The sequence below is a fragment of the Streptomyces sp. NPDC002701 genome (genome assembly GCF_042889045.1).
Classification (GTDB): Bacteria; Actinomycetota; Actinomycetes; order Streptomycetales; family Streptomycetaceae; genus Streptomyces.
In genome coordinates this window covers 821,366-878,881 of record NZ_JBIAQL010000001.1, presented here as the reverse complement: position 1 = coordinate 878,881, position 57,516 = coordinate 821,366, and the positions used below count along the sequence as shown (strand labels likewise).

The window sequence follows — 57,516 nt, the reverse complement described above, 5'->3', positions numbered from 1 at the left end:
AAGGCTGGGCAGGTCTGAGCTCGGTTGTTCTTGAAGGGGCGCCCACCGCTCGGTGGGCGCCCCTTCGCCTGTGCCCAAGGGTGGGGTGGCATTCAGGGACGGGGGGACATGAGGTGCATGGACGCGTGCGGGTCGGTGAGGGCTTGTCGCGCCGTTCCCCGCGCCCCTCTAGAGGTGCCTGCGTGTCCGGAGCTTGAGAGGAGGCTGCTCTGGAGGGGGTGGGTCTGCTTCAATGGGGGCATGGTCGGCTTTCAGGAGTGCCTCGCTACGGGTCGTCACGACCTCGAGCCCTTCTGGCCTTCCCGTCAGCACCATGACTTCGACCGGGTGTGTTGTCGCGCGACGAACGCGCCGGCCCTCTAAAGCCGTATCCCGGCCTTCGGCCAGCGCGCACGGCGTACGTCATCCGACGACCTCTCGCGCGAAAAGAGCTGACCCATGGCGAACACCCGCCCCTTCTCCTCCGTGGCCACCGCCTCCTCCCCCACCCCGTCCACCGGCCCGGCACGCCATCGGCTGCGCGCCGTCGACCGGGACGAGGTGGCCGACGTCACCGGCCTCTTCCCGCCGGGCGCCACCTGGCTGCCCGCTCCCCCGCACGCCCTGCCCGTCCTGCCGGGCCGGCCGCCGATGATCGGGTACCTGGTCCTCGTACCGGCCGACCAGCCGTCCCTGCTGCCGGTCGCCGTACCGGAGACGGAGGAGGCGGCGCTTGAGGAGTCCGGCGAGACCGCCGACGACTTCCCCGTGCGGATCGACACCGTCCAGCGGACCGCCTCGGTCGACGGGCGGCCGCTCGACCTCACGTACCTGGAGTTCGAGCTGCTGGCGCACCTGGTGACGCATCCCCACCGGGTGCACACCCGCGACCAGTTGGTCACCACGGTGTGGGGCTACGGGCACGTGGGCGACGGCCGGACCGTGGACGTCCACATCGCCCGGCTGCGCCGCAAGCTCGGCGCCGAGCACCGGGACACCATCCGCACGGTGCGCCGCGTCGGCTACAAGTACACGCCGACGACCACCGGAAGCTGAGGCACCGACCGTTTGCCTGTGGGCAGAACCCCGTTCCGCCGCACGGCCGGGCGGGGCAGAGTCTGCGTCATGAGACTTCTGATGCTGGGCGGTACGGAGTTCGTGGGGCGCGCGGTCGTGGAGGCGGCGCTCGGCCTCGGCTGGGACGTGACCGTCTTCCACCGCGGCCGGCACGCCCCGCCCGCGGGCGTGCGCTCCCTGCACGGCGACCGCACGGCGGCCGACGGGCTCACGGCCCTCGCCGAGGGCGAGTGGGACGTCGTGGTCGACACCTGGTCGGCCGCCCCGAGCGCCGTGCGGGACACCGCCCGGCTGCTGAAGGACCGTGTCCGGCGGTACGTGTACGTGTCGAGCTGCTCCGTGTACGCGTGGCCGCAGCCGGCCGGTCACGACGAGGCCGGCCCCGTGGTGGAGGGCGCCTCCCCCGACGCCGGACAGACCGACTACGCACGCGACAAGCGCGGCGGCGAGCTGGCCGTGCTCGACTCCTTCGGCGAGGAGCGGGCGCTCCTGGTGCGGGCGGGCCTGATCCTCGGCCCGTACGAGAACATCGGGCGCCTGCCGTGGTGGCTCACCCGGGCGGCCCGCGGCGGTCCCGTGCTCGCGCCGGGCCCCCGTGACCTCCCGCTCCAGTACATCGACGTCCGCGACCTCGCCGAGTGGGTCCTCGGGGCGGTTCAGGGCGGGGCGAGCGGGGCGTACAACCTCGTCAGCCCGTCGGGCCACGCGACCACAGGGACGCTGCTCGACGCGTGCGCGCGGGTCACCGGCGGACGGGCCGAGCTGCGGTGGACCGAGCCGGAGGTGATCCTCGCGGCCGGTGTCGAACCCTGGACGCAGCTGCCCGGGTGGGTGCCGCCGGACTCGGAGCTGCACGACATGATGCACGGCGCCGACGTGTCGAAGGCGGTACGGGACGGGCTGCAGTGCCGCCCCGTCTCCGAGACGGTGGCCGACACCTGGAGCTGGCTCCAGGACATCGGCGGCAGCGCCCCCCGCCGTCCCGACCGCCCCGATGTCGGGCTCGATCCCGCCGTGGAGGAGAAGATCCTGCGCGGCTGAACCGGGCCGGGGGCGGGGGGGGGGGGGGAAAACCCCCCCCCCCCCGGGGGGGGGGGGGGGGACCCCCCCCCCCCCCCCCCGGGGGGGTCCCCCCCCCCCCCCCCCTGACCGGGTGGCCCGGCCCCCTGACCTCCGCCTCGCGTTGGGCGAGACTGAGAGCATGGAGACCAACGGGGACAGCAGGAAAGCCGGCAGGATACGGACGGCCGCGCATGTGGGCATGCGAGCTCTGGTGCTGGTCGTCGTGGTGCCGGTGGGGTCGATCGTCCTCTTCGCGCTGTCCCTCGCGTCGATCGTGCTGGTGCCCCTGGGCATCGGCATCGTCACGACCCCCCTGGTGCTGGCCGCCGTACGCGGCTTCGCCGACTGGCGGCGCCTGATGGCGGCCCGGTGGGGCGGGGTACGGATCCCGCCCGCGTACCGGCCGGTCCCGGAGGGCGCCAACCCGTGGGCGCGGTGCTTCCACCTGCTCGGCGACCCGGCCGTCCGGCGGGATCTGCTGTGGCTGCCGGTCGACATGACCGCGGGTTTCGTCACCGCGCTGCTGCCCGCCGCGCTGCTCCTCTACCCCTTCGAGGGGTTCGCCCTCGCCGCCGGCCTGTGGCGGGCCTTCACCGACGGCACGGAGGTCGGCTGGTGGTACGGGTTCGTGCCGATCGACGGACAGAGCAGCGCCCTCGCCGCGGGGGCCCTGGGTGCGGCCCTGTTCGTCGTCGGCGTCTTCACGGCCCCCTCCCTGCTGCGCCTCCACTTCCTGCTGACCCGTTCCGTCCTGGCGTCCGGACAGGGTGAACTCGCGGAGCGGGTCCGGGTGCTGACCGAGACGCGGCGCGACGCCGTCGACACCTCCGCGGCCGAACTGCGCCGCATCGAGCGGGACCTGCACGACGGGGCCCAGGCACGGCTGGTCGCCATGGGCATGGACCTCGGCACGATCGAGGCGCTGATCGAGAAGGACCCCGCGAAGGCCAGGCAGCTGATCGTTCAGGCCCGCCGGTCCTCCGCCGACGCGCTCACCGAACTGCGTGACCTGGTACGCGGCATCCATCCCCCCGTGCTCGCGGAGCGCGGACTCGGCGACGCCGTGAAGGCGCTGGCGCTGCGGATGCCGATCCCCGCGGAGATCGACGTGTCCCTGTCCGGCCGGCTCGGAGAGCCGGTGGAGGCCGCGGCGTACTTCGCCGTCAGCGAGGTGCTCACCAACGCGGTTAAGCACTCGGGCGCCCAGCGCATCTGGGTCGACATGCACATGCACCACATCCCGAAGCGCGGCGGTCTGCTGCGGATCACCGTCATCGACGACGGCCAGGGCGGCGCCACGATCGGCGCGGGTTCGGGGTTGTCGGGAGTCGAACGCCGACTCGGTACATTCGACGGCGTCCTGGCCGTCAACAGTCCGGTGGGCGGCCCCACCATGGTGAGCATGGAGATCCCTTGCGAGTTGTCCTAGCCGAAGACCTGTTCCTGCTGCGCGACGGCCTGGTCCGGATGCTGGAGGCGTTCGACTTCGAGATCGCCGCCGCCGTCGAGACGGGACCCGAACTGACCCGGGCGCTGGCCGAGTTGCAGCCGGACGTGGCGGTGGTCGACGTGCGGCTGCCGCCCTCTCACACGGACGAGGGGCTGCAGTGCGCGCTGGAGGCCCGCCGGGCCAGACCGGGGCTGCCGGTGCTCGTGCTGTCGCAGCACGTCGAGCAGCTGTACGCGCGTGAGCTGCTCGCCGACGGGGTCGGCGGCATCGGTTATCTGCTCAAGGACCGGGTGTTCGACGCCGAGCAGTTCATCGACGCGGTGCACCGGGTGGCGGCGGGCGGCACGGTGATGGATCCGCAGGTCATCCAGCAGTTGCTGTCGCGACGGCAGGCCGACGACCGGCCGCTGGGCCGGCTGACCCCGCGCGAGCAGGAGGTTTTGGAACTGATGGCGCAGGGCAGGTCGAATGCGGCGATCGCGGGCCAACTCGTGGTCACGGAGCGGGCGATCGCCAAGCACACGTCCAACATCTTCGCGAAGCTCAGTCTGGATGTCTCGGACGACGACAACCGTCGCGTCCTGGCTGTTCTCGCCTATTTGGACCAGGGCCGCTGAAAGGACGCAAAGGCGTTCCACGCCCATTGAACGATATTCAGTAATTCCTTCTCGGCCGCCGTTGTTTCAGGGGCTTCTGGGCCCCTTGCGCCGGGATTGCGTCACGGAACTCCGATGAATTCCTGAGGCTTCTGAACGCCTCAGGAACCTCCTCCGTATTGAGGGGAGCCGCTTCACCTCCTGTCGGGCGCCTCGATGCCCCCGCAAGGAAGCCAGAGGAGTTCCATGGGACGCACGAACCGAAAACGCCGCTCCACGCTCGCCAACCGGGCGATAGCCGCATCGGCGGCTCTCGCGCTGGGTGGCGGCGGTCTGCTTGCGGCCAACATCTACGCTTCCGCGGGCGAGAGCAAGAGCTCGACGCGGAACGCGCAGACGACCGCCGCTTCGGTGGCCACGATCAAATGCCCGGACGTCGGCCAGAAGCTGACCTCCGTGCCCAGGCGCGCTCGCGCCGGTGTCGACAAGGAGCTGGCCAAGCTCGACCAGCAGGTCACGGAGGCTTATAAGCGTCTTGCGGACACTCGCCAGGCCCAGGCGGGGGACCCCGGTTACGTCAACAACGCGATCCTCAGCCCGCTGAAGTCCAAGCGGGTGGCGACGATCGACCGCATCAGCAACACCATCAAGCGTGCGGGCGGCAAGGGTCCGAGGCGTCCCGGCAATCTCGCCGGATGCCAGGGCGTGCCGGCCAACCCGCCCGCCGGAGGCGGCCAGGGCAACAACGGTGGCAACGGCGGCCAGGCCCCCGGCAACAACGGTGGCCAGGGCGGCAACGGCGGTCAGGGCGGCGACGGCGGGAACGGCGGTCAGGCCGACAACGGGCCCGTGGCAGCCGACTTCCAGGACATCACCACCGTCCAGCCGAACGGCGGCCCCAAGGGCGTGGGCGCCAACGGGCTCCCGGCCAACGGGGACTCCGGCTCCACGGGCACCTTCACCACGGAGTGCGGCACCAACGAGAACGAGAACCGCAACTCCGACAACGTGATCGTCGCTCCCGGTGTCAGCAACGGCGCCCAGCACCAGCACGACTACGTCGGCAACCAGGACAACGACGCGTTCGCGAGCGACGAGGCCCTGGCGGCGGCGGACACCACCTGCCAGAACCAGGGTGACAAGTCCTCGTACTTCTGGCCGGTGCTGCGGGTGCAGGACGGCTCGGACGACGTCGACGCGAACGCCGCGGGTGGCGGCCAGGACGGCAACGTCGGCAAGATCCTCCAGGTCAGCGAGGCTCAGCTGAAGTTCGTCGGCAACAAGACGAGCGATGTCGTCGCGATGCCGACCGCGCTGCGCATCATCACCGGTGACGCCAAGTCCTTCGTGAACGGCCTGAACAACGCCAACACGAACTGGAGCTGCACCGGCTTCGAGGACCGGCAGCTGACGGACAAGTACCCGATCTGCCCCGAGGGCAGCTCCGTGGTGCGCACGTCCAACTTCCAGAGCTGCTGGGACGGCCAGAACATCGACAGCGCCAACCACCGCACGCACGTGGCCTTCGTCCAGCAGGACGGCACCTGCGCCAACGGTTTCCAGGCCATCCCGCAGCTGCAGGTCCGTCTCGTCTACGACGTCGACGCCCCGCAGATCCAGAACGGGCAGGTCCAGAATCCCTTCGCGGTGGACTCCTTCCCGGACCAGCTGCACAAGCCGATCACGGACCACAACGACTTCATCAACTTCTTCGACGAGAACACGATGAACGAGATGGTGGACTGCATCAACAGCGGTCAGGACTGCCAGTAGCACCCAGTAGGTGACAAGAAGCCGGCGGTGGGAATTCCCTCCGCCGGCTTCTTGCTGTCCGTCCGTCCCGCGCGGTCAGCCCGCGTGACCCCCGCCGCCGCTGTGCGTGCCGTTGTTGTGACTGCCGCCGGGGTTCATGTGCTCGGACCCTTCCTCCATGGTCCCGCCGAGCCGGCCGCGCAGCGCGCTGACCGTCTTCTTCTCGCCGACGGCGACCCACTTGCGGCCGACGAGGTAGTAGCCGCCGTAATCCTTCGCCCCGGTCAGCCACTCGGCCTGACCGCGGTCGGTGGCGAACGTCGCGAGGATGTACTTGCCGCCGGAGCTCTTGCAGATGGCCTGGCGGATGGTGTCCGCGTCCGTCTGCATGTCCGGGTCGCAGCCCGCCTCGCTGGCGATGTGCTCCAGACTCCCGGACGCGGTCGCGGGCACCTTCTCCCCGTCGTCCCCGGAGCCGCCGCAGCCGGTCACCGCCAGGAGTGCCACGACCGCCCCGGCCCTGCCGACCGCGAGCCTCTTGCCCGTCCAACTCATCACGTTCGTACCTCCGGGTCGATTCCGGCGCCATGACGCGCCGGCTCCGTGCGTACCGTCGAGCACCGACGGCCGTCCCCTGCGGACGGCCGGTCCCGGCCCACACCGCTGGAAGCCCTCGCGAGGGCCCCGCTCTTCGATACGGCTCCCGCGCGCTCCGTGCTCAACCGGCGACGGCACGGGTGACCGATTCCGTCATACAGGCACCACCGGTCCCCCCCCACAGTGACCTGCGCCACATGCGCGGCACCCGTACCGGTGCGGCTGTGCGAAGGTGGGCCCGTGACGACAGAAGACAGTGCAGCGGACTGGGAAGAGCGCCTGGCGGCCGCCTGGGCCGGCTTCGAGAGCGACCCGCGGACGGACGCGGCGGACTTCCGCGCGGTGATCGACGCGCTCGTCGCCGAGTTGCCGGACGACAGCCCGGCCGGCCCCTTCGAACGGGCCTGCGCCTGGGACTCGACGGGCCACTCGGACCGGGCCGTGCCGCTGTACCGGGAGGCCCTGGCGCGCGGCCTCGACGGCTACCGGGGCAGGCGCGCGAAGATCCAGTTGTCCAGCTCGCTGCGGAACATCGGACAGCCGGAGGAGGGCGTCAAGCTGCTCTCGCCCGAACTGGTGGCCCCTTCCGACGAGTTGGACGACGCCGTACGGGCCACTCTCGCGCTGTGCCTGGCGAGCCTCGGCCGCGAGCGTGAGGGGCTCTCGCTCGTGCTGGGCGCCCTCGCCCCTCATCTGCCGCGCTACCAGCGGTCCATGGCGAACTACGCCCGTCTGCTGGTGGAACCGGAGGCGTGAACTCCGGCCCTGAGCGAGGCAGTCCAGGTGACCATCCACCGATTCGCTCGTTCTGCTGAACGTGCAGTCACAGGATGTCGCCCCGCGCCCCCGCCCCGCATCAGCCGCCGCCCCCGGCCCGGCGGTCGACGTCGAGCAGGCCGAGGCCGCGCTCGTCGAGCACTACCCGCGGCTCGTCCGGCTCGCCTACCTGGTGCTGCCGCCGAGCCTCGGCCGCAACCGCCGGGTGCTCACCGCGCACGCGCTCGCCCAGCGCACCCTGCCCCGCGGCCGGTCCTCCGGCGACACCGCGATCGTCCCGGCCCAGCAGACCGCCGAGGGCCGCGACGGTGACCCCGGCTACGCGTACGTGCGCCTGCGCGTCCTGCGGACGGCGCTGCAGGCCGGCCGGCCCCTGACCTTCCGCGCCTGGCCCACCCGGGCCCAACTGCCGCCGCTGCTCCCCCAGGTGTGGGGCCTGCGGCTCTTTCCCCGCTCGGGCGGCGCCGACGAGCTCGCGCTGGACCAGCGGCTCTCGGCCCTGTCCGCCCCGGCCCGCGCCGCCTATGTCCTGCGCGGCCTGGAGGGGCTGGCCGACGCGGACGTACGCGAGGTGCTGGCCGCGGCCGGCGAGGAGGACCCGGCGGCCGCCCTGGCCGAGGCGGACCGGGTGAGCGGGGCGGACCCGGACGAAGCCGGGAAGCGGTACGGGCTGCTGGCCTCCCCCGAGTTCGACCCGTGCTCCCTGCACGCCCGGCCCACCGACCTGATGCGCCGCCGCCAGCACACGAAGGCGGCGATCGCCGCGGCCGTCGCGGTGACGGTGTGCGGGGCGCTCCTCGGCATGCCCGGTGACGGCTGGGGCCCCGACGGCGCGGCCGCTCCCCCGTACGCGCAGAACCCGGCGGCCCAGGCCGCTCTGGACCCCACCCGGCTGACGCTGGTACCGGCGGCGGCATGGGAGTCGTCGGCGCGCACCGACTTCTCCGTGTGGCCCGCGCGCGGCGCCCTCACCGGCGACAAGGGCCTGCTGCGCCGCGCGCTCGCGGTCTGGGCGCGGCCCGGCGAGTCCGTGCGGGTCTCGGCCACCCCGGGCACCCCTTCGGGCGCCCCGCCGGGGCCACCGCAACTGCTGTACGCGGGCGAGGTCGACCAGGGCCGGGTCGTGCTGTTCCACGACGGGCTGCGCGTCGTGCGGTACGCGGAGGCGAAGGACGGCAGCCGGGGCGCCGCCCTCGACTTCGCGCGGGTGGACGGTGCCACGGGGGCCGACGCCAGCGCCGTCGTCCTGGGACGGTCCGACGGCAACGTCCGTTACCTGGCGGCGCCGTGGGTGCGTACCGCCGCCGTGCGCGATCTGCTGAAGGCGGCCTCCGGCGCGGCCGGTGCGGCCGGCGCGACGCGGCTCGCGCTCTCGGCGGACGGGGTGAGCGAGCCGTTCGCCGGCCCGGCCCTGCAGAGCGGCGCGTGCCGCTCCTGGAACGTGCTGGAGCTGACGGACCGCACGGGCACCCGGCTGCTGGCCGATCTCGGGGAGCTGACGCCCGTCCGGCTCACCGCGGGCCGTCCCGGGCAGCCGCGCGACGCCTCGGCGGCGGACTGGGGGCCGCTCGCCTGCTCCCTGGCCGCGGTCCGCGGCCAGGGGGTGCGCACGGTGAACTCCTGGCAGTTCGCCCGCCAGTCCCTGCCCGACGCGAGCGGCACCGCCGACTGGCTGTGCACCCGCGCGGACACCTGGCGCGGCGGCGGCCCGCTGGTGCTCGCCCAGTTCCACGCGCCGGGGCAGCCGCAGGGCGCGGTCGCGGCGAAGGCGGAGAACGCGTCCGCGTGCGGCGCGAAGGACCCGCACGTCCTGGCGGGCGTGCTGTGGAAGTCCGCGGAGGACGGTTGGTACCTCCTCGCGGCGGGCGGCAGGGACACGGCGTCGATCCGGGCGACCGGCGGCGTCGACGGGGCCGCGGAGGGGAACCTCCTCGCCGTACGGACCGAACAGGGCGCGCGGGCGGGCCTGGAGGGGACCCTGGAGAGCGGCCGGGAGATCACCGGGCTGCGCTGAGACGGGCGTTCGAGGCGCGGGGCCGGTCGGTAGGGTGTTCGCATGACTACCGGGGTACGGCGCAGGATGGGTGTCGAGGAGCGGCGGCAGCAGCTGATCGGCGTCGCCCTGGACCTGTTCAGCCGGCGCTCGCCGGACGACGTGTCCATCGACGAGATAGCCTCCGCCGCGGGCATCTCGCGACCGCTGGTCTACCACTACTTCCCCGGCAAACTCAGCCTGTACGAGGCCGCGTTGAAGCGCGCCTCGGACGATCTGGCGGAACGTTTCGTTGAACCGCGCGAAGGGCCGCTCGGGGTGCGGCTGCTGCGGGTGATGCGGCGCTTCTTCGACTTCGTCGACGAGCACGGGCCCGGTTTCTCGGCGCTGATGCGCGGTGGTCCGGCGGTCGGCTCCACGACCACGAACGCCCTCGTCGACGGGGTGCGGCAGGCCGCTTACCTGCAGATCGTGTCCCATCTGCGGGTCGACCGGCCGCCCGCCCGGCTCGAACTGGTCGTCCGCTCGTGGATCTCCCTGGCCGAGGCGACCGCCCTGCTCTGGCTGGACGGCCGCCGCATCCCGCGCGCCGAGCTGGAGGTCCAACTGGTCCACGACTTCGCGGCACTGGCCGCGGTGAGCGCCGCCGCCGACCCCGAGACGGCCGCGCTCCTGCGCCGGGCCCTGGCCGGGGAGGACCCCGCGGACAGCCCGTTCACCGACCTGCTGAACCGCCTGACGGCGCTGGCCCCGTAGGGGACGCGGGGAGCGGCGCGGCCGGCCGCCGGACGTCAGTCCACGAACTTCTGGTACGACGCCTCCAGGTCGCGCACCTCCGCGGACGCGTGCAGCATCAGCCCCTCCACCGGCTTCACATGCGCCCGCACCAGCTCAAGGGCCCGCGAGGTCAGCGCCGACTTCACCTCGTCGGACCGGCCCGGGAGCAGCGCCAGCGAGACGTGCACCAGCGCGTGCCCCGTACCCTCCGCCCCCACCACGACGTCGTCGACGGCCCTGAACCGCGACTTGCACGCCTCGGGCTTCGCGGCAGCCGTCTCCACCACCATGGCGTGCAGCGCGACGGCGAACCCCTGTCGGTCGAACGTCCCGGCGAGCGGCGTGGAGTAGTCGACGGTGATCTGCGGCATGGGCACTCCTGTTCTGGGCGACGCCACCAACCCTAGGGCCTTTCAGAAGAAACGCCCTGGCCGTCGCCGGGCGACAGCCTCAGGGCTAGCAGCGCGATGTCGTCCTCCCGGTCGTGGCCGAAACAGTCCAGCAGCGTGTCGCAGAGGGCGTCGAGTCCGGGCAGGGCACCCGCGGAGGCCGCACGCAGATGCTCCATGGAGACCGCGAGGTCCGTACCGCGGGTCTCGATCAGACCGTCGGTGACCATGAGCAACCGGTCGCCGGGTTCGAGGAACAGCTCGGTCGGCGGCGGGTGGGGCAGCCCCACCCCGAGCAGCGGCCCGGCGGCCTTGGCGTAGTCGGCGGTGCCGTCCCGGATGATCAGCGGCGGGATGTGGCCCGCGTTCGCGATGCGCGTGCGGCCGGTGGCGGGATCGATCAGGACCAGGCAGACGGTGGCGGTGATCGCGGGATGGTAGTGCCGGAGCATCCGGTCCAGGCGCTCCGCGAGCACGGCCGGGTCGCTCTCGTCGACGCAGTAGGCGCGCAGCGCGTGCCGGATCTCGACCATGAGGGTGGCGGCGTCCAGCGAGTGCCCGACGACGTCGCCCACCGCGGCGAGCACGCCGTCGTCGGTGCGCAGGGCGGCGTAGAAGTCGCCCCCGATCTCGGTCTGCTGCGAGGCGGGCACGTAGCGGACCACGACGTCGAGGCCCGGCAGTTCGGGCAGCCGGTGCGGCTGCGGCAGGAAGCTGTGCTGGAGGGTGAGGGCGACGTGGCGTTCGACCTGGTACATGAGCAGCGGCTCGGCGGCGAGCGCGGTGGCCTGGGCGAGCCGGGCGACCAGGGTCTCCTCCTCCGGGTTCAGCCTGCGTACCCCGCGGGTGGGCGTGGCGAGGCACACCGATGCCTTGCCGTCCTGGGTGAGGATCAGCACCAGCCGCGCGTCGTGCTGCACGCCGGGCCGGAAGAACCCGGCGGGCCACAGGGGCGCGGGCACCGTGGTGATCTGCACGCCGGACTGCCCGCGGGTGAGCCGCCGCAGCAGGCCGGCCACGGTCCGGTGGGCGCCCTCGTCGGGCAGTGCGAGCGAGGTGCGGTCCCGGGAGGTGCCGCGGTACAGCTCGTCGTCGGGGCCGAGGAAGAAGACGGCGGCGGGTCCGCCGGTGAGGCGTGCGGTGCCGTTGGCGGCGGCGTCGGCGAGTTCCTGCAAGGAGCGTGCCGCCTGGATGGTGACGATCGTCTCCGACAGCAGCGTCAGCCGCCGTGCCAGTGCCTGGTCGTCGGCCCGCAGCCGCGCGGCACGCACCGCGGCCCGGACCACCGCGTCGATCTCCTCGGGCTCGGCGGGCACCGTCAGGTACGCGTCCCCGCCCGCCTCCAGCCCGCGGCAGCGGTCGCCCGGGGAGACGGAGGAGGCGGAGAAGTGCACGACGGGCAGACCGGACATGTGCGGCCGGGTCTTGATCCGGCGGCACAGTTCGAAGCCGTTCATGTCCGCCAGGTCCACGTCGACGAGGGCCACGTCGGGCAGGATCCCCCTGCGCAGCCGCGCGTCGAGTTCGACGAGCGCCTCGTGGCCGGTGGCGACGGGGACGACCTGGTGACCGGCACGGCGCAGCAGGGCGCCCATGGCGTACCGGCCGGCCGCCGAGTCGTCCACGAGCAGCACGGTCGTGTCTGTCCGCTTGCCGATGACGTCCATCTGCCAGCCCTAGAACACACTGGTGGGGCGGCCCGGGGTCCCGGAGCCGCCCCACCAAGGTAGTGCCCTGTCAGGGGGTCCGGGAGAATACGGCCACGGTCCGTCCGGGAACGGTGAAGGTACCCGTTTCCGGGGTGTAGGACGCGGACTTGACGAGGGGGTCCCCGCCCGCGGCCTGCACGGGGTGCAGCGCGTACGCCGTGCCCCGCAGGTCCGGTATCCGCTGCTCGCGCGCCTGGGGGGTCGCGTTGAAGACGACGACGAGGTCGCTGAGTCCCATCGTGATCACCCCGGGCGTCTCGTCCTTGCCGGACAGCGGGAACGACAGTTTCGACTGCACCTGTTCGGCGGTCGAGAGCCCGAAGGCGCTCTCGTCACCGCGGATCCGCAGCAGGTCCCGGTACGCGGCGGAGGTGCCCTCGATCTGCGGGCAGCCGACCTCGACGGACGTCAACAGGGGCTTGCCGAAACGCCACTTGGGTGCGTTGTCGGCGGCGGGCGGCAGACCGCGCCCGAAGCCGTTGCCGTCCCGGCAGTCCCAGTGGACGGCGTTGAACCAGTCGCCGCTGTCGTAGGAGTTGCGGTCCAGGGACTTGGAGCGCAGCAGGTCGGTGCCCGCCTGGGAGAGCGCCGGGCCCTGCGACAGGGTGGCCGTGGCCAGGGCGAGGACCTGCATCCGGGCCCGGTCGGTCGCCGAGGTGTCCTTGGGCAGTTTGAACGCGAGCGCGTCGAACAGCGACTCGTTGTCGTGCGCGTCGACGTACGCGAGGGCGTCGCCGGGCGCGTCCGCGTAGCCGGCGGGGGCCCCGTTGTAGTCGACCTCGGAGCCCTTGACCTCCTTGCCGGTGGTGTCGGTGAAGGTGTATCCGGCGAGGTTGCCGGAGAGGCCGACCTTGATCAGGTCCTGGTAGTGCAGCAGGCGGGCCTTCTGTTCGGCCGGGGTGCCGTTGCCCGCGGCGGGGTTGGGGTCGGTGTAGAGGCCGGACGCGAAGCCCTGGACGCCCGGGTCCTCGTCGAAGGGGCCGCCGCCGCGCACGGCGTCACGGGCCCGGTCGGAGAAGGTGGCGACGCCGGTCCCGGCCATGTTCTTCTGGGTGGCCTGGACGAACCGGGCGTCGTCCGCGACCTCGCCGAAGTTCCAGCCCTCGCCGTAGAGGACGATCTTCTTGCCGTCGACGCCGTCCTTGGCGGGGGTGAGCGCGTCGAGGGCCTTCCTGACGGCCAGGATGTTGGCCTTCGGGTGGTGGCCCATCAGGTCGAAGCGGAATCCGTCGACCTTGTACTCCCTGGCCCAGGTGACGATCGAGTCGACCACGAGCTTGCCCATCATGGCGTTCTCGGGCGCCGTGTTGGCGCAGCAGGTGGAGGTGGCGACCGTGCCGTCGGCGAGGAGGCGCTGGTAGTAGCCGGGGACCACCTTGTCGAGGACGCTCGTGGCGGCCTGGCCGCTCGCCGGGGTGTGGTTGTAGACGACGTCCATGACGACCCGCAGGCCGTCCTCGTTCAGCGACTTCACCATCTGCCGGAACTCGACCGTGCGGCGTGTCCCGTCGGGGTCACCGGCGTACGAGCCCTCGGGCACCGTGTAGTGGTACGGGTCGTAGCCCCAGTTGTAGGCGTCCTTCGCGGCGGCCTTCGCCACGCACTCCTGCTGCTGGTCGGAGTCGGCGGCGTAGGAGGCGAGGTCGCAGTCGGGGACCGTCTGTTCGGACTTCCTCTCCGGGATGGTGGCGATGTCGAAGGCGGGCAGCAGGTGGACGTACGAGGTCCCGGCCGCCGCCAGCTTCCTCAGGTGCCGTGAGCCCGCGCTGTCCTTGTCGGTGAAGGCGCGGTAGGTGCCCTTGTCCTGCGCCCGGACGGTCGCGTCGTCGACGGAGAAGTCACGGATGTGCAGTTCCTGGATCTGCGCGTCCTTCAGGGGCACGGCGGCGGGCTTCCTGAGACCCGACCAGCCGTCCGGGGCGAGGGACCTGTCCCGCAGGTCGACGACGAGGCTGCGCTCGGAGTCGGCGGTGAGGGCGACCGAGTAGGGGTCGGTGACCTTGTTGGTGACGACCTCGCGGACGCTGGGCGCCCACACCTTCACGGCGTACCGGTACGGCTTGTTCTTCCAGGACGCGGGCCCGGTGACGGACCAGACGCCGGTGGCGGGGTCCCGTTCCATGGGAGCGGTGGCGCCGCCGATCTCCAGCGAGACCTGCTGGGCGGTCGGCGCCCAGACGGCCAGCGTGGGACGGCCGCCGGCGCCGAACGTCGGACCGAGGTCCGCCTTCGTGGCGGCCCTGCCGTACACGTCGTCGAGCACGCCGGCGAGCTGCACGCCGGTCGCCGCGAGGACGACCCCGGTGGCGCTCCGCTGCGAGGCGACGAGCTGGCCGCGCAACGCCTCGCGCACCCGGTCGCGGTCCCGCGGGTCGACGGACCAGGCGGTGTACTGCGCGAGGTGCGGGAACGCGGCCTTCTGGGCGTCGGTCAGCGTGGTCCTGCCCAGTCGCAGCCACCGCTCGTCAGCACCGGTGAGCGTGCCGCCCTCAGCCTTGACGGACCCGGTGCGCGAGGACAGCAACTGGGTCGACGCGGCGGTCTCGTCGCCGTTCCAGACCACGGTGTCCCGGTCGATCCAGACGGCCTTGGAGGTGGTCAGGTCGAGTGCGGCGGCGCTGCCCGCGGGCTGCGGCAGGAGGTACTTCTCCTGACCGCTCAGGAGCCACACCTCGTGGCCGTCGGCCGTGAGGTCGAGCGACTGGTCGGTGGGGAGGTCCTTCTCGTCGCCCTTGTGGAGGATGTAGCTGAGGCTGGTCGCGCCCTCGGCGAGCGGCACCTCGTAGACGGCTCCGTACGCGTCGGTGCGCACCGGTTCCAGGGGCCTGGACCAGTCCGTCGGGTTCGCGGCGCCGGTCCAGGTGTGCAGACCCCAGCCGTCGTACTTCCCGTCGGCACGGTGGAGGTGCAGGACCGCCTTGTTCCTGTCGGGGGCCGGGTGGTCGGCCGGCTTCTCGGTGCGTACGGCCTCCTTGCCCTGCTCGACCCAGACCTCGCCCGTCTTCGTGACGTCGATCGTGCGGTCGGCGGAGACGTCCTTGGTGCCGTCCTTGTCGATGACGAGGAAGTTCACGTTCGAGGCGCCCGGCTTGAGTTTCACGTACGCGAAGGCGCCGTAGGCGTCGCGGCCGATGAAGTCGTGGCCCGCCGGCCAGGTGGTCTCCTCGCCCTCGGCGAGGTCGCCCCAGGCGTAGAGCCGCCAGTCGGTGTAGTCCCCGTCCGCGCGCTTGTAGTGGACGATCGCGTGGTCGCGCGAGGTGGCGGTCGGGACCTCTGCCACGGGCGGGGTGCCGGTGGTGGAGGTGGCCGTCGCGCTCGCCGTGCGCCCGGACCGGTCGATGACGACGGCCTTGTAGCGCAGGGCGGTTCCGGCGGGCACGTCCTCGCCGACGACCTGGGTGACCTTGTAGGGGGCGTGGTCGGCGGAGCCGAGCGTCTGCCACCTGCCGTTGCCGACCTGGGCGGCGAACACGACGCGGTTGAGCTGTCCGCCCTCGGTGCCGGCGCCGATCTCGACGGTGCCGGTGGCGCCCGGGGCGGGGGCCTTCAGGGTGACGGCGGGCCCGGCGGCGGGTGCGGGGAGCTTCCCCGCGGCCTTGAACACGACCGCGGAACCGGCCGGGACGGTGACGGTGACCTTCTTGTCGGAGTCGCTCCTCAGCGTGCCGTCGGTGCCGTACAGGCCGCGGAACGTCATGCCCGCGGAACCGGTCGCGAAGGTCGCGCCCTTCGCCCCGCTCGCGTTGTTCACGGCGACGACGTACTCGATCCCGGACTTCGCGTCGGTGCGGGAGAAGGCGTAGACGCCGGCGCCGTCGGCCGCGTACCGCTGCGTCTGCACGCCGTCCGCGAGGGCGGGGTGGGCCTTGCGGAGCTTCGCGAGAGCGCTGATCTGCCGGTAGAGCGGTGCGCTCGGGTCGTACGCGTCCTTCGCGTGCGTGCGGTCGGTGCCCAGCAGGTCGTCGTCCAGGTAGTCGGCGGTCCGTGACGCGAACATGGTCTGGCGGGCGTCCTTGTCGCCGCCGGCGCCGGTGAAGCCCTGTTCGTCGCCGTAGTAGACGACGGGGTTGCCGCGGCCGAGGAACATCAGCTCGTTCGCCAGCTCGGCCTTCTTCACCAGTTCGGCGTCGGAGGCGCCGGGATCGTCCTGCCTGAGGAAGCTCCCGATGCGGCCCATGTCGTGGTTGCCGAGGAAGGTGACCTGCTCGTACGCGTTGGCCTTGTCCGTCGTGTACTTGTAGTCGTCGCCGAAGACCGCGGCCAGCCGTTGCGCGCTGCCGCCCTGGGAGGCGTACGCCCGCGCCGCGTCCTGGAAGGGGAAGTCCAGGGTGGAGTCGAGGCGGCCCTCGGTGACGTACGGGGAGGTGACCGACGTGTCCGCCGAGTACACCTCGCCGAACATGAAGAAGTCGTCACGCCCCTGCTTCGCCGCGTACGCGTCGAGGGCGGTGGCCCACTGCGTCCAGAATTCCCTGTTGACGTGCTTCACGGTGTCGATGCGGAACCCGTCGATGTCGAAGTCCCGCACCCACCGCTGGTAGATCCTCTCCATGCCGGTGACGACCTCGGGACGCTCGGTCCACAGGTCGTCGAGGCCGGAGAAGTCGCCGTACGTGGAGCTCTCCCCGGCGAAGGTCGAGTCGCCGCGGTTGTGGTACATCGACGGGTCGTTGAGCCAGGACGGCACCTTGGCGTTCTTCTTCGCGGCGGGCACGACGGGCGTGCGCGGGAAGGAGTCACGGTCGACGGAGGGGAACCGGCCGGCCCCGTCGGCGTGATCGGTGTCGTCGAAGGGCTCACCGTCCTTCGTCAGGTACGGGAAGGCGCCCTTGGAGAGGTACGAGGAGGACTTCTCCTCGTAGTCGACGACGTCGGCCGTGTGGTTGGTGATGACGTCGAAGAAGACCTTCATGCCCTTGTCGTGGGCCTTGTCGATCAGCCGCTCCAGGTCGGCGTTGGTGCCGAAGTGCGGGTCGACCTGGGTGAAGTCGGTGATCCAGTAACCGTGGTAGCCGGCGGAAGCGTCCTTGCCGGTGCCCTGCACGGGCTGGTTCTTGAAGATCGGCGCCAGCCAGATGGCGGTGGTGCCGAGGCCCTGGATGTAGTCGAGCTTCTTCGTCAGGCCCTTGAGGTCGCCGCCCTGGTAGAAGCCCTTGTCGGTGGGGTCGTGGCCCGTGTCGAGGCGGGAGCCCGTGAGGCCGCCCCTGTCGTTCGCCGCGTCGCCGTTGGCGAACCGGTCCGGCAGGACGAAGTAGAACTGCTCGCGCGTGAGGTCGTTGCGGGCCGGCGTCTTCGCCAAAGCCGCGTCCGACGGAGGCGCGGGCGGGGCCGCCGCCCGGGCGGCGAGGGGCTGGACGAGCGCTGCGGCGAGCGCGGCCACGGCGAGGGCCGCGACCCGTCTGCGCGTCGGCCGTTTCGGTATCAGGGCCACGGTGATGCCTTTCAGCAAGAGCTGTGCAAGCAGGAGAAAGAGATTTCAGTGAACGTCCAGAGACTGCGCAGTTCCCCGCGCCCCTTCAAAGGCGCGGGGACCTGCGCGACCGGCCCTCACCGGCCCGCGGACGATCGGATCAGCAGCTGGTCTTGCCCGCGTACACCGCAAGCGCGGCATTCGCGCCGAGCGTGGCCGTGAGCTGGCCGGAGCCGTTCACCGTCACGGTCGTGCCGGCCTGCACGTTGCAGTACGTGCCGGCCGGGAGCGAGGTCTGGTAGGTGCGGCTCAGCGCGGACGACTCGTGGTTGATGGCCACGAAGCCCTTGTTGCCCCGGCCGAAGGCGATCGCGTCGCCCCCGTTGTCCCACCAGTTGGTGAGGGACTGCCCCCGCACGGCGTTGCGGAAGGCGACCATCGACTGGATTTCCGGCCAGGCGTGCTGGCACTTCCAGCCGTTCTGCCAGCAGGCGTTGACGGCACCGCCGTTGGGCGGGCCGGCGTCCGTGGAGGAGAACTCGTAGCCGGAGTTGATGTCGGGCGCGCCGTACGGGTAGGCCAGCATGAAGACGTTGGCCAGGGTGTAGGTGGCGTTGTCCTTGTAGCTGAGCGTGGACCCGTTGCGCTCGGTGTCGTGGTTGTCGACGAAGACGCCCGCGACGCCGCTGTTCAGGTAGCCCCAGCCCTCGCCGTAGTTCTTCAGGTAGGCGAGGTTCTCGTTGTTGAAGACCCGCTTGAGGTCGAAGGCGTACCGGAACTCCTGGACGTCGCCGGTGCCCGTGTACTCGGAGGGCTGGACGGCCTCCCCGGCGCCGTGGATGGCCTCCTGCTTCCAGTACACCGAGTTGCTCAGCCGGCCCTTGATGTTGGCGAGGTCGGCGGCCGGGATGTGCTTGGCCGCGTCGACGCGGAAGCCGTCGACGCCGAGGGAGAGCAGGTCGTTGAGGTACTTGGCGATGGCGGAGCGGACGTACTCCTCGCCGGTGTCCAGGTCGGCGAGCCCGACGAGTTCGCAGTTCTGGACGTTGCCGCGGTCCTGGTAGTTGCTGATCTGCACGGTGCAGTTGTCGAAGTCGTACGAGGAGTACAGGCCGGGGTAGTTGTACTTCGTGTAGGACGAGCCGCCCGTGCCGGTGCCGCTGCCCGCCGACATGTGGTTGATCACGGCGTCGGCGACGACCTTCACACCGGCCGCGTGACACGTGTTCACCATGTTCTGGAAGGCGGCGCGGTCACCGAGGCGGCCGGCGATCCTGTAGCTGACGGGCTGGTACGAGGTCCACCACTGCGAGCCCTGTATGTGCTCGGCGGGCGGGGAGACCTGGACGTACCCGTAACCGGCCGGGCCCAGCCGGTTGGTGCACTCCTTGGCCACGGAGGCGAAGTTCCACTCGAAGAGGACGGCGGTGACGTCCTTGGTGCCGGGCGGGGAGGCGTGGGCGGTGCCGGCGGTGCTCGCGGGGACGACGAGCGCGGCGGCCGCCAGGGCGAGCGCGCAGGAGAGAGCTCTCTTGGCCATGTGGGGGTCCCTTCTCCGTTGAAGGTTCTTGCTGCAAGATTCAACAGCAGTGCGGTGCCGCAGATCGTAGAAGCCCGCCTCCCAAAGGGGAAGACGGGCTTCTGAAAATTCCTGAAACCTCTTGCAGCGGCGCTCCGCCGTGCCCGCCCGGTGAACGGTCAGTCAGCGATCCACCACACGGTGACGTCGGCGGGCAGCCGCGCCTCGCCCTCGCCGGTCACGGTCACCTCGCCGCCGCTGGCGAGCAGCACCCTCCCGGGGGCGGGGACCGTCACCGCCCGGCTCCCGGTGTTGGTGGTGCACGCGAACGCCCCGCGGCGGAAGGCGAGGACACCCTCGGGGGCCGTCAGCCACTCGACACGGTCGCCCGCGCCCAGGTCGGGCCGCTCGCCGCGCAGGGCGAGCGCGGACCGGTACAGCTCCAGCGTCGAGCCGGCCACCCCGGTCTGCGCCTCGATGCTCAGCTCGCCCCAGGCGGACGGCTGCGGAAGCCAGCTGCCCCCGCTGCCGAAGCCGTACGACGAGCCCGTACGGGTCCACGGGATCGGCACCCGGCAGCCGTCGCGGAACCCGTCCTGGCCGGCGCCGCGGAAATACGCGGGGTCCTGGCGCACCTCGTCCGGCAGGTCGACGACGTCCGGCAGGCCCAGTTCCTCGCCCTGGTACAGGTAGGCGGACCCGGGCAGCGCGAGCATCAGCAGGGTCGCCGCGCGCGCCCGGCGCAGGCCCAGTTCACGGTCTCCGGCGAGGCGGATCTGCGTGCCGAGTCCGGCGGGGTTGGCGAACCGCGTCGCGTGCCGGGTCACGTCGTGGTTGGAGAGCACCCAGGTGGCGGGGGCGCCCACCGGACGCATCGCGTCGAGGGTGCGGTCGATGCAGGACCGCAGCTCGACGGCGTCCCAGGAGGTGCTGAGGTACTGGAAGTTGAACGCCTGGTGCAGTTCGTCGGGGCGCACGTAGTGGGCGGTGCGCTCGATGGTCGGCGTCCACGCCTCCGCCACGAAGATGCGGTCGCCGGTGTACTCGTCCAGGACGAGGCGCCACTCGCGGTAGATCTCGTGCACACCGTCCTGGTCGAAGAACGGCATGACATCGTTGCCCAGCAGCTTCAGCTGCTCGTGGGATCCGAGGTCCGGCAGCCCTTCCGCCTTCACCAGCCCGTGGGCGACGTCGATACGGAAACCGTCGACGCCCACGTCGAGCCAGAACCGCAGGATCGAGCGGAACTCGTCGCCGACGGCCGGGTGGTTCCAGTCGAAGTCGGGCTGCTCGGGCGCGAAGAGGTGCAGGTACCACTCGCCCGGGGTGCCGTCCGGCTCGGTGACCCGGGTCCAGGCGGGCCCGCCGAAGATGGACTCCCAGTCGTTGGGCGGCAGTTCGCCGTTCTCGCCCTTGCCGGCGCGGAAGTGGTAGCGCTCCCGCAGCGGCGAGCCAGGCCCCTCCACGAGGGCCCGCTTGAACCACTCGTGCTGGTCGGAGGAGTGGTTGGGGACGAGGTCGACGATGATCCGCAGGCCCAGCTCATGGGCGTCGCGGATCAGCGCGTCGGCGTCGAGCAGGCTGCCGAACATGGGGTCGACGGCCCGGTAGTCCGCCACGTCGTAGCCGGCGTCGGCCTGCGGCGAGGCGTAGAAGGGGCTGAGCCACACGGCGTCCACGCCGAGGTCGCGCAGGTACGGGAGTCGGGAACGTACACCCTCCAGGTCGCCCATGCCGTCGCCGTTGCTGTCGGCGAAGCTGCGCGGATAGACCTGGTAGATCACCGCGTCGCGCCACCAGTCGCGACGGTCGGCGACAGCGGCGGGAGCGGAGTTCGGCGCCGAGTCGGCGGAGTGCTGCTGGCTCATGGCTTCCTTGCTACGTGACGGAGGTAGCCCCCAAGGGGCGCGGGGAACTGCGCGACCAGCCACGGCGGGCCCGCGGACGACGAACGACCTTTCACGGCTCACCCCTTCGTGCCGCCGGCGGTCAGCCCGGTGACCAGGTTCTTCTGCACGAGGTAGAAGAACGCGGACACCGGAACGGCCACCAGCACAGCCGTGGCGGCCATCAGGTTGCGCTGCGCGTCGTGCTCGCTCACGAAGCTCTGCAGGCCGACCGCGAACGTGTACTTCGTGTCGGACAGCATGAACGTCGAGGCGAACGCGACCTCGCCGAACGCGGTGATGAAGCTGTAGAACGCGGCGACGGCCAGCCCCGGCTTGGCGAGCGGCAGGATCAGCCGGAAGAACGTGCCGAAGGGTGAGAGCCCGTCGACGCGTCCCGCCTCGTCGATCTCGAAGGGGATGGTGTCGAAGTACCCCTTGAGCAGCCACGCGCAGTACGGCACGGCGGTCGAGCAGTAGACGAGGATCAGGCCGAAGTAGTTGTCGATGAGCTGGAGTTCGCTGAGGATCTCGTACATCGGGACCATCAGGACGGCGACCGGGAACATCTGGGTCACCAGCAGCACCCACATGAACTTCTTGTAGCCGGGGAAGCGCATGCGCGAGACCGCGTAGCCGGTGGTGGCGGCGACCATGACACCGATGACGGTCGTCCCGAGCGACACGACGAGCGTGCTCTTCAGCCAGTCGAAGAACGGCGTGTGCTGCAGCACGAACGTGTAGTTGTCGAGCGTCATCTTGCCCCAGATGCCTCCGGGGTGCAGGTAGTCGTCCTTGTCCGGGCCGAGGGAGAGGTAGACCAGCCAGGCGATCGGGAAGAGCGCGATCAGGCTCGCGACGGTGAGGATGCCGTGCGAGGTCAGGGCCCCGGCGAGACTGCGCTCGCCGCGCCGCGGCCCCTTGCCGGCCGGTGCGGTGCCCGCGGCCCCGTCCGGCGGGGCGGAGGTCTTGACGGTGGTGGTGCTCATGGGGGCTCCTGCCTCAGATCGCGAGCTGCTGCTCGTTGCGGGCCAGCCAGCGGCGGTAGACGGAGGTGAAGACGATCAGGATGGACAGCAGCAGGACGCCGTACGCGGCGGACTGCGCGTAGTCGCGCGGCTGCTGGCCGAAGCCCAGGTAGTAGGCCCAGGTGACGAGGATCTGCGCGTCCGGCGCGGTGTCGCCGAAGAGCAGGAAGATGATGGCGAACTGGTTGAACGTCCAGATGACGCCCAGCAGGACGACGGTGGAGCTGACGGACCTGAGGCCCGGCAGAGTCACGTGCCGGAAGCGCTGCCAGGCGCCTGCGCCGTCCATCTCGGCCGCCTCGTAGAGGGCGCCGTCGATGGACTGCAGCCCGCCGAGCAGCGAGACCATCATGAACGGCACACCGCACCAGGTGTTGACCATGATCGCGGCGAACCGCTGCCAGAAGGTGTCCTCCAGCCACAGCGGTGTCGGCAGGTGCACCGCGTCGAGCATCGAGTTGATGATGCCGGCGTCGGCGAGCATGAAGCGCCAGCCGAACACGGTGACGAAGGTCGGCACGGCCCACGGCAGGACGAGTATCAGCCGGTAGAAGGTGCGGCCCCGCAGCTTCTGGTCGAGCAGCAGCGCCAGGCCGAGGCCGATGGCGTAGTGGAGGAGGACGCACAGCGCCGTCCACACGATCGTCCAGATGAAGTGCGACCAGAACCGGTCGTACGCCGTGGGTCCCCAGAGGATGTCGGCGTAGTTGTCCAGGCCGATGAACTCGTAGGTGGCGTCGATGTGGTTGACGCCGATCGTGCGCGCCGAGTTGAGGCTGGTGGCGTCGGTGAACGTCAGGTAGATGCCGCGCACCAGCGGATAGAGCACCAGCACCCCGAGGACGACGACCACCGGGGCGGTCATCGCGTACGCGTACCAGTACTTCTGGTACGAGTGCTTCAGGCGCTGGAGCGGACCGGGGCGCGGGGCCCGGTCACCGCGGCGCTTGCCGGTTGCGCGGTCGATGACGACTGTCATGGTTCGACACCTTCTGGAAAATCAATGGTTGGGCGCACGGCGCGGCCGGTCACCCGGCCGGTCATGGGCATGGCCGGTGGCCGCCGGGCGGTCCCCGGCGGGGACGGTCCGGCGGCCACCCGGGCTCACTTGCTGAAGTCCGGGACCAGCTTGGCGATCGCGGTCTCCGCGCTGCTCAGGCCCTTGTCGAGGGACGTCTTGCCACCGGCGATCTTCGGCAGCTCGGTGTCGAGCGGACCCCACAGGGAGCTGTACTCGGGCAGCGCCGGGCGCGGCTGGGCGGCGGACAGCACACCCTGGTAGCCGGCGATCCCCGGGTCGGACTTGACCTCGGTGGTGTAGGCATCGTCGCGGGTCGGCAGCGTGGAGTTCTTGAGGGCGACGGTCTCCTGGGACTTCGCCGACGTCATGAACTTCAGGAACTTCAGGGAGGCTTCCTGGTGGGCCTTGTCCGAGCCCGCGTACACGGAGAGGTTGTGGCCGCCGGTCGGGGCGCCCGCCTTGCCGCTGGAACCGGCCGGGACGGTCGCGATACCGAGGTTGGTCTTGTTCTTGAAGGCCGAGCCCTTGTAGAAGTTCGTGATCTCCCACGGGCCCTGGATGATCGAGGCGACCTTGCCGTTGACGAACGCGTCCTGGATGTGGGCGTACGCGTCGGCGGTGGTGTCGGCCTTGTGCAGGCCCTTGCCGTCGAAGAGGCCCTGCCAGGTCTTGTAGCCCTTGACCGCCTCGGGCGAGTTGACGGTGATCTTCTTGGCGTCGGCGTCGACGGTGTCGGTGCCCTCGCCGTGCAGGAACGACTGCGCGTAGTAAGCCTGCGTCGAGCCCCAGTAGCCGTCGACGCCCGTCTTCGCCTTGATGGTGGCGGCGTCCGTCTTCAGGTCGGCCCAGGTGGTGGGCGCCCCGTCGAGGCCGGCCTTCTCGAAGAGTTCCTTGTTGTAGACCAGCGCGAGGGTGTCGGTCACCAGCGGCACCCCGTACGTCTTGCCCTCGTACGTGGCCTGCTCGATCAGGCTGGGCTGGAACTTGTCCTGCTCCGCGAGGGCCTCGGTGCCGTCGAGGGGCAGGAAGAAGCCCTTCTTGGCGAACGCGGGGGTCCAGCCGACCTCGGAACGCAGGATGTCCGGGGCGCCCTTGGAACCGGCGGCGGTGTCGAACTTGTTCTGCGCCTGGTCGAAGGGCACGTTGACGTACTTGACCTTGATGTCCGGGTTGGCCTTCTCGAAGTCCTTCACGAGGGCCTTGTACGTCGGTGCCTCGTTGGTGGCGTTGGACGTGTCCCACCACGTGAGGGTGACCGGACCGTCCGCCTCGCCACTGTCGTCGCTGTCTCCGCCGCAGGCCGTCGCCGCGAGGGCGAGGGACGCCACCAGTGCGGTGGCCGCTATGCCACGCCGCATGAGTTCTCCTTGAGGGTGAAAGCCCGTGTGCTCGATGGGAGCGGCCCCGTCCGCCGTCCCTCTCGACTCGCCGGCCGCACCGTTGCCGCCGTCGGGCGACGTGAACGTAACAGCCAGGTAAGCGGCGCGAAAGACCTTGCAGCAAAAAAGTGCAAGAGCGGCAGACAGTTACCCCGCCGTGACCTCCTCCTGACCCCTCTGAGGCCCTGATACAGGCGGGTCAGTGGGGGCAGGACCACTGTGCAAGACTCTGCAAGCTCTTGCCATACCCGTCCGTCACGGGGATCATCGGCCCGTCGGCGCCTTGCAGGAACACCCCATCCCCCAGGGGCGCGCACGGCGGACGACCACCGCCGGACGACCACGACGACGACCAGAATCACGAGGGAACGCGATGACGCAGCAGCCCGCAGCGGGCCGTCCAAGTGCCCGTACACGGCGGTCGTTCGGTGGGCAACGCGATTCCCGGCCGGTACAGTCCAATCCCGTGACCACACGGCTTGCCGACATCGCAGCGCAGGCGGGGGTGAGCGAAGCGACCGTCAGCCGCGTCCTGAACGGCAAGCCGGGCGTCGCAGCCACCACCCGCCAGTCCGTCCTGGCCGCGCTCGACGTGCTGGGCTACGAGCGGCCCGTCCGGCTGCGCCAGCGCAGCGAAGGGCTCGTCGGGCTGATAACCCCGGAGCTGGAGAACCCGATATTCCCGGCCCTGGCGCAGGTCATCGGCCAGGCGCTGACGCGGCAGGGCTACACACCGGTCCTCGCGACACAGACGCCGGGGGGCTCCACCGAGGACGAACTGACCGAGATGCTGGTCGACCGGGGGGTCGCCGGCATCATCTTCGTCTCCGGGCTGCACGCGGACACCTCCGCGGACATGCAGCGCTACGAGCAGCTGCGCGGCCAGGGCGTGCCGTTCGTCCTCGTCGACGGTTTCTCGCCGAAGGTGCAGGCCCCCTTCATCTCGCCGGACGACCGGGCGGCGATGGCCCTCGCGGTCACCCACCTCGTCTCGCTCGGGCACACCCGGATCGGGCTGGCCCTCGGACCCAAGCGGTTCGTCCCCGTGCAGCGCAAGATCGAGGGCTTCGTGCGCACCATGCAGGACCTGCTGGGCCTGGCCACGGACGACATCGAACAGCGACTGGTCCAGCACTCCCTGTACACGCTGGAGGGCGGGCAGGCGGCCACGGCGGCGCTCATCGACCGCGACTGCACGGCGATCGTCTGCGCGAGCGACATGATGGCGCTGGGGGCCATACGGACCGCCCGGCAGCGCGGTCTGGAGGTCCCGGACGACATCTCCGTCGTCGGCTTCGACGACTCCCCGCTGATCGCCTTCACGGACCCGCCCCTCACCACGGTCCGCAAGCCGGTCCCGGCCATGGGACAGGCCGCGGTGCGTACGCTGCTGGAGGAGATCGGCGGGACGCCGGCGCCGCACAGCGAGTTCGTGTTCATGCCGGAACTGGTGGTGCGGGGATCGACGGCCTCGTCCCCCGGGGACCGCAATCGCGCGTAGTCCGGTGTCGTCGTCGTACGCGGGACGTAGTGCGTCACCTACCTCAGGTGGAGAACGTGCGGCCAGGACCCTCCCGAGGGATGATCGGGGGGAAAGGCTCATCTGGCAGACTCTGTCCTTATGGGTGAGAGCACCGTGACGACACTGGAAGGCCGGGAGCAGGCCCCGCCACAGCCCGTCGCGGACGAGGCGAAGGACCGCGCGGGACAGCGTCTCCTGCGGCGGCTGCGCGCGCCCCGCCGCCCTCGGCTCTGGTTCGAGATCCTGCTCATCGGGGTGAGTTACTGGACGTACTCGCTGATCCGTAACGCCGTCCCCGAGCAGCGGACCAAGGCGCTGGAGAACGCCGACTGGATCTGGCGGATGGAGCACCACCTCGGCATCGCCGTGGAGGAGTCCGTCAACCACGCCGTGAACTCGGTGACTTGGCTGATCGTCGGCATGAACTACTACTACGCGACACTGCACTTCGTGGTGACCATCGGTGTCCTGGTGTGGCTCTACCGCAGCCATCCGGGACGGTACGCGGCGACGCGCACGGTCGTCTTCGCCACCACGGGTGTGGCGCTGGTCGGTTACTACCTGTATCCGCTGGCTCCGCCGCGCCTGATGAACGGCAACGACTTCATCGACACCGTCGTGGTCCACCAGACCTGGGGGTCGATGGCCTCCGGCGACCTGAAGAGCATGTCGAACCAGTACGCCGCGATGCCGTCCATGCACATCGGCTGGTCGCTGTGGTGCGGTCTCACGATCTTCGCGCTGGCCTCGGTGCCGTGGGTGCGGGTCCTCGGGCTGCTGTACCCCACGGCGACGCTGATCGTCATCGTCGCCACGGCCAACCACTTCTGGCTGGACGCGGTGGGGGGCATGGCGTGCCTGGCCTTCGGCTACGGGGTGGCGTGGGTGTGGTACGGCACGCTCCCGCACCGCCTCCCACAACTGGTCCCACCCAAGACGTAGCCCGCCCCCGCCGCCCCTTCCCGTCCCTGGGGGCTGCGCCCCCAGACCCCCCTGTCGCGCTGCGCGCTCGTCCTCAATCGCCGGACGGGCTGAAAATCAGCCCGTCCGGCGATTGAGGACCGGGGGTTCGGGGGCTGGCCCCCGAGTCACCCCCGGTAGAACCGTTCGTCCACCACCGCGCGGGCCCGCCGCGTGGTCCGCCGGTAGTCGTCGAGCATGTCCCCGACATGCCCCGGCCCGTACCCCAGGTACCTGCCCACCGCGGCCAGCTCCCGCCCGTCGGACGGAAACGTGTCCCCGGCCCGCCCCCGCACCAGCATCACGGCGTTGCGCACCCGTGTGGCGAGCACCCACGCCTCGTCCAGCGTGGCGGCATCCTCCCCGGAGATCAGCCCGGCGGCCTGGGCCGCGGCCAGCGCCTCCCGCGTACGGGTGGTGCGCAGCCCCGGCTGCGACGCCCCGTGCCGCAGCTGCATCAGCTGCACGGTCCACTCCACGTCGGACAGCCCGCCCCGCCCCAGCTTGGTGTGCAGGGTCGGATCGGCCCCGCGGGGCATCCGCTCGGACTCCATCCGCGCCTTCAGCCGCCGGATCTCCCGCACGGCGTCCTCCCCGAGCCCGTCCGGGGGATACCGCAGCGGATCGGCTATGTCCAGGAACCGCGCCCCCAGCTCCTCGTCCCCCGCCACGACCTCGGCCCGCAGCAGCGCCTGTGACTCCCATCCCAGCGACCACCGCCGGTAGTAGGCCGCGTAGGACTTCAGCGTCCTCACGAGCGGCCCCGACTTCCCCTCGGGCCGCAAGTCGGCGTCGATCAGCAGCGGCGGATCGGCGCTGGAGATCTGCAGCAGCCTGCGCATCTCGGAGACGACGGCGTTGGCGGCCCGGGCCGCTTCCTCCTCGGCCACGCCCGCCCGGGGCTGGTGCACGAAGAGCACGTCCGCGTCGGACCCGTAACCGAGTTCGTGGCCGCCGAACCGTCCCATTCCGATGATCGTGAAGCGCGTGGGCAGCGTCTCGCCCCAGCCGTCCCGGACGACGGCCCGCAGGGTGCCGGCGAGCGTCGCCGCGGTCAGGTCCGAGATGGCGCCCCCGACGAGGTCCACGAGCGCGCCCTGGTCGGCGTTGGCCGGCGTCTCCTCGGTGCCGTACGAGGAGACGATGTCGATGGCGGCGGTACGGAACAGCTCCCGCCGCCGTACGCCCCGTGCGGCGGTGACGGCGGCCTCGCCCGTGCCGGCCCGGCCCACCGCGGAGAGGATCTCCTGCTCCAGATGGGTCCGGGCGCGGGGGCTGAGCCCGCCGCTGTCCCCGTTCCCGAGCAGGGCCACGGCCTCCGGCGCCCGCAGCAGCAGGTCGGGCGCGAGCCGTCCGGCGGACAGGACCCGGGCGAGGTTCTCGGCGGCGGCCCCCTCGTCCCGCAGCAGCCGCAGGTACCAAGGGGTCTTCCCGAGGGCGTCCGAGACCTTGCGGAAGTTGAGCAGCCCGGCGTCGGGGTCCGCGGAGTCGGCGAACCAGCCCAGCATGACGGGCAGCAGGGTCCGCTGGATGGCGGCCTTGCGCGAGACGCCGGAAGCCAGCGCCTCCAGGTGGCGCAGCGCGGCGGCGGGGTCGGCGTAGCCCAGCGCGACCAGCCGCTCCCGCGCGGCGCCGGGGCTCAGCCGGCTCTCGCCCGGCGCGAGTTGGGCGACGGCGTCGAGCAGCGGCCGGTAGAAGAGCTTCTCGTGCAGCCGCCGCACCACACCGGCGTGGCGCTTCCACTCGCGGTTCAGCGTGCTGACGGGGTCGGTCCGCAGGCCGAGCGACCGGCCGATGCGCCGGAGGTCGGCGTCGTCCTCGGGCACGAGATGGGTGCGCCGCAGCCGGAAGAGCTGAATGCGGTGTTCCATGGACCGCAGGAACCGGTACGCCTCGTCGAACTGCACGGCGTCGACGCGGCCCACGTACCCGCCCGCGGCCAGGGCCTTGAGGGCGTCCAGCGTGGTCCCGCTCCGGAGGGAGGTGTCGACGCGCCCGTGCACCAGTTGCAGCATCTGCACGGCGAACTCGACGTCCCGCAGCCCGCCGGGCCCGAGCTTCAGCTCCCGCTCGATCTCGGCGGGCGGGATGTTCTCGACGACGCGCCGCCGCATCTTCTGCACGTCGGTGACGAAGTTCTCCCGCTCGGCGACCTGCCAGACGAGCGGTGCCAGCGTGGCGGCGTACTCCTCCCCCAGCGCGAGGTCCCCCGCGACGGGCCGGGCCTTCAACAGGGCCTGGAACTCCCAGGTCTTGGCCCACCGCTGGTAGTAGGCGAGATGACTGCTGAGCGTCCGCACGAGCGGCCCGTTGCGTCCCTCGGGCCGCAGGTTGGCGTCGACGGGCCAGATGGAGCCCTCGACGGTGGTCTCGGAGCAGATCCGCATCAGATGCGCCGCGAGCCGGGTGGCGGCCCGCAGGGCCTTGTCCTCGTCGGCCCCGTCGGTTCCTTCGGCGGCCTCCCCGACGAAGATGACGTCGACGTCGGACACGTAGTTCAGTTCGTGGCCGCCGCACTTGCCCATCGCGATCACCGCGAGCCGGCACATCGCGGCGTCCTCGGGTGCGGCGGCCCGGGCGATGGCGAGCGCCGCGCGCAGGGTGGCGGTCGCGAGGTCGGCGAGTTCCGCCGCGACCTGCGTGACATCGGTGGTCCCGCACACGTCACGGGCGGCGATGGACAGCAGGCAGCGCCGGTAGGCGACCCGCAGTGACACGGGGTCGGAGGCTTCGGCGAGCCCGCGCTCGAACTCCGCTACGCCGGGGTGCAGATCCTGCGGCTCGTACGTGACGAGAACCTGCCAGTCGAGCGGGTGGCGCGCGAGGTGGTCGCCGAGCGCGGCGGACGCGCCGAGCACCCCGAGCAGCCGGTCGCGCAGCGGCTTCGCCGCGATCAGCGTGTCGAGCAGCTCGCGCCGCCCCGCGTCGTTCTCCTGCGCCTCGACGATCCGTACCAGCCCGAGCAGCGCCAGATCCGGGTCGGCGGTGGCGGCGAGCGCGTCGAGGAGCACCGGGTCGTTCGTCACCGGCGCGAGCTGTGGGCCGTCCAGCAGCCGCTCGGCGGCCGACGGATCGGTGAAACCGTGCCGCAGCAGCCGCGAGAAGGTACTGCTCCTGCGCCCCGGCACCGTCATCCCCGGCCTCCGTCATCCCACTCGATCAAGGTCCTACGGGAGCGAGCCTAACCGCAGAGCCCGAAGGAGGTGCAGGGACGTGTGACCGACGGCCGGCGGGTTCCGCCACGCAAAAGAGCGCGACGTCACCGTGGACGTACGTCTACTCGGTGGCGCCGGGGGCCGTTTTCCGCTTCGGTGAGGGGGAGTCGTTCAGCCACACGCGTCGGCGGTTCGTCCGACGTACGACGAAGGAGTCGTTCCATGGACATGGCCCTTGAAGTGATCATGCTGCCGGTCACCGACATCGACCGGGCGAAGGCTTTCTACCAGGACAAGGTGGGCTTCCACGTCGACCTCGACACGGAGGTGATGCCGGGTGCGCGCGTGGTGCAGCTGACACCGCCGGGCTCCGGGTGTTCGATCGCGCTCGCCCAGGGCGTGCCGAGCCCGACGGGGACCCCGCAGCCGGGCACCTACCACGGCCTGCAGCTGGTCGTCGCGGACGCCAAGGCGGCCTACGAGGAGCTGACCGCGCGGGGGCTGGAGGTCAGCGAGCCCGTGCAGTTCGCCCCGCAGGACGGCGGCACGTTCATGCACTTCACCGACCCGGACGGCAACGGCTGGGCGATCCAGGAGTACCGCGAGCGGGCCACGAAGCCCCTGCACCGGCTCATGACCGAGCAGGCGGCGCAGCAGTAGTCCGCCGGCCGCCCGGGCCGGCGTGCGAACGTGTCGTCACGCGGTCGGCCCGGGTGATGCCCCGGCCGACCGGCCGGGCAGCCTGGTGAAGCGCCGCAGCCCCCGTCGCGCGGGTTTGAGGGGCTTGTCCTCGGGGGCGAGCGGTCCCTGCCCCGCGGGCAGGGCCGGTGTCGCGGCCGGGGCGGGGGCCGGTACGGACCGTCCGCCCTGCGCGAGGCGGCTCCGGACGGTCTGGGCCATGGCCTGGTGGGACGGCTCAAGGAGCAGGCCCTCCGCGGACAGCCGCTCCCACATGTGCAGCAGCTCCTGCCCCCGGGTGGCGACCTGGCCCTCGTCCATCAGCCGCTGCCACGCAGCCGTGGCGCGTGCCACGTCGGGCGCCGCCCGGTTCAGGTCGGTACGGCAGCGGATGCGCGCGACGGTCAGCGCGAGGGTGATGGAGAGCGTGTAGTCGCCGCGCAGATACGCGAGGTACGCCTCGATCGCCCGCGCCTCCAGGGAGAGTTCGTCCTCCGCGCCCCTGCGCAGGGTGAGGTGCTCGCGCAGCGCGCTGGCGAGGACGAACGCGGCGTGGTGCTCCTCGTGCTGGGCGTGCTGGATGATCCGCTCGACCCGGGCGAGCGGAGGGAACGCCTCCTCCTCGGCGGCGGTGCGTTCACGCCCCGGCGGCAGGTCGTCCTCGTCGGCGATGGTCCGGCTGGACCCGTCGGGGTACACCCGCAGGCGTGCCACCTGCATCACGGTGCGGTCGATGACGGTGGCCGCCACCGGGGCCCCCAGCGTGCGGGCGAACATGGCGACGGCGTCGAGGATCGCCTCGTTCGGCGGCCGCCTGCCGCCCATCTCCAGCAGGTGGCCGTTGACCACCGTCGACCCGTCCTCGGCCACGTAGGCGTCGAGACGGATCAGTGGCTGGGCGCTGAGCGCGGGCAGGTTCCGCTGGTCGCGGGGGGTCAGCGAGTAGCTCATCCGTTCAGACTCCGGGCCGGACGACACCGAGGATGGACATGGACGCGGCCGGCGCGGTCGTGATCGTGCGTCCGGGCCGCGGGGCGTGGACCATCTTCCCACCCCCGATGTACATGCTCACATGTGTGGCGTCATTGAAGTAGATGATCAGGTCGCCGGGGCGCGCGGACGACAGGCTCACCCTGGGCAGTCCCGCCCACTGCGCCTGCGACGTACGGGGTATGGGGTGGCCGGCCCGCGCCCACGCCACGGACGTGAGTCCCGAGCAGTCGTACGCCGAGGGGCCCACGGCGCCCCATCCGTAGGGCTTGCCGATCTGCGCCATCGCGAAGGCGACGGCCTTCGCGGCCGCTCCGCTCGCCTGCGTCCCGCCCCCGACGGAGCCGCCACCGCCACCGCCGGAGCCGCTCCCGCCCGAGCCGGTCCCCGTCGAAGCACCGCCGCCGCCCGCGCCGGAGCCCGTCCAGCGGGCCTCGGCCTCCTCGGCCCGCTCCCGCTCCAGCCGCGCCAGCTCGCGGGCCTCGTCCTTCTCCAGCCCCGCCTCGATCTGCTCGGCCTCGGCGATCTTCCCCTCGATCTTCTTCTTCGCCTCGGCCTTGTCCGCGCGGCTGCTCTCCAGCTTGCGCAGCTCCTTCGCGGCGGCGTCGGTCCGCCGGCCCAGCTCCGCGCGGGCGGTCTTCTGGGTCTCCGAGACGTTGACCAGGCTCCGCAGCGCCTGACGGGCCTGGGACGCCTCGTTCAGGGCCTGGTCGGGGTGGTCGCCGAGCAGCAACTGGATACCGGTGGCGGCGAGGTTGCCCCCGCGGTACTGCGTCCGGGCGGCCGCACCCGAGAGGTCCTGCAGGTCGTCGACGCGGCTCTCGGCGCGGGCCAGGCCCTTGCGGAGGGCCGCCAGCCTCTTCTCCTGCTTGGCAGCCTTCTCGTTCGCGGCGTTGTACGCCTCGGTGGCCACCTCCGCCGTGCGGTAGAGGCCGTCCAGTTCGGCCCGGATCTCCTCGATGGACCTGCCCCGTGGGTCGGGTTCGCCGGGCGCCGCGTAACTCGGGCCGGACAGCAGGGAGATGGCAAGGACGAGGGTCGCTATGGTGGCCTGGCTCCGCAGCCGTCCGCCGCCGGTCGACACGTTCATCAGCTTCACTCTCAGAGGTCGCGTGCAGGCGGCTCGGGCGGGCGACTTGCCCCTTGCGGGCCACCGCGGTTCACACGGCGGGCCGTTCAAGCCTTTAACACACTACCGTCCCTCGAACGGCCGGCCTCTGCGCCCCCACGCGTGTCAACGTGCCCGTACGTAACGTTCGTATGCCTGTCGGCGGGCCGACATCGGCGACGGGTGGCGTACGCCGGAAAACGGGCCCAAGTACGCGAAGAAGTGCGCGAGTTCGGTGTCGTACCGGTGCCGCGTGTCCTGGGCAGGTCCTGATCGTTTGACCGGTTGTCACGACTGCCGTGCTGTGTCCGCACGTTGGCCGGGGCAGGGCCGGAAGAGCAGGGGTGCAGCGGGCCGTCGGGTTTCTGCTGCGCCAGAGGGACGAGGTGTGTCGTGCGTACTGCCGGGGTCGGCGCGTCAGGTCGGTCGCGGCCGCCGCTGCGCCGCAGAGTGCTGCGGGCCGTGTTGCGGAGCTATGCCGCTCTGGTGGTGCGTGGGGTGTTGCGGGACGGACAGGGCGTGCCGTCACCCGCGGGTCGCTACGGTCCCGACGGGGGCGTGGTGCTGCCGTTGGTGGTGCTGGGGGACTCGTCGGCGGTGACAGTGGGTGTCCGCCGGCGGGAGGAGACGGTGGGCGCCCACCTGGCGGAGGTGCTGGTGTCGGAGCTGTCGTGCGCGGTGGAGCTCGAAGTGCCGGCGCGGGCCGGGGCGACGACGGCCACGATGAGCCGTCAGGTGCGGAAGGTGACCCACCGTACGGACCCGGGCGTGGCACTGATCCTCATCGGTGGCAACGACGTCATGCTTCCCGCGCCGCTGGGGCGGGCCGCCGCCCGGTTGGGCCGCTACGTGGCGGAACTGCGGGCGGCGGGGTGGCAGGTGGTGGTGGGTTCCTGCGCGGACATCGGGGCGGCTCCGGCACTGCGCCGAGGTGTGCGGGCCGTGGCTTCGTCCAGGTCCCGGCGGCTGGCCCGGTTGCAGGCCGCCGCGGTGCTCCGGGCCGGCGGGCTGGTGGTGTCACTGACCACGGACGCGTTCCGGACGCGCCCCGCCCAGTTGTACTGCGACGACGGTTTCCACCCTTCCGCCGCCGGCTACCTCCACTACGCGCACCGGTTCGCGGTCGGCTTGCTGGAGGCGTCCAGGGCATCCCTGAAGGAACCGGGCCGGCCGTCCGACGGGGACGTGCTCCTCGCCGGTGCTGTTCCGGCATCACGGCGGGTGGTGAGCGCGCCGGGTGCCTGCTTCATCCCTGCTCCGTCGCAGGGCCCGGTGGTGATGCGTCCCTACGTTCCCGCCGCGACGCCCGGAAGCGCCACCTCTGTCGCCGCTACCCCTGTCGCCGCTGCCCCGGTGCCGGCGCGTCGGTGAAGGGCGGCCGGCCCGGGGCCAGCGGCGCGCTCAGCCGCACGGACGAGGGCACGATCGTGAGCGGCGTCCCGAGCGGGTTCTCACCGGCATAGCGGTGGTCCACCGTGTCGAAGACGAGCGCGAGACGGTGTCCTGCGGGCAGGTCCCACGCCGTCGCCGGCATCGCGAAGGAGAACGCGTGCGGACGGCCCGGCACCTGGCCCCGGAAGGTGTACGGGGCGTGCGTCAGCAGACGCGCCGTGTCCAGCGGACCGACGTCGTACAGATGGCCGATGACCGTGCCGGTCCCGGCGCCGGGAACCAGCACCCCCCGCACATGAGCGCTGCCGCGCAGCGCCCGGGCATGCGGAAGACGGTCTCCCTGCCAGACCGCGGCCGCGGGTGAGGTGAGGAGAGGCATGGGCACCGTGGGCCGCGTGCCCGCCTGGTCGAGTTTCCCGGCGACGGGGTAGGGCCCCGACTCCGCAGCCGACGGCAAACCCGCGGTCAACCGCCCGGTACCGGGGCGGGGGCGCAGTGCGACCGGCACCAGGTGGTGCTGCAGGGAACGCCAGGCGGGGTACTTCTCGATCGGTCCGCCCGTGCGCGGTGCGAGGACGACCGGTGCCGGTTGCTCGAAGCGGCGGCCGCGGTCACGGACGTGGCTGTCGAGCCAGGCCACGGCCTGTTCCCACACCATCGGTTCGCCGCCGCCGAGCCGGGCGGTGACGGTGCGGCTGTCGCCGTGCCCGCCCGGGTACATCTGCAACTGCCTGGGCCCCTCCAGCTCGTCCAGGAAGGCGCCGGTCGGGCCGGCGGGAACAAGCGGGTCGTCCCACTCGCCCGCCATGAACACGGCTGTGCGATGGCGGTTGAACCGCTCCACGTGGGCTCGCGGTGAACGCGTCCGGGCCCAGGGATCCGACTCGTCGATGCCGTGCACGCGTGCCCGGGTGAAGGCCGCCTCCGCCTCGGGGCCGTAGCGGCCGTGCAGGCGGCCCACGAGACCCTGGAAGAAGGTGATGCTCGCTGCCCTGGTGCCGTTGACGTAGTAGCCGCCGGACATGTCGGCCCAGCCGGACAGCGCGGCGACCGCCCGGACCCGCCCGTCGTGGGCGGCGGCGTTCAGAGTGATGCCCGCGCCGTAGGAGGAGCCGAGTGCCCCGACCCGGCGTGCGTCGGCACGGGTGTGGTCCAGGGCCCAGTCGATCACCCGCGACAGATCAGAGGTGTCGGCGGGTCCGGCGAGGTCGGCCTCACCGCCGGAGCGACGGAATCCGCGCGGGTCGTAGGACACCACGACATACCCCGAGGCGGCCAGCGCCCGCAGCTTCAGCGCCGTCTCGACGTCGTCGGCCGGCAGGGAGAACCAGGCCCCGGGGACGACCAGCAGCGGATGCGGACCGGAGCCGGACGGCTCGTACACCGTCCCCGCCAGCGGCGTCCCGTCAGCGGCACGGACGGCGACATCACGAGAGGTCACCTGCGTGTCCTGCCGCTGTGCGGTCGCCGTGAGCCCAGGAGCCGAGCCGGTGGTACGGGCCGGTTCGGCGGCCGCGCCGGGCGGACACGCGGTCGACGAGAGCAGCACGGCGGTCACCACCACGCCCAGCCGGCCGGCCGCACCGGCCGGACACCGGCCGCGGCCTCCGGCCGCCCTGTCCCGCATCAGCCCGTCACCGGGACCATCGGAACGTCTGCCAGGACTTTCTCCACCACGTCAGCGGCCGCATCCGCACCGCCCGCCAGCCCGATCTGCTCACGCATCCATGCCACGGCGCCCGAGATGTCCTCGTCGGCCTCGACCTTCAGAACCGCTTCCCGCACCGCCGGCCCGTCGGCCTCCTCGCGGGGCAGGTGCGCGCCCAGCCCCAGTTCGACGATCCGGGCGGCGTTGACCCGCTGCTCGGCCATCTGCGGCACCACCACGACCGGCACTCCCAGGGAGAAAGCCTCCATGAGGCTGCCCATGCCGCCGTGGGTGACGAACACCGAAGCAGCTGCCAGGACATCGAGTTGCGGCACGCCGGCATGTACCTCGAAGCCGTCGGGCAGAGGTCCCAGACCCGCCCTGGCCACCTCGGCCCCGACGCTCATCACGACATGCCGGCCCTGACCCGCGAACGCGTCCACGCAGGCCCGGTAGAACTCCGGCCGCCGGTTGAACTGCGATCCCAGGGACACGTACACCACGGGCCTGCCGTCCGCCGGCCTGTGCCACCGGCCCTGGTAGGGGCGGTCGGCGATCGCCGGCCCGACCCAATGGGCCTCACCGGCCTTCACCGTCTGTGCCCGCCGCTGGAAACAACGCGGGAAGAACGCGATCACCTTCGGCGGCGCGAGCGTCAGCGCGTGCACCCCGCCCGGCAGCCGGAACTCCTCCAGCGCTCCCGCCAGTTCGGGAAAGCCGGGGATCTCCGCGATGTCGTCCAGCCCGAAGAACTCCTCCACCACACCCTCGTACGGGATGTGTGTCGGAGCCAGCTGCACGACCGGCGTGCCCCACCGGGCCGCCAGCAGCGGGCCCGCCCACGCGTAGACGTCGTAGAGCACGACGTCGGGGCGGTCACCGGCGAACGCCTCCTCCAGCTGCGACAACGCGGCCACGTTCACCACGACCGCCTGCGTGACCCCGACGGCCATGTCCTCCGGTGCCTCCCCGGAGGCAGGCGCCTCGAACAGCACCGGCCGTGCCCCCACCGCCCGCACCTGGTCGGCGAACTCCTGTGTCACCGCGTAGCTCACCCGGTGCCCGCGGTCCACGAGCTCCTGTACCAGAGCGAGCGTCGGGATCACGTGCCCGCTCATCGGCACGTTGAAGATCGCCACATGACGCCCGTGCCCCGGACCCACGGCCGACCCACCAGCTGAACCAACACTCACAGCAAGCTCCCGTCCTGCTTCGCGGCCCACGACGAGCACCGCTCACACTCATGTCGTCGCTCTAACGCCGCCCCTCGTGGTTCAGCAATTCACACCCCCGTGATCTCACCCTTGCGGGTGAGGGCGCCGAGCAGGGAGACGCCACGAGCCGTGCAGAGCAGCCGACTTGACCGGCAGTCGGTGTCGTACGACGCCGATCGGCACGTGACCGTTGCCCGGCGGGGCCGGTTAGACCTCCGCCGGCCCCGGGCGCGCCCATCTCCGCGGGGGCGCCCTGCCACGCCTTCGCCCTGCCCTTGGTGATCACGATGATCCAGTATCCGAACGCGCTCGACGGCTGCTTCCTGCGGACCGTTCCGCCGGCCCGGCACGGTGGCGGCCGACGAGACGTCGCGGGGCCGACGGTCGGTGACCGCCGGCCCCGCGGGCCGTTCCAGCGGGGTGGGCCCGCCGACCGACGCCTACAGCACCGGCAGGTTCTTCCGCAGTTCGAACGCGGTCACCTCGGAGCGGTACTCCTCCCACTCCTGGCGCTTGTTGCGCAGGAAGAAGTCGAAGACGTGTTCGCCGAGGGTCTCCGCCACCAGCTCGCTGCGCTCCATGAGCGTGAGGGACTCGCCCAGGTTCTGGGGCAGCGGCTCGATGCCCATCGCGCGGCGTTCCGCGTCGCGCAGCGCCCAGACGTCGTCGTCCGCGCCGGGCGGCAGCTCGTAGCCCTCCTCGATGCCCTTGAGACCGGCCGCCAGCAGGACGGCGTACGCCAGATAGGGGTTCGCGCCGGAGTCGAGGGAGCGGACCTCCACCCGCGCCGAACCCGTCTTGCCGGGCTTGTACATCGGGACGCGGACCAGGGCCGAGCGGTTGTTGTGACCCCAGCAGATGTACGAGGGGGCCTCGCCGCCGGCACCGGCGGTGCGCTCGGAGCCGCCCCAGATGCGCTTGTACGAGTTCACCCACTGGTTGGTGATCGCGGCGATCTCCGCCGAGTGCCTCAGCAGGCCCGCGATGAAGGAGCGGCCGACCTTGGAGAGCTGGTACTCGGAGCCCGACTCGTAGAACGCGTTGCGGTCGCCCTCGAAGAGGGAGAGGTGCGTGTGCATGCCCGAGCCCGGGTGCTCGCTGAACGGCTTCGGCATGAACGTCGCCTGGACACCCTGCTCCAGCGCCACCTGCTTCATGACCAGCCGGAACGTCATGATGTTGTCGGCCGTGGAGAGCGCGTCCGCGTACCGCAGGTCGATCTCCTGCTGACCCGGCGCGCCCTCGTGGTGCGAGAACTCGACCGAGATGCCCATCGACTCCAGCATGGTGATCGCCTGGCGGCGGAAGTCCATGCCGACGTTGTGCGGGGTGTGGTCGAAGTAGCCGGAGTTGTCGGCCGGCGTCGGGCGCGAGCCGTCGACCGGCTTGTCCTTCAGCAGGAAGAACTCGATCTCCGGGTGCGTGTAGAAGGTGAAGCCCAGGTCGGACGCCTTGGCCAGCGCCCGCTTCAGCACGTACCGCGGGTCCGCGAAGGAGGGCGAGCCGTCCGGCATCAGGATGTCGCAGAACATCCGGGCGGTGCCGGGTGCCTCCGCCCGCCACGGCAGGACCTGGAAGGTCGACGGGTCGGGCTTGGCGATCATGTCCGACTCGTAGACCCGGGCGAAGCCCTCGATGGCCGATCCGTCGAAGCCGATGCCCTCATCGAACGCCTGTTCCAGCTCGGCCGGGGCCACGGCCACCGATTTGAGGAAGCCCAGCACGTCCGTGAACCACAGGCGTACGAAACGGATGTCGCGCTCCTCCAACGTACGGAGCACGAACTCCTGCTGCTTGTCCATCTTCCGCTTCCACCCAATCTTGCTGGTCAGGCCGCCTGCTCCCGTCCCAGGAAGGCGGTCGGGCACCTGCGCATCACACCACAACAGCATTTCATGCGCGTTGCGGGCCCCGATCCTGCGGCGGACCTCCGCCCGAACGCCCCGCGTACGGCAGATGTACTGCTTCCTTACCACTCCCCTGCCGCTGCGCCATCCATCCTGCCCGCCGGGTCCTGGATCCCGGACCATTCGGCCATTCCTGCGGGCTCCGGACCTACATCCACCGCTCCCCCACTACGATCAGCTGACCACGCCACTGTCCCTTTCCCCCAGAAGGACCACCCCATGGGTTCCGCCAAGAAGACAGACACCACGTCGCGCAAGGCGCGGATAGAGGAGATGCGGCGCGCCGAGCAGGCCCGTGAGCGCCGCAACCGGGTCCTCACGATCACCGCCAGCGTGATCGTCGTCGCCGGTCTCGTCGCCGGTGGCGCCTTCCTGATCAACTCGCAGTCCGACGACGAGGACAGCAGCGCGGCGAGCGACTCGAAGGCCGCTGCGGGGAAGTTCGTCACGGGCAAGGACGGCGTGCGGAAGTGGAGCACGAAGCTCACGCAGAACCACGTCACCAAGGACGTGACGTACCCGATGGAGCCCCCGGTCGGCGGTGACCACAACCAGGTCTGGATGAACTGCAACGGCGACGTCTACGAGAAGGCGATCAAGAACGAGAACGCCGTGCACTCGCTGGAGCACGGCGCGGTCTGGGTGACGTACAACAGCACGGCGCCGGAGGCCGAGGTGAAGGCGCTCGCCGAGAAGGTCAAGAAGACGCCGTACTCGCTGATGAGCCCCGTCGAGGACCAGAAGGACCCGATCATGCTCTCCGCGTGGGGTCACCAGCGGACCGTGACGGGTGCGGGCGACCCGGCCGTGGGCACGTTCTTCGAGACGTACGTGCAGGGCAAGCAGACGCCGGAGCCGGGCGCCGCCTGCACCAACGGCCTGTCCAAGTGAGGACGGTGAAGTCCGCGGGCTGGATCACCGGGGCCGCCGCGGCCGTGCTGGTCGCGGCCGGCGGCATCACGTACGCGGTCGCCGACGGCGACGACTCCGGGATGAAGCCTCCCGCGGCCGGCTCGGCGGACGCGGGCTTCGCCCGTGACATGGCCGTGCACCACCAGCAGGCCGTCGAGATGTCGTACATCGTGCGCGACCGCACCGACGACGAGGAGGTGCGCCGCCTCGCCTACGACATCGCGCAGACCCAGGCCAACCAGCGCGGCATGATGCTCGGCTGGCTGGACCTGTGGGAGCTGCCCAAGGTGTCCGCCGACGAGCCCATGGAGTGGATGGGCATGGCCGGAGCGGGGGCCGGCGAGGACGGCGCGCTCATGCCGGGCATGGCGACCAACACGGAGATGGAGTCGCTGCGCAAGCTGAGGGGCAAGGCGGCCGAGGTCCGGTACCTGCAGCTGATGTACGCGCACCACGTGGGCGGCGTGCACATGGCCGAGGGGTGTGTGGAGCGGTGCCAGGTCGGCGTGGAGCGGCGGCTCGCGCAGGGCATGGTGCAGGCGCAGGAGTCGGAGATGAAGCTGATGTCGGACCTGCTGGCGAGGCGCGGGGCGAAGCCGGTGCGTTGACGGTGCCCTGCGCTCGCTTGTACCGGGTCCGCCGTAGGGCTGTCCGCCGTCGGATCACCGCGGGTCGGTGGGAGCTGGTCGCGCAGTTCCCCGCGCCCCTGACGGGGCACGGGCATCGTGTCGCTGTGACGATTACACTGGCGGCGTGCCTCAACTACGTCTCGCCCTGAATCAGATCGACTCGACCGTCGGCGATCTCGCCGGGAACGCCGAGGCGATCGTCCGTTGGACCCGGCACTCCGCCGAGCAGGGAGCGCATCTCGTGGCGTTCCCCGAGATGGTGCTGACCGGGTATCCCGTCGAGGACCTGGCCCTGCGGTCGTCCTTCGTGGAGGCGTCCCGGGCGGCCCTGCGCGCACTCGCCGCCCGGCTCGCCGACGAGGGGTTCGGGGACCTGCCGGTCGTCGTCGGCTTCCTCGACCGTGCCGAGAAGGCCCAGCCCAAGTACGGCCAGCCGGCCGGCGCCCCGCGGAACGCGGCGGCGGTGCTGCACCGCGGCGAGGTGGTCCTCACCTTCGCCAAGCACCACCTGCCGAACTACGGCGTCTTCGACGAGTTCCGCTACTTCATGCCGGGTGACACGCTGCCGGTCGTCCGGGTGCACGGCATCGACGTGGCGCTCGCCATCTGCGAGGACCTCTGGCAGGACGGCGGCCGCGTCCCGGCGGCCCGCTCCGCCGGGGCGGGCCTGCTGATCTCGATCAACGCCTCTCCGTACGAGCGGGCCAAGGACGACACCCGGCTCGAACTGGTGCGCAAGCGCGCGCAGGAGGCCGGCTGCACGACCGCGTACCTGGCGATGATCGGCGGCCAGGACGAGCTGGTCTTCGACGGCGACTCGATCGTCGTCGACCGGGACGGTGAGGTCGTCGCGCGGGCGCCCCAGTTCTCCGAGGGGTGCGTCGTCCTCGACCTGGACCTGCCGGCCGCTGCCGCCGAGCCGCCGTCGGGTGTGGTGGACGACGGCCTGCGCATCGAGCACGTCGTCCTGTCCGACGAGCCGCTTCCGCCGTACGAGGCGGAGCTGTCCGGCGGGTACGCGGAGCGGCTCGACGACGACGAGGAGGTGTACTCCGCGCTGGTGGTGGGGCTGCGGGCGTACGCCGCGAAGAACGGTTTCCGCTCGGTCCTGATCGGGCTCTCGGGCGGGATCGACTCCGCCCTCGTCGCCGCGATCGCCTGCGACGCGCTCGGCGCGCAGAACGTGTACGGCGTGTCGATGCCGTCCAAGTACTCCTCGGACCACTCCAAGGGCGACGCGGCCGAGCTGGCACGGCGGACCGGGCTCAACTACCGGACCGTACCGATCGAGCCGATGTTCGACGCGTACATGGGGTCCCTCGGCCTGACCGGTCTGGCCGAGGAGAACCTGCAGTCGCGGCTGCGCGGCACCATGCTGATGGCCCTCTCCAACCAGGAGGGGCACATCGTGCTGGCGCCGGGCAACAAGTCCGAACTGGCGGTGGGGTACTCGACGCTGTACGGCGACTCGGTGGGCGCGTACGGGCCGATCAAGGACGTGTACAAGACGTCGGTCTTCCGGCTCGCCGAGTGGCGCAACCGGGCCGCGGCCGAGCGGGGGCAGACGCCGCCGATCCCGGAGAACTCCATCTCCAAGCCGCCCAGCGCCGAGCTGGCGCCCGGGCAGGTCGACACGGACTCGCTGCCGGACTATCCCGTGCTGGACGCGATTCTGGAGCTGTACGTCGACCGGGACACGGGGGCCGATGCGATCGTGGCCGCGGGGTACGACCGGGAGCTCGTGACGAAGACGCTTCGTATGGTCGATACGGCGGAGTACAAGCGGCGGCAGTATCCGCCGGGGACGAAGATCTCGGCCAAGGGGTTCGGCAAGGACCGGCGGCTGCCGATCACGAATCAGTGGCGCGAGCGGTTGTGAGTGTCTGCCCGTGAGGGGGCGCCCGGTGTTGGCCGGGCGCCCCCTCCTTTTTGCCTGGCGGCGGGTCGTTCGTTCTCCGCGGGGCCGTGGGGGCCGGTCGCGCAGTTCCCCGCGCCCCCAGGTACCTGGGGGCGCGGGGAACTGCGCAGTCTTTTAGGGGCGCGGGGAACTGCGCGACCGGCCCCACCGGGCCGGCACCGGACGGACGACCTGCGGCCAGGTCAGTGGTGGGCCGGGGCTTCCGTCTGGTGGGGGGCGTGCGTGGCCACCACCCGGCCGGTGTGGAGCGTGCCGCGGCGCCGGTCCACCGCGTGGGCCAGGGCCGCCACCCCGAGGCCCAGGACCGCCAGCGCCGCGCCCGCCAGGGCCGGGGACGTGACGCCGTGGCCGGCCGCCAGGGCCAGGCCGCCGATCCAGGCGCCGCCCGCGTTCGCGAGGTTGAAGGCCGCCTGGTTGGCGGAGGAGGCCAGGGACGGGGCCGAGGACGCCTTCTCCATGACCATGAGGAGGAGCGGGGAACTGGTCATGAACGCCGCCGCGCCGAGCAGCACCACGGCGAGGGGCGCGCTCCACGCCGTGCCCATCATGAGCGGGAAGAGGGCCAGGACCGCCACGAGCGAGCCGAGGCCGCCGAACAGGGTGCCGCGCATCGAGCGGTCGGCCAGACGGCCGCCCAGCAGGTTGCCCACCGTCGCGCCCACACCGAACAGCGCGAGCAGCAGGGTCACGCTGGAGTCGGCGTACCCGGCGGAGTCCGTCAGCATCGGCGTGATGTAGCTGTACGCCGAGAAGAGCGCGCCGAAGCCGGCGACGGTCGTGCCGAGTGCCAGCCAGACCGGGAGGGACCTGAGCGCGGCCAGTTCACCGCGCAGCCCCGTCGCGGCGGAGTCGTGCACGGTGTTCCGGGGCAGGAGCAGCACCAGCGAGACGATGGCCGCGAGGCCGATCACGCTGACCCCGAGGAACGTGGCGCGCCAGCCGAGCTGCTGGCCCATCAGGGTCGCGGCGGGGACGCCGGCGATGTTCGCGACGGTCAGGCCGAGGAACATCAGCGAGACCGCGCGGGCCTTGCGCTCGGCGGTGACCATGCCGGTGGCGACGACGGCGCCGACGCCGAAGAAGGCGCCGTGCGGCAGGCCGCTCAGGAAGCGCGCGGCGATCAGCGAGTGGTGGTCGGGGGCGAACGCCGAGAGCGCGTTGCCCACGACGAACAGCACCATCAGCCCGATCAGGACCTTGCGGCGGGCCATGCGGGCGGTGACCGCCGCGAGCAGCGGGGCGCCGACGACGACGCCGATCGCGTACGCCGAGACGAGGTGGCCCGCGGTGGGGATCGAGATGCCGAGGTCGTCCGCGACGTCGGGCAGCAGCCCCATCATCACGAACTCGGTGGTGCCGATGCCGAAGGCGCCCACGGCGAGGGCGAGCAGGGCCAGGGGCATGAGGGACCTTTCACAGGGACGAGCGGTGTTCCTTGACGTTATGTTCACGTCCGGAACAAAGCATGCCGGGTCCAGTATTCCCCGGGGTTACGAGGCGGTTGCCGACAGCTTCACGCGGGCGGCGATCGGAAGATGGTCGCTGCCCGTCTCCGGGAGGGTCCACGAGGTGACCGGCTCGACGCCCTTGACCATGATCTGGTCGATCCGCGCCATCGGGAACGACGCGGGCCAGCTGAACCCGAAGCCGCTGCCCGCCGCGCCCTGCGTGGAGCGCATCTGCGAGGTGACGGCGTTCAGCGCGCGGTCGTTCATCGTGCCGTTCAGGTCGCCGAGGAGGGCGACGTCCGGGAGCACCTCGTGGGAGATGGCCTCGCCGAGCGCGTCGGCGCTCTTGTCGCGCTGCCGCGCGGTGAAACCGGCCTCCATCTTCACCCGGACGGAGGGCAGGTGCGCCACGTACACGGCGAGCTTCCCCCCGGGCGCGGTGACCGTCGCCCGCATCGCGCGCGTCCAGCCGAGCTTGATGTCGACCGGGGCGGCCCCGCTCAGCGGGTACTTGCTCCACAGTCCGACCGTGCCCTGCACCGAGTGGTACCGGTACGTGGACGCGAGGGCCTTCTCGTAGACCGGCACCGCCGAGGCCGTCAGCTCCTCCAGGGCCACCACGTCCGCGCCGGAGGCCGCCACGTCGCGGGCCGTGCCGGCGGGGTCGGGGTTGTCCGCGTTGACGTTGTGCGTGGCGACGGTGAGGTCACCGCCGGCGCCCGTCCGGTCGACGAGCAGCCCGCCGAAGAGGTTCACCCAGACGGTCGCGGGCAGCAGCACGGCGACCAGCGCGGTCGCGGACCTGCGGAACAGCGCGAGGGCGAGCAGCACCGGAACGGCGAGGCCCAGCCAGGGCAGGAACGTCTCCAGGAGGCTGCCGAGGTTGCCGAACCTGTTCGGGATCTGCGCGTGCACGGCCATCACCAGGGCGAGCAGGGCGGAGAACACGGCGAGCACGATCCCCCGGCGCCACAGGCTCCGGTCGGTCCGCAAGGAGGTCAGCAGGCGCCGGAGCCGGGTTCCTCTGCGGTCCGGCCCCTGGCCGCCGCTGCCCGTCTCCGTCATGTACGCCTGCGCCATACCGTCGCCTCACCAACTGCCGTTCACATCGTCCCCGCGCCTAAGACCCTAGGGGATGATCGCGATCGTTCCTGCCGCCACATGACGGCCGTACGGGCACGAGGACGAGCGAGACGGTGTGACGAGTTCCGGCCGCGGGCCAGGTGGGGTGGTCTGTGACGAAACGTGCACATTCCCCCGGGGGTCTCGGGACTGCCGGGGGCCGGGGGGCAGGAGGGTCGGGTCCGGAGAGCGGTTCAGGACGCGGCCGGGCCCAGGCCCGCCAGGACGGTGTCGACGATTTGTTCGGGCAGGCCCTCCTCCAGTCCGGCGTCCGGGCGGACGACGGCGCGGACGAGCATGGGGCCGACGAAGAGGTCGTTGGCCAGGTCGATGTCGATGTCCGCGCGGATCTCGCCGTTCGCCTGGCCGCGCCGCAGCACGTCGAGCGTCTTCAGGCGGCGCGGTTCGATGACGGCCGCGTGGTAGACCTTCCACAGCTTGGGGCTGCTCTTCATCTGCGCGTACACGCTGTGCATGATCACGGACGAGCGGTTGGCCAGACCGCGCCGCCGGAGCGACTCGAGGAGGACGACCAGGTCGTCACGCATGGACGTGCCGGGCAGCTCGGGGTCGGGCGGCTCGGCGGTGCGCAGTACGTCGCAGAAGAGTTCCTCGCGGCCGCTCCAGCGGCGGTAGATGGTGGCCTTGCCCACACCGGCGATGCGGGCGACTCGCTCGATGGAGATCTCGGCGAGCGGGACGCCCTCTTCGAGGAGCTTCATGACGCCCTCGATGATCGAGCGCTCCACCGCCTCACTGCGGGGGCGGCCCCGGACGGGGCCGCCGCCGCTCCGTCCGGCCGCGCCCGCCGTCTGCTCCGCCCCGCCCACGTGTGCGCTCCGCTCTCTCGTGTGCCGCCGCCGTTTGTCCCACCGGCACCGGGGTGCCGTCGCGCTACCGCTCCGGCGTTCCGCCGATCTCCGTCCGGTCGATTGTCCCTGGTCGACGGAGGGGGTTCGGTGCGTTGCCTGCGGATGCGTTGTGGCTGATCGCGCCGTTCCCCGCGCCCCTTCAGGGCGCCTCCGTCAGTGTGTTGTCTGCGGGTGCGTTGTGGTTGCTCGCGCCGTTCCCCGCGCCCTTGGGGGGGGGTCAGTGGTCGGCGCCTATCAGTTCTGTGTTCTTGTCGGTGGGCTGTTGGGGGCGGCCCGGTAGGAACAGGCCCACCACCAGGGCGCCCACCAGGGCGACGCCCGCGCCGCACAGGGCCGTGACGTGCATCGCGTGCAGGAAGGCGTCGTTGGCGGGGCCGACGAGGGCGTCCCCCTCCGGGCCGAGCTTCGCCGCGAAGCCGAGGGTCGCCTCGATGGACTCGCCCGCCTCGTGCCGGGCGGCCGGGGGCAGCGCGTCCTCGATGCCCGAGCGGTACGCGGCGGACAGCACCGAGCCGAGTACGGCGATCCCCAGGGCGCCGCCGACCTGGCGGAACGTGTTGCTCAGCGCGGAGGCGGAGCCCGCCTTCTCACGGGGCAGGGCCTGCATGATCACGACGCTGGTCGGCGTCATGATGTGCGCCATCCCGGTGCCCATCAGGAAGAAGACGACCTCCAGGATCCAGATCGGGGTGTCCGCCTCCAGCGTGGCGAACGCGGCCAGCATGGCGGCGATGGTGAGCATGCCGCCGGTCGTGGTGGCCCGGTTGCCGAAACGGTCCACGACCAGCCGGGCACGCGGCGCGAAGACGAGCTGCGCGACGGCCAGCGGAAGCATCAGCAGACCCGTCTCCAGAGGCGAGTAGCCGCGCACGCTCTGGGTGTAGAAGACGGCGAAGAAGGTCACGCCCATCAGCGCGAAGAACACCAGCGCGATGGCGGAGATCGCCGCGGAGAAGACCTTGTTCCTGAAGTAGTCGATGTCGATGGACGGGTGGTCGCTGCGCTTCTCGTGCACGACGAAGCCGACGAGCACGGCGAGTCCGGCGCCGATCGTCGCGAGGACCTCGGCGTCCGTGAAGTCGGCGAGCTGGCCGCCCTTGATGATGCCGTACACCAGCAGGACGAGGCCGACGACGGACAGCACCACGCCCACCGGGTCGATCCGGCCGGGCTTCGGGTCGCGGGAGTCGGGGACGAGCCAGACCATCAGGCCGAGCGCCACGACCACGATCGGCACGTTGACCAGGAAGACGGACCCCCACCAGAAGTGGTCGAGCAGGACCCCGCCGGTGATCGGGCCGATGGCGATGGCGAGGCCGACCCCGCCCGCCCAGATGCCGATCGCCTTCGGCTGCTCGTCGCGCTCGAAGACGTTCATCAGCACGGCGAGGGTGGCCGGCATCACGAAGGCGGCGCCGAGACCCATCACCGCGCGGAACGCGATCAGCTCCGCCGGCGAACCGGAGGTGGCGGCGAGCGCCGAGCCGATGCCGAAGACGAGGAGGCCGCCGAGCAGGACCTTCTTGCGTCCGAGCCGGTCGCCGAGGAGACCGGCGGAGAAGAGGAGCCCCGCGAAGACGAGGGTGTAGGAGTTGATGGCCCATTCCAGCTCGCTCTGGGTGGCTCCCAGACCGGTCGGGGCGGGCGTCGAGATGGTCTTGATCGCGACGTTCAGGATCGAGTTGTCCAGGACGACGATCAGCAGGCTCAGCATCAGGACACCGAGGATCGCCCAGCGTCGCCGGTGCACGGCTTCCGGTATGCGCGGGCCGGGGGCGGCAGGAGTTGTCATGCCGGAGAGGCTAGGGGCGGCGCGACGGCGATTCGATACGAGACCGTCTCGTATCGGAATCCTTTACCGAGACCTTACGACGTCTGTATGAGCCCTGTACGAACTCCGGGGGCGGGCTTGGGGGCGGCCGGGGAACAGCTCGGGAACGGCGGAGAAGTGGGCGGAGAGGGAGACGAGGCCCACGGTGGCCCCTCTAGCCGTTCGGCGGCACGAGGTGCCACCATGGGGGTGATCCGGGGACGCCGTCAGGGCGCCTCGAGATGACTGAAGGAGCCGTTGCCATGACGCAGTCCTCGGCTGCCCAGAACCCCACCGACAGCAGCAAGGCGCTGTACGGGGGCAAGGGCACACGCCGCATCACCGTCCGCGACATCACGGTCGCCAAGGAGCGCGGCGAGAAGTGGCCGATGCTCACGGCGTACGACGCGATGACCGCGTCCGTCTTCGACGAGGCCGGCATCCCGGTCATGCTCGTCGGCGACTCGGCGGGCAACTGTCACCTCGGTTACGAGACGACCGTGCCCGTCACCCTCGACGAGATGACCATGCTGTCGGCCGCCGTCGTCCGGGGCACCTCGCGCGCCCTCATCGTGGGCGACCTGCCCTTCGGGTCCTACCAGGAGGGGCCGGTGCAGGCCCTGCGGTCGGCGACCCGGCTGGTGAAGGAGGCCGGGGTCGGGGCCGTCAAGCTGGAGGGCGGCGAGCGCTCGCACCGGCAGATCGAGCTGCTCGTGGAGTCCGGTATCCCGGTGATGGCGCACATCGGGCTCACCCCGCAGTCCGTGAACTCCATGGGATACCGGGTGCAGGGGCGGGGCGAGGAGGCCGCGCAGCAGCTTCTGCGCGACGCCAAGGCCGTGCAGGACGCGGGCGCCTTCGCGGTCGTGCTGGAGCTCGTCCCGGCGGAGCTGGCCGCCGAGGTGACGCGGGTGCTGCACATTCCCACCGTCGGGATCGGGGCGGGCGCCGAGACGGACGCGCAGGTCCTCGTGTGGACCGACATGCTGGGGCTCACGGGTGGGAAGATGCCGCGGTTCGTGAAGCAGTACGCGGATCTGCGGCGGGTGATGGGGGACGCGGCGAAGGCGTTCGCCGACGATGTCGTCGGCGGAACGTTCCCTCAGGAGGAGCACTCCGTCCACTAGCCCGTCGGTTCACTCCACTGGTCCACTGCGGCACAGAGGCAGCCCGCCGATTTCCCCCGTCGGCGGGCTGCCGTATTTCTTCGCCCCCGCGCCCCTGACATGCCTGTCGGCCGGCTGTCGGTGGTTTGTCGGTGGAGGGTGGGACCTTGGTCCACATGACGCGAATCGACAACGATCCCCGGCAGGACGGCACGGGCCGTCCCGACGCCGTCACCGTGCGGGGACTGGTCAAGCACTACGGCGAGACCAAGGCACTGGACGGCGTGGACCTGGACGTGCGCGAGGGTACCGTCCGCGGCGTGCTCGGTCCGAACGGCGCGGGCAAGACGACCCTCGTACGCATCCTCTCCACCCTGATCGTCCCGGACAGCGGCCGGGCCACGGTCGCCGGCTTCGACGTGGTGCGCCAGCCCCGCCGCCTGCGCCGGGTGATAGGTCTGACCGGCCAGTACGCCTCCGTGGACGAGAAGCTCTCCGGGCGCGAGAACCTCTATCTGATCGGCCGGCTCCTCGACCTGCCCCGCAAGGACGCCCGCACCCGCGCGGACGAGCTCCTGGAGCGCTTCTCCCTCACCGACGCGGCCAGGCGCCCGGCGAACACGTACTCCGGTGGGATGCGCCGCCGCCTCGACCTGGCCGCGTCCATGATCGGCAGCCCGGCCGTCCTCTTCCTGGACGAGCCGACGACCGGCCTGGACCCGCGGACGCGGAACGAGGTGTGGACCGAGGTCAAGCGGATGGTCGGGGACGGCGTCACCGTCCTGCTCACCACCCAGTACATGGAGGAGGCCGAACAGCTCGCGAACGAGCTGACGGTCATCGACCGCGGCAGGGTCATCGCGAACGGGGGCATCGACGAGCTGAAGGCGAAGGTCGGCGGCCGTACCCTGCGCATCCGCCCGGCCGACCCGCTGGAGCTGCGCCCGACGGCCGCCGCGCTCGACGAGTTCGGCCTCACGGGCCCGGGCAGCGCGACGGTGGACATCACCACCGGTACGGTCCTCGTCCCGATCCTCAGCGACGAGCAGCTCACCGCGGTGGTCGGCGCGCTCACCGCCCGCGGCATCACCCTCGCCGGTCTGAGCACCGAACTGCCCAGCCTGGACGAGGTGTTCCTCTCCCTCACCGGCCACCGGGCCACCGATCCGACCGACCCGGGCGACCCGCGGGACACCCCGGCCGGCCGCTCCTACGAGGAGGCCACCGTATGAGCGCCGCCGTGCTCGACTCCCCCGCCGCCGTCGACACCGACGACGCCCCCCGCATCGGCCTGCGCGCCCATCTGCGGCACATCAGCGCCCTGGTCCGCCGCAACGTGCTGTGGATCCGCCAGGACCCGGAGTCGATGTTCGACGTCGTCCTGATGCCGATCGTGTTCACGCTGCTCTTCGTGTTCGTCTTCGGCGGCGCGATCGCCGGCAAGGGCAACCAGGACGAGTACGTCAACTACGTCGTGCCGGGCCTCATGGCGATGATGGGCATGAACATCGCCATGGGCGTGGGCACCGGGTTCAACCAGGACTTCCAGACGGGGGTGATGGACCGCTTCCGGTCCCTGCCGATCTCCCGTGCCTCGGTCCTGATCGCCAAGATCATGGTGGAGATAGGCCGGCTGCTGCTCGCCACCGCGATCCTGCTCGCGGTCGGCTTCCTGCTCGGCCTGTCCGTGTCGAACGTGCCCGGCCTGCTCGCCGCCATCGGTCTGGCCCTGGTCTTCGGCTCCTCCATCATGTGGATCTTCCTGACCATGGGCGTGGTGATGAAGAACGCCCAGGCCATCCAGGGAATGGGGTTCCTCGTGCTGATGCCTCTGCAGTTCGGTTCGTCGATCTTCTCGCCGCCGTCCACCATGCCGGGCTGGCTCCAGACGTTCACCGACTACAACCCGCTGTCGTCCCTCGCGGACGCGGCCCGGGGCCTGATGAACGGCGGGCAGCCCATCGCCCACGACATCGTGACCACCCTCGCGTGGTCGGTCGTCATCACCGTGGTGATGGCCCCGGTCGCGATCCACAAGTACCGCACCAAGAGCTGACCCCGTCAGACCAGGGCGGCGGCCTCCTCGAAGGAGAGGCCGCCGCCCTGCGCGTACGCGGCCTCGTACGCCGGGTCGTCGAGGATGTCGCGCGCCGCCGCCTCCGCCCGTGCCCGCATCTCGCGCTCCAGGACGACCCGGAAGTGCGCGGGCGGCAGCAGCCCGTCGGCGGCGCCGAGGCAGCGGGCGGCGTCCTGGGCGCGCCGGCCGCCGTCGATCCCGGTGAGCGCGAGGGCGGCGGTGGTGAGGTGCACGGAGAACAGGTGCGGGGCGATCAGCTGCGACAACGGGTCCTTCGCCCGGTCCAGGGCACTGCGCACCTTCGTCACCGCCTCGTCGTACCGGCCCTCCATGGAGTCCAGCCATGCCTCCACGCCCCACACGAACCCGTCGAAGACCATGACCCGGACGGCGCCGAAGTCGCTGCGCAGCCTCTCGATCTGGGCGCGGGCCTCGGAGATCCGTCCGGTACGGCCGAGGCACATCGCGAGGAAGAGCCGGGCCCCGGGCAGCGCCTCGCTGTAGGTGCCGTCGCCCTGTTCCAGCACGTCGCGCAGCAGCCGCTCGCCCCGCTCGGTCTGGCCCGCGTCGATGAGGACGCTGCCGAGGCGGGCGCTGAGGACGGCCGTCTGGGCACGGGCGCCGAGGCGCTCGGCGTGGGCGATGGCCGTCTCGTAGTCCGCCGCCGCGAGTTCGTACTCGCCGCGGCGCTCATGGGCCTCACCGCGCGCGGAGAGGGCCTCGGCGGCGCCCCAGCCGTCCTCCAGCCCCACGAAGAGCTCCAGCGACTCGTTGGCGTCGCGGGTCGCGTCACCGGCCCAGTCGGCGCGGTTGGCGAGCATGTTGGCGCGCATCTGCAGGGCGACGGCCAGTTCCCAGTCGTAGCCGAGCTCCCGGCAGGTCCGGATGCTCGCGTCGATGACCTCCCGCAGCCGTTCCAGCTTGCCGGTCATCAGCACGGCGTAGAACCAGAGGTAGCCGGGGTTGCGGCAGACCTGCGGGAAGCCGGGCTCGTAGGTGTCGCTGATGCGGCGCAGCCTGGCCTCGGCCTCCGGTGACTGCCAGCTGTCGATCTCCAGGTCCATGTGCGCGAGATGCAGCAGGTGGACACCGCGCCTCGCCTCGGCGAGGACCTCCGGGCGCATGGGCGGCGGGGCCGCGATGCAGGACTCGTACAGCGGAACGGCGCGCCCGGCGTCCGGCGCGAACGGGTCGGGGCCCAGCGCTGTCGCCTCGCGCGCCCAGTTGCGGGCGACCATGCGCACGTCGCGGACCTGCCAGTACCAGGCGAGCGAGAGAACGAGGCAGAGGGCCTCCTGCTCGTCGCCCCCGGCGACGGCGCGCTGCAGCGCGGCGCGGGTGTTCTCGCTCTCCAGCTGGAGCAGTTCGATGGCCGCGCGCTGGCCGGGGCCGCGCAGCAACGGGTCGGTGGTGCGGGCGAGTTCCCGGTAGTACGTGAGGTGGGCGCGCTCGGCCGCGGAACGCTCGCCGCTCGCGTCGAGCCGCTGCCCGGCGTACTCGGCGACGGTCTCCAGGAGCCGGTAGCGCATCTCGCCCTCGCTGCCCGAAGGGGTGGCCACCACGAGGGACTTGTCGACGAGCGAGCCGAGTGCCTCCAGCGCGGCGGGGCCGCAGACGGCTTCGGCGGCGGCGAGGTCGCAGCCGCCCGCGAAGACGGACAGCCGCCGCAGGACGTCGCGTTCGTCGCCGTCCAGCAGGTCCCAGGACCAGTCGACGACGGCACGCAGGGTCTGCTGGCGCGGCAGGACCGTGCGGCTGCCCGAGGTGAGGAGGCGGAAACGATTGTCCAGGCGGTCGGCGATCTGACGCGGGGTGAGCATGCGCAGCCGGGCGGCGGCGAGTTCGATGGCGAGCGGCAGGCCGTCGAGGCGGCGGCAGATCTCGGCGGCGGCCTCCGGGTCGTCCTCGATCCGGAACCCGGGCCGGGCGGCGGCGCCCCGGTCGGCGAACAGTCTCAGCGCGTACGGCTCGGGCAGCGGTTCGACGGGCCTGAGCAACTCCCCCGGTACGCCCAGGGGTTCGCGGCTGGTGGCCAGTACGGTCAGTCCGGGGCAGCGTTCGAGAAGTTGCTCGACGAGCCGGGCCGCGGCGTCGACGACGTGTTCGCAGTTGTCGAGGACGATCAGCATGCGGCGTTTGGCGCAGTGCTCGGTCAGGCGCACGAGCGGGTCGTCGTGCCGGTCGGTGACGACGCGCATCTCCTCGGCGCCGGCGCTGCGCAGCACGGTCTCCCGGGCCCCGACCGCGGTGAGGACGGCCTCGGGGACGGCTCGCGGGTCGTCGACGGGCGCGAGTTCCGCGAGCCACACCCCGTCGGGCAGGGTCTCGGCGACGCTCTCCGCCACCTCCTGCGACAGCCGGGTCTTCCCGGCGCCGCCCGGTCCGAGCAGGGTGACCAGCCGCGCCGCCGTGAGGTCCCCGCGGATGACCGCCAGGTCGGTGTCCCGGCCGACGAAGGAGGTGAGCCGGGCCCGGAGGTTGCCGACCGGCACGGGGCGCTCCCGCGGGGCGGCCGCGGAGGCGGGGCGGTGGCCGTCGGGGGGCGGGGCCTGCCCGGCGACGGTGCCGTTCAGCAGTTCTCCGTGCAGGGCCTGCAGGTCCGGGCCCGGGTCGGTGCCGAGGCGGTCGGCCAGCAGCCGGCGTACGGCCTCGTACGCGGCCAGGGCCTGCGCGGCGCGGCCCGCGTCACGCAGGGCGCGCAGGCGCAGCAGTTGCAGGGGTTCGTCCAGGGGATGGGCGTCGCAGAGGGCGGTGAGGTCGGGCAGGGACTGCTCGGCGTGGCCGAGGGCGAGGGCGGCGGTGAGGCGGGCGCGCCGGGCGTCGAGGCGGCGGGCCTCCCAGCGGGCCGACTCGGCCGCCCGGTCGGGGAGGTCGGCGAGCGCGGGACCCCGCCACAGGGACAGGGCGTCGTCGAGGATGCCGGCCGCCTTGCCGGGGTCGCCGTCGGCGAGCGCGCGGGCGCCCTCGCCCGCGAGCCGCTCGAAGCGGTGCAGGTCGATGTCGTCGGCCGTCGCGCGCAGCCGGTAGCCGCCCTCGGCGGAGCCGACCGCGTCCGCGCCGAGGGCCCGGCGCAGCCGGCCCACCAGGGCCTGCAGCGCGCCCGTGGCGTCGGCCGGCGGGTCGGCGCCCCACACCTCGTCGATGAGCGCGGCGGCGGGCACGGTCCGGTCGGGGCGCAGGGCGAGCACGGTCAGCAGGGCGCGCAGCCGCGCCCCGCCGACCGGTACGAGGGTGCCGTCGGTACGGAGTGCCTGGGTGGTGCCGAGGATGCGGTAGCGCACGCGAACCATTGTCCCTGTCCGCGCCCCGGGCCCGCCCCGGATCATGGTCCGGCGTGCACCGCGGGCGGCCGGGGCGTGAGCGGCGGGCCGCAGGAACCTACGACCCTGCGTAGGACGTTCCCCCCACACCACCGGTACGGTCGACCCGCCACGCCCAGACCGTTCGAGCATTCCAGGGAGCCCCACCCCATGACCACCGCCACCAACCGGCACAGTGACCGGCAGATCAGTCCGGTGTTCATCGGGATCGTGGCCGTCGCAGCGGTGACCGGCTGGGCCACCTGGACGGGCTTCGCCGAGCAGCCCGGCGTGGCCGTCTTCCTCTTCGTGACGGCGGCGTGGATCGTCTCGCTCTGCCTGCACGAGTACGCGCACGCGCGCACGGCCCTGCACAGCGGTGACATCTCGATCGGCGCGAAGGGCTATCTGACCCTGAACCCGCTGAAGTACACGCACGCGCTGCTCAGCATCGTGCTGCCCGTCCTCTTCGTGATCATGGGCGGTATCGGTCTGCCCGGTGGCGCGGTGTTCATCGAGCGCAACCGCATCAGGGGCCGCTGGAAGCACAGCCTGATCTCGGCGGCGGGCCCGCTGACGAACGTGCTGTTCGCGGTGGTCTGCACGGCCCCGTTCTGGCTGGACGCGCTGGACGGCGTACCGGCGGACTTCCAGTTCGCTCTCGCGTTCCTGGCGCTGCTGCAGGTCACGGCCGCGCTGCTGAACTTCCTGCCGGTCCCGGGCCTGGACGGCTACGGCGTGATCGAGCCCTGGCTGTCGTACAGGATCCGTCGCCAGGTGGAGCCGTTCGCGCCGTTCGGGCTGCTCTTCGTCTTCGCGATCCTGTGGATCCCCGAGGTGAACGGCCAGTTCTTCGACGCGATCGACGCGCTGCTGCGGAGCCTGGGCATCGACGAGATCCGCACCTACTGCGGACAGAACCTCTACCGGTTCTGGACGGAGAGCGACCAGTACTGCTCGGTCAGCGGGTGACGGAGGACGCCACGCGCCGCGCCCGGTCCCGGCGCAGGTAGTACCAGGTCATGTTGGACGACAGGCCCGCGAGCAGCACCCAGACGATCCCCAGCCAGCTGCCCTGGACGAAGGAGACGACGGCCGCCGCGACAGCGAGGACGCAGACGACGAGGGCGTAGAGGGCGAGTCGGGACATGCGGTCGGCTCCTGTCGGGGTCGGGAACTCCGGGGCCCGGCAGGACGCGCGGATCCCGGAGGGGAACACTCGCCTCCAGTGTCCCCCACCCCCGCGGCGCGCCCGCACGGGCACTCCCGGACCCCGCGCGCCACGGCCCGCGCGCTCCCGGGCCCGCGCGCACTCCTACAGGTCGGTCAGCCGCAGACCCGCGTGGGCCTTGTACCGGCGGTTCACCGAGATCAGGTTCGCGACCAACGACTCGACCTGGTGGGCGTTGCGCAGCCGCCCGGCGAAGATCCCGCGCATGCCGGGGATGCGACCGGCCAGCGCCTGGACGGTCTCGACGTCCGCCCGCTCCTCGCCGAGCACCATGACGTCGGTGTCGATCTCCTCGATCTGCGGGTCCTGAAGCAGTACGGCCGACAGGTGGTGGAAGGCGGCGGTGACGCGGGAGTCCGGGAGCAGGGCGGCGGCCTGCTCGGCGGCGCTGCCCTCCTCGGGCTTCAGCGCGTACGCGCCCTTCTTGTCGAAGCCGAGCGGGTTGACGCAGTCGACGACGAGCTTGCCGGCCAGTTCCCCGCGCAGCGACTCCAGGGTCGCGCCGTGCCCGTCCCACGGCACGGCGACGATCACGATGTCGCTGCGGCGGGCGGTCTCGGCGTTGTCGGCGCCCTCGACCCCGTGTCCGAGTTCGTCGGCGGCCGCCCGCGCGCGCTCCGCGGCCCGTGAGCCGATGATCACTTTCTGGCCCGCCCGGGCGAGGCGGTAGGCGAGGCCCTTGCCCTGCGGACCGGTGCCGCCGAGCACGCCGACGACGAGCCCGGAGACGTCGGGAAGGTCCCAGGGGTCCTTGGCGGGGGCCTTCTGTGCGCTGTCAGTAGAGGTCATGGGCCGACCTTACGTGCGCGGTTCCCGTCCGCGCCGCCCAGGTGAGGGCCGCACGGGCAGGGGCCGCTCAGGTGAGGGCCGCCACCGGGATCCGCCGGAAGGTGATCGTCTCGTACGCGCTGAAGTCGCCCGTCTCGTAGAGGAGCCCGACCGTGTCGTCGTCGACGCGCACGAGATCGGAGTACGCGGCGGGCAGTCCGTCCACGGTGTGCGCCGTCCGCCAGGTGACCCCGTCGTCGGTGCTGGCGCGGACCGTCATCAGGGCGCGGAAGCCGGGGTCGGCGGGGCCCGAGTACAGGAGGACGTCGGGGTCGCGGAGCTGGAGCACGCTGCCCTCGACGACGGGACCGGTCAGGCCGGCCTGCGGCCGGAAGGGCTTGACCAGGGTCCGGCCGCCGTCGGACGAGTAGGCGTCGGCGCGGGTGCCGGGGGCGGTGGAGTCGGTGCGGGTGTTGAAGTAGACGCGCCCGTCGGGGAGTTCGGCGGCGGTGGTCTCGTTCACGTTGACATAGCCGTCGGTGCGGTCGTCGACGTACCCGATGCTCCAGGTCGTGCCGTGGTCGTCGCTGAGCAGGCAGTGCCCGCCGTTGTATTTGCCCTCGGTGCCGTTGTCCGTGCCGGTGGGCGCGAGGGAGTGGTTCGCGGGGACGACGACCCGTCCGCCCGTCAGTCGCAGGGCATGGCCCGGGGTGGTGGCGTACCAGCGCCAGGCCGTCTTCTTCGCCTGCTTGCTGATCTCCCGCGGCTTCGACCAGGTGACCCCGTCGTCGTCGCTGTGGCAGACCCAGACGCGGCGCCCGTCGGCGGCGCTCACCTTGCCGCGGCGGATGGCGTCCTCGGTGGCGAGGGCGGCGTTGCGGAGGTGGACGAGCAGGATCCTGCCGGTGTCGAGGACGACGGGGGCGGGGTTCCCGGCGAGCGCCGCGCCGTTCTCGGCGGCGACCTGGAGGGGTCCCCAGGTCAGTCCCCCGTCCGTGGACCGCTTCAGCACGATGTCGATGTTGCCGAAGTCGTCGCGCGAACCGACCCTGCCCTCGCAGAAGGCGAGCAGGGTCCCCTCGCCGGTGGTGACGACGGCCGGGATACGGAAGCTCGCGTAGCCCTCCTGCCCGGCCCGGAACGGCACGGACACCTCAACGCTGGTCATGGACCCTCTCCTTACCGGTCGGGTGAGTGGGACACTCTGCCCAGGTTGGGCGAATTCACGGTGAACTGCACCTGACGAGTGCCCGGTTGCGGCAGGATGCGTGCGCATGGATGCCGTACGGGTGGCCTTGTTGCGCGACGTGCTCGCCGGGACCGAGTGGCCGGGCGCCACCCGGCGGTTC

Annotated in this window: 44 protein-coding genes (2 of these 44 only partly in view); 21 read left to right on the top strand and 23 right to left on the bottom strand. The window is 71.6% G+C overall.

Annotated features, from left to right (window positions below; translation table 11 throughout):
- The 6 genes from glnII to ACFYXC_RS03705 all read left to right on the top strand — a co-directional run.
- Positions 1-18 carry the final stretch of a glutamine synthetase gene (gene glnII, locus ACFYXC_RS03730; protein WP_389546429.1) on the top strand. The gene continues 1,020 nt to the left of window position 1, outside the view, so the window shows 18 of its 1,038 coding nt (coding positions 1,021-1,038); its start codon lies beyond the left edge, outside the window; it ends in the stop codon at positions 16-18.
- A gap of 420 nt (positions 19-438) precedes the next feature.
- Entirely contained in the window at positions 439-1,035 is a 597-nt protein-coding gene (locus ACFYXC_RS03725) for a winged helix-turn-helix domain-containing protein (RefSeq protein WP_389546426.1), read from the top strand.
- A gap of 69 nt (positions 1,036-1,104) precedes the next feature.
- Positions 1,105-2,097, top strand: coding sequence for an SDR family oxidoreductase (locus tag ACFYXC_RS03720; RefSeq protein WP_389546424.1), 993 nt, complete (start codon positions 1,105-1,107; stop codon positions 2,095-2,097).
- A gap of 160 nt (positions 2,098-2,257) precedes the next feature.
- A complete protein-coding gene (locus tag ACFYXC_RS03715; protein ID WP_389546421.1) occupies positions 2,258-3,547 on the top strand; it encodes a sensor histidine kinase in 1,290 nt (429 codons plus the stop codon).
- Positions 3,532-4,185: a LuxR C-terminal-related transcriptional regulator gene (locus tag ACFYXC_RS03710; RefSeq protein ID WP_389546419.1), complete on the top strand. Its 654-nt coding sequence runs from the start codon at positions 3,532-3,534 to the stop codon at positions 4,183-4,185. Before ACFYXC_RS03715 ends, ACFYXC_RS03710 begins: the two co-directional genes overlap by 16 nt.
- A gap of 225 nt (positions 4,186-4,410) precedes the next feature.
- Complete coding sequence (locus ACFYXC_RS03705; protein WP_389546416.1) at positions 4,411-5,937, top strand: DUF1996 domain-containing protein; 1,527 nt, start codon at positions 4,411-4,413, stop codon at positions 5,935-5,937.
- A gap of 75 nt (positions 5,938-6,012) precedes the next feature.
- Here ACFYXC_RS03705 and ACFYXC_RS03700 read toward each other — a convergent pair whose 3' ends face one another.
- Positions 6,013-6,471, bottom strand: coding sequence for a hypothetical protein (locus tag ACFYXC_RS03700; RefSeq protein ID WP_389546413.1), 459 nt, complete (start codon positions 6,469-6,471; stop codon positions 6,013-6,015).
- A 264-nt stretch (positions 6,472-6,735) separates the two neighbouring features.
- On the opposite strand from ACFYXC_RS03700, the gene ACFYXC_RS03695 reads away from it, so the two are divergent.
- The 3 genes from ACFYXC_RS03695 (at position 6,736) to ACFYXC_RS03685 (ending at position 10,039) form a co-directional block, all read left to right on the top strand.
- Entirely contained in the window at positions 6,736-7,269 is a 534-nt protein-coding gene (locus ACFYXC_RS03695) for a tetratricopeptide repeat protein (protein ID WP_388924853.1), read from the top strand.
- Between the two features lie 61 nt (positions 7,270-7,330).
- Positions 7,331-9,304: a hypothetical protein gene (locus ACFYXC_RS03690; protein ID WP_389546410.1), complete on the top strand. Its 1,974-nt coding sequence runs from the start codon at positions 7,331-7,333 to the stop codon at positions 9,302-9,304.
- Between the two features lie 42 nt (positions 9,305-9,346).
- The gene (locus ACFYXC_RS03685; protein ID WP_389546407.1) at positions 9,347-10,039 is read left to right on the top strand and encodes a TetR/AcrR family transcriptional regulator; all 693 of its coding nucleotides are present in this window, start codon (positions 9,347-9,349) and stop codon (positions 10,037-10,039) included.
- 35 nt (positions 10,040-10,074) lie between these two features.
- On the opposite strand, the gene ACFYXC_RS03680 is transcribed toward ACFYXC_RS03685, so the two are convergent.
- From ACFYXC_RS03680 to ACFYXC_RS03645, 8 genes are all read right to left on the bottom strand, one after another.
- On the bottom strand, positions 10,075-10,431 hold the full coding sequence (locus ACFYXC_RS03680; RefSeq protein ID WP_389546404.1) for a 5-carboxymethyl-2-hydroxymuconate Delta-isomerase: 357 nt from the start codon (positions 10,429-10,431) through the stop codon (positions 10,075-10,077).
- 32 nt (positions 10,432-10,463) lie between these two features.
- Positions 10,464-12,116 (bottom strand): SpoIIE family protein phosphatase, encoded by a 1,653-nt coding sequence (locus ACFYXC_RS03675; RefSeq protein ID WP_389546401.1) that lies wholly within the window; start codon positions 12,114-12,116, stop codon positions 10,464-10,466.
- A 70-nt stretch (positions 12,117-12,186) separates the two neighbouring features.
- A complete protein-coding gene (gene pulA / locus ACFYXC_RS03670) occupies positions 12,187-17,583 on the bottom strand; it encodes a pullulanase-type alpha-1,6-glucosidase (protein ID WP_389546779.1) in 5,397 nt (1,798 codons plus the stop codon).
- 145 nt (positions 17,584-17,728) lie between these two features.
- Entirely contained in the window at positions 17,729-19,108 is a 1,380-nt protein-coding gene (locus ACFYXC_RS03665; protein ID WP_389546398.1) for an alpha-amylase family protein, read from the bottom strand.
- A gap of 158 nt (positions 19,109-19,266) precedes the next feature.
- Positions 19,267-20,955: a glycoside hydrolase family 13 protein gene (locus ACFYXC_RS03660; RefSeq protein WP_389546395.1), complete on the bottom strand. Its 1,689-nt coding sequence runs from the start codon at positions 20,953-20,955 to the stop codon at positions 19,267-19,269.
- Between the two features lie 98 nt (positions 20,956-21,053).
- Positions 21,054-21,962 carry a sugar ABC transporter permease gene (locus tag ACFYXC_RS03655; protein ID WP_388924764.1) on the bottom strand — a complete coding sequence of 303 codons (909 nt, stop codon included), beginning with the start codon at positions 21,960-21,962 and terminating at the stop codon, positions 21,054-21,056.
- 13 nt (positions 21,963-21,975) lie between these two features.
- A complete protein-coding gene (locus ACFYXC_RS03650) occupies positions 21,976-22,980 on the bottom strand; it encodes a carbohydrate ABC transporter permease (protein WP_388924767.1) in 1,005 nt (334 codons plus the stop codon).
- 125 nt (positions 22,981-23,105) lie between these two features.
- Positions 23,106-24,380 carry an extracellular solute-binding protein gene (locus tag ACFYXC_RS03645; protein WP_388924770.1) on the bottom strand — a complete coding sequence of 425 codons (1,275 nt, stop codon included), beginning with the start codon at positions 24,378-24,380 and terminating at the stop codon, positions 23,106-23,108.
- A gap of 487 nt (positions 24,381-24,867) precedes the next feature.
- Here ACFYXC_RS03645 and ACFYXC_RS03640 point away from each other — a divergent pair, with 487 nt between their 5' ends.
- The gene (locus tag ACFYXC_RS03640) at positions 24,868-25,902 is read left to right on the top strand and encodes a LacI family DNA-binding transcriptional regulator (protein WP_388924773.1); all 1,035 of its coding nucleotides are present in this window, start codon (positions 24,868-24,870) and stop codon (positions 25,900-25,902) included.
- A 120-nt stretch (positions 25,903-26,022) separates the two neighbouring features.
- On the top strand, positions 26,023-26,865 hold the full coding sequence (locus tag ACFYXC_RS03635; protein WP_388924776.1) for a phosphatase PAP2 family protein: 843 nt from the start codon (positions 26,023-26,025) through the stop codon (positions 26,863-26,865).
- 146 nt (positions 26,866-27,011) lie between these two features.
- Here the strand turns inward: ACFYXC_RS03635 and ACFYXC_RS03630 are convergent, their stop codons facing one another.
- On the bottom strand, positions 27,012-30,017 hold the full coding sequence (locus ACFYXC_RS03630) for a bifunctional [glutamine synthetase] adenylyltransferase/[glutamine synthetase]-adenylyl-L-tyrosine phosphorylase (RefSeq protein ID WP_389546389.1): 3,006 nt from the start codon (positions 30,015-30,017) through the stop codon (positions 27,012-27,014).
- 243 nt (positions 30,018-30,260) lie between these two features.
- On the opposite strand from ACFYXC_RS03630, the gene ACFYXC_RS03625 reads away from it, so the two are divergent.
- Positions 30,261-30,698, top strand: coding sequence for a VOC family protein (locus tag ACFYXC_RS03625; protein WP_389546387.1), 438 nt, complete (start codon positions 30,261-30,263; stop codon positions 30,696-30,698).
- A 36-nt stretch (positions 30,699-30,734) separates the two neighbouring features.
- Here ACFYXC_RS03625 and ACFYXC_RS03620 read toward each other — a convergent pair whose 3' ends face one another.
- Together ACFYXC_RS03620 and ACFYXC_RS03615 are read right to left on the bottom strand one after the other, a co-directional pair.
- Positions 30,735-31,667 (bottom strand): hypothetical protein, encoded by a 933-nt coding sequence (locus ACFYXC_RS03620; protein WP_389546385.1) that lies wholly within the window; start codon positions 31,665-31,667, stop codon positions 30,735-30,737.
- 4 nt (positions 31,668-31,671) lie between these two features.
- Positions 31,672-32,796, bottom strand: coding sequence for an NlpC/P60 family protein (locus tag ACFYXC_RS03615; protein ID WP_389546383.1), 1,125 nt, complete (start codon positions 32,794-32,796; stop codon positions 31,672-31,674).
- A gap of 411 nt (positions 32,797-33,207) precedes the next feature.
- Here ACFYXC_RS03615 and ACFYXC_RS03610 point away from each other — a divergent pair, with 411 nt between their 5' ends.
- A complete protein-coding gene (locus tag ACFYXC_RS03610) occupies positions 33,208-34,185 on the top strand; it encodes an SGNH/GDSL hydrolase family protein (protein WP_389546380.1) in 978 nt (325 codons plus the stop codon).
- Here ACFYXC_RS03610 and ACFYXC_RS03605 read toward each other — a convergent pair.
- The 3 genes from ACFYXC_RS03605 to glnA form a co-directional block, all read right to left on the bottom strand.
- The gene (locus ACFYXC_RS03605) at positions 34,145-35,833 is read right to left on the bottom strand and encodes an alpha/beta fold hydrolase (protein WP_389546377.1); all 1,689 of its coding nucleotides are present in this window, start codon (positions 35,831-35,833) and stop codon (positions 34,145-34,147) included. The genes ACFYXC_RS03610 and ACFYXC_RS03605 overlap by 41 nt on opposite strands.
- Positions 35,833-36,972: a macrolide family glycosyltransferase gene (locus tag ACFYXC_RS03600; RefSeq protein ID WP_389546374.1), complete on the bottom strand. Its 1,140-nt coding sequence runs from the start codon at positions 36,970-36,972 to the stop codon at positions 35,833-35,835. Before ACFYXC_RS03600 ends, ACFYXC_RS03605 begins: the two co-directional genes overlap by 1 nt.
- Positions 36,973-37,508: 536 nt before the next feature.
- A complete protein-coding gene (glnA, locus tag ACFYXC_RS03595; protein ID WP_388924673.1) occupies positions 37,509-38,870 on the bottom strand; it encodes a type I glutamate--ammonia ligase in 1,362 nt (453 codons plus the stop codon).
- A 324-nt stretch (positions 38,871-39,194) separates the two neighbouring features.
- Between glnA and ACFYXC_RS03590 the strand changes: the two genes are divergently transcribed.
- The 3 genes from ACFYXC_RS03590 to ACFYXC_RS03580 all read left to right on the top strand — a co-directional run bounded on the left by ACFYXC_RS03590 (position 39,195) and on the right by ACFYXC_RS03580 (position 42,395).
- Positions 39,195-39,866 (top strand): DUF3105 domain-containing protein, encoded by a 672-nt coding sequence (locus tag ACFYXC_RS03590; protein WP_388924670.1) that lies wholly within the window; start codon positions 39,195-39,197, stop codon positions 39,864-39,866.
- A gap of 5 nt (positions 39,867-39,871) precedes the next feature.
- The gene (locus ACFYXC_RS03585; protein WP_389546776.1) at positions 39,872-40,495 is read left to right on the top strand and encodes a DUF305 domain-containing protein; all 624 of its coding nucleotides are present in this window, start codon (positions 39,872-39,874) and stop codon (positions 40,493-40,495) included.
- Between the two features lie 145 nt (positions 40,496-40,640).
- Entirely contained in the window at positions 40,641-42,395 is a 1,755-nt protein-coding gene (locus ACFYXC_RS03580; protein WP_388924667.1) for an NAD+ synthase, read from the top strand.
- Between the two features lie 221 nt (positions 42,396-42,616).
- On the opposite strand, the gene ACFYXC_RS03575 is transcribed toward ACFYXC_RS03580, so the two are convergent.
- From ACFYXC_RS03575 to ACFYXC_RS03560, 4 genes are all read right to left on the bottom strand, one after another.
- On the bottom strand, positions 42,617-43,837 hold the full coding sequence (locus ACFYXC_RS03575) for an MFS transporter (RefSeq protein ID WP_389546368.1): 1,221 nt from the start codon (positions 43,835-43,837) through the stop codon (positions 42,617-42,619).
- A gap of 87 nt (positions 43,838-43,924) precedes the next feature.
- Positions 43,925-44,962: an endonuclease/exonuclease/phosphatase family protein gene (locus ACFYXC_RS03570; protein WP_389546365.1), complete on the bottom strand. Its 1,038-nt coding sequence runs from the start codon at positions 44,960-44,962 to the stop codon at positions 43,925-43,927.
- A gap of 236 nt (positions 44,963-45,198) precedes the next feature.
- Positions 45,199-45,834 (bottom strand): TetR/AcrR family transcriptional regulator, encoded by a 636-nt coding sequence (locus tag ACFYXC_RS03565; RefSeq protein WP_389546363.1) that lies wholly within the window; start codon positions 45,832-45,834, stop codon positions 45,199-45,201.
- A 259-nt stretch (positions 45,835-46,093) separates the two neighbouring features.
- Positions 46,094-47,668: an MFS transporter gene (locus tag ACFYXC_RS03560; protein WP_389546360.1), complete on the bottom strand. Its 1,575-nt coding sequence runs from the start codon at positions 47,666-47,668 to the stop codon at positions 46,094-46,096.
- Between the two features lie 281 nt (positions 47,669-47,949).
- On the opposite strand from ACFYXC_RS03560, the gene panB reads away from it, so the two are divergent.
- The 3 genes from panB to ACFYXC_RS03545 all read left to right on the top strand — a co-directional run bounded on the left by panB (position 47,950) and on the right by ACFYXC_RS03545 (position 50,848).
- On the top strand, positions 47,950-48,813 hold the full coding sequence (panB, locus tag ACFYXC_RS03555; protein WP_388924652.1) for a 3-methyl-2-oxobutanoate hydroxymethyltransferase: 864 nt from the start codon (positions 47,950-47,952) through the stop codon (positions 48,811-48,813).
- Between the two features lie 155 nt (positions 48,814-48,968).
- On the top strand, positions 48,969-50,024 hold the full coding sequence (locus ACFYXC_RS03550) for an ATP-binding cassette domain-containing protein (RefSeq protein WP_389546357.1): 1,056 nt from the start codon (positions 48,969-48,971) through the stop codon (positions 50,022-50,024).
- Positions 50,021-50,848: an ABC transporter permease gene (locus ACFYXC_RS03545; protein WP_388924646.1), complete on the top strand. Its 828-nt coding sequence runs from the start codon at positions 50,021-50,023 to the stop codon at positions 50,846-50,848. Before ACFYXC_RS03550 ends, ACFYXC_RS03545 begins: the two co-directional genes overlap by 4 nt.
- Positions 50,849-50,853: 5 nt before the next feature.
- On the opposite strand, the gene ACFYXC_RS03540 is transcribed toward ACFYXC_RS03545, so the two are convergent.
- Complete coding sequence (locus ACFYXC_RS03540; protein ID WP_389546354.1) at positions 50,854-54,159, bottom strand: BTAD domain-containing putative transcriptional regulator; 3,306 nt, start codon at positions 54,157-54,159, stop codon at positions 50,854-50,856.
- Between the two features lie 180 nt (positions 54,160-54,339).
- On the opposite strand from ACFYXC_RS03540, the gene ACFYXC_RS03535 reads away from it, so the two are divergent.
- Positions 54,340-55,140, top strand: coding sequence for a site-2 protease family protein (locus ACFYXC_RS03535; RefSeq protein WP_388924640.1), 801 nt, complete (start codon positions 54,340-54,342; stop codon positions 55,138-55,140).
- On the opposite strand, the gene ACFYXC_RS03530 is transcribed toward ACFYXC_RS03535, so the two are convergent.
- The 3 genes from ACFYXC_RS03530 to ACFYXC_RS03520 form a co-directional block, all read right to left on the bottom strand.
- Positions 55,130-55,318: a hypothetical protein gene (locus tag ACFYXC_RS03530; RefSeq protein ID WP_388924636.1), complete on the bottom strand. Its 189-nt coding sequence runs from the start codon at positions 55,316-55,318 to the stop codon at positions 55,130-55,132. The two genes, ACFYXC_RS03535 and ACFYXC_RS03530, sit on opposite strands and share 11 nt — an antisense overlap.
- Before the next feature lie 165 nt (positions 55,319-55,483).
- Positions 55,484-56,188: an NADPH-dependent F420 reductase gene (npdG, locus tag ACFYXC_RS03525; RefSeq protein WP_388924633.1), complete on the bottom strand. Its 705-nt coding sequence runs from the start codon at positions 56,186-56,188 to the stop codon at positions 55,484-55,486.
- A 67-nt stretch (positions 56,189-56,255) separates the two neighbouring features.
- Entirely contained in the window at positions 56,256-57,335 is a 1,080-nt protein-coding gene (locus ACFYXC_RS03520; protein ID WP_389546350.1) for an exo-alpha-sialidase, read from the bottom strand.
- A gap of 106 nt (positions 57,336-57,441) precedes the next feature.
- Between ACFYXC_RS03520 and ACFYXC_RS03515 the strand changes: the two genes are divergently transcribed.
- Positions 57,442-57,516, top strand: the 5' portion of a protein-coding gene (locus tag ACFYXC_RS03515) for a hypothetical protein (RefSeq protein WP_389546348.1). The gene runs 528 nt beyond the window's last position; the window shows 75 of its 603 coding nt (coding positions 1-75); its start codon is at positions 57,442-57,444; its stop codon lies off the right edge, out of view.

Bases quoted from the DNA above. Each gene is read 5' to 3' on its own strand.
- ACFYXC_RS03530 (WP_388924636.1), bottom strand. From the start codon at position 55,318: ATGTCCCGACTCGCCCTCTACGCCCTCGTCGTCTGCGTCCTCGCTGTC.
- ACFYXC_RS03645 (WP_388924770.1), bottom strand. From the start codon at position 24,380: ATGCGGCGTGGCATAGCGGCCACCGCACTGGTGGCGTCCCTCGCCCTC.
- ACFYXC_RS03685 (WP_389546407.1), top strand. From the start codon at position 9,347: ATGACTACCGGGGTACGGCGCAGGATGGGTGTCGAGGAGCGGCGGCAG.
- ACFYXC_RS03700 (WP_389546413.1), bottom strand. From the start codon at position 6,471: ATGAGTTGGACGGGCAAGAGGCTCGCGGTCGGCAGGGCCGGGGCGGTC.
- ACFYXC_RS03715 (WP_389546421.1), top strand. From the start codon at position 2,258: ATGGAGACCAACGGGGACAGCAGGAAAGCCGGCAGGATACGGACGGCC.
- ACFYXC_RS03655 (WP_388924764.1), bottom strand. From the start codon at position 21,962: ATGAGCACCACCACCGTCAAGACCTCCGCCCCGCCGGACGGGGCCGCG.
- panB (WP_388924652.1), top strand. From the start codon at position 47,950: ATGACGCAGTCCTCGGCTGCCCAGAACCCCACCGACAGCAGCAAGGCG.
- ACFYXC_RS03615 (WP_389546383.1), bottom strand. From the start codon at position 32,796: ATGAACGTGTCGACCGGCGGCGGACGGCTGCGGAGCCAGGCCACCATA.
- ACFYXC_RS03705 (WP_389546416.1), top strand. From the start codon at position 4,411: ATGGGACGCACGAACCGAAAACGCCGCTCCACGCTCGCCAACCGGGCG.
- ACFYXC_RS03635 (WP_388924776.1), top strand. From the start codon at position 26,023: ATGGGTGAGAGCACCGTGACGACACTGGAAGGCCGGGAGCAGGCCCCG.
- ACFYXC_RS03725 (WP_389546426.1), top strand. From the start codon at position 439: ATGGCGAACACCCGCCCCTTCTCCTCCGTGGCCACCGCCTCCTCCCCC.
- ACFYXC_RS03720 (WP_389546424.1), top strand. From the start codon at position 1,105: ATGAGACTTCTGATGCTGGGCGGTACGGAGTTCGTGGGGCGCGCGGTC.
- ACFYXC_RS03675 (WP_389546401.1), bottom strand. From the start codon at position 12,116: ATGGACGTCATCGGCAAGCGGACAGACACGACCGTGCTGCTCGTGGAC.
- ACFYXC_RS03630 (WP_389546389.1), bottom strand. From the start codon at position 30,017: ATGACGGTGCCGGGGCGCAGGAGCAGTACCTTCTCGCGGCTGCTGCGG.
- ACFYXC_RS03660 (WP_389546395.1), bottom strand. From the start codon at position 20,955: ATGAGCCAGCAGCACTCCGCCGACTCGGCGCCGAACTCCGCTCCCGCC.
- ACFYXC_RS03550 (WP_389546357.1), top strand. From the start codon at position 48,969: ATGACGCGAATCGACAACGATCCCCGGCAGGACGGCACGGGCCGTCCC.
- ACFYXC_RS03520 (WP_389546350.1), bottom strand. From the start codon at position 57,335: ATGACCAGCGTTGAGGTGTCCGTGCCGTTCCGGGCCGGGCAGGAGGGC.
- ACFYXC_RS03605 (WP_389546377.1), bottom strand. From the start codon at position 35,833: ATGCGGGACAGGGCGGCCGGAGGCCGCGGCCGGTGTCCGGCCGGTGCG.
- ACFYXC_RS03545 (WP_388924646.1), top strand. From the start codon at position 50,021: ATGAGCGCCGCCGTGCTCGACTCCCCCGCCGCCGTCGACACCGACGAC.
- npdG (WP_388924633.1), bottom strand. From the start codon at position 56,188: ATGACCTCTACTGACAGCGCACAGAAGGCCCCCGCCAAGGACCCCTGG.
- ACFYXC_RS03590 (WP_388924670.1), top strand. From the start codon at position 39,195: ATGGGTTCCGCCAAGAAGACAGACACCACGTCGCGCAAGGCGCGGATA.
- ACFYXC_RS03560 (WP_389546360.1), bottom strand. From the start codon at position 47,668: ATGACAACTCCTGCCGCCCCCGGCCCGCGCATACCGGAAGCCGTGCAC.
- ACFYXC_RS03625 (WP_389546387.1), top strand. From the start codon at position 30,261: ATGGACATGGCCCTTGAAGTGATCATGCTGCCGGTCACCGACATCGAC.
- glnA (WP_388924673.1), bottom strand. From the start codon at position 38,870: ATGGACAAGCAGCAGGAGTTCGTGCTCCGTACGTTGGAGGAGCGCGAC.
- ACFYXC_RS03575 (WP_389546368.1), bottom strand. From the start codon at position 43,837: ATGCCCCTGGCCCTGCTCGCCCTCGCCGTGGGCGCCTTCGGCATCGGC.
- ACFYXC_RS03620 (WP_389546385.1), bottom strand. From the start codon at position 31,667: ATGAGCTACTCGCTGACCCCCCGCGACCAGCGGAACCTGCCCGCGCTC.
- ACFYXC_RS03650 (WP_388924767.1), bottom strand. From the start codon at position 22,980: ATGACAGTCGTCATCGACCGCGCAACCGGCAAGCGCCGCGGTGACCGG.
- ACFYXC_RS03540 (WP_389546354.1), bottom strand. From the start codon at position 54,159: ATGGTTCGCGTGCGCTACCGCATCCTCGGCACCACCCAGGCACTCCGT.
- ACFYXC_RS03665 (WP_389546398.1), bottom strand. From the start codon at position 19,108: ATGGCCAAGAGAGCTCTCTCCTGCGCGCTCGCCCTGGCGGCCGCCGCG.
- ACFYXC_RS03600 (WP_389546374.1), bottom strand. From the start codon at position 36,972: ATGAGCGGGCACGTGATCCCGACGCTCGCTCTGGTACAGGAGCTCGTG.
- ACFYXC_RS03680 (WP_389546404.1), bottom strand. From the start codon at position 10,431: ATGCCGCAGATCACCGTCGACTACTCCACGCCGCTCGCCGGGACGTTC.
- ACFYXC_RS03570 (WP_389546365.1), bottom strand. From the start codon at position 44,962: ATGGCGCAGGCGTACATGACGGAGACGGGCAGCGGCGGCCAGGGGCCG.
- ACFYXC_RS03535 (WP_388924640.1), top strand. From the start codon at position 54,340: ATGACCACCGCCACCAACCGGCACAGTGACCGGCAGATCAGTCCGGTG.